The sequence below is a fragment of the Enterobacter nematophilus genome (assembly GCF_026344075.1).
Taxonomy (GTDB): domain Bacteria; phylum Pseudomonadota; class Gammaproteobacteria; order Enterobacterales; family Enterobacteriaceae; genus Enterobacter; species Enterobacter nematophilus.
Genome location: NZ_JAPKNE010000001.1, coordinates 1082818 through 1140200, shown reverse-complemented (window position 1 = coordinate 1140200; position 57383 = coordinate 1082818). Strand labels below are relative to the sequence as shown.

Annotated in this window: 50 protein-coding genes (2 of these 50 only partly in view); 23 read left to right on the top strand and 27 right to left on the bottom strand. The window is 57.8% G+C overall.

Translation table 11 applies throughout. The features are described 5' to 3' along the window. The 3 genes from OSH03_RS05395 to OSH03_RS05385 all read right to left on the bottom strand — a co-directional run. Positions 1-2453, bottom strand: partial view of a fimbria/pilus outer membrane usher protein gene (locus tag OSH03_RS05395; protein WP_266178476.1) — the 5' portion only. It extends 91 nt beyond the left edge of the window; only the first 2453 of its 2544 coding nucleotides appear in the window; it begins with the start codon at positions 2451-2453; its stop codon lies beyond the left edge, outside the window. A gap of 24 nt (positions 2454-2477) precedes the next feature. Beyond that, positions 2478-3152 carry a fimbrial biogenesis chaperone gene (locus OSH03_RS05390; RefSeq protein WP_266178475.1) on the bottom strand — a complete coding sequence of 225 codons (675 nt, stop codon included), beginning with the start codon at positions 3150-3152 and terminating at the stop codon, positions 2478-2480. Positions 3153-3221: 69 nt separating this feature from the next. Next, positions 3222-3758, bottom strand: coding sequence for a fimbrial protein (locus OSH03_RS05385; RefSeq protein WP_080327819.1), 537 nt, complete (start codon positions 3756-3758; stop codon positions 3222-3224). 255 nt (positions 3759-4013) lie between these two features. Between OSH03_RS05385 and ybiB the strand changes: the two genes are divergently transcribed. Then, a complete protein-coding gene (ybiB, locus tag OSH03_RS05380; protein ID WP_266178474.1) occupies positions 4014-4967 on the top strand; it encodes a DNA-binding protein YbiB in 954 nt (317 codons plus the stop codon). Positions 4968-5090: 123 nt separating this feature from the next. On the opposite strand, the gene ybiJ is transcribed toward ybiB, so the two are convergent. From ybiJ to mcbA, 3 genes are all read right to left on the bottom strand, one after another. Continuing rightward, positions 5091-5351, bottom strand: a complete 261-nt coding sequence (gene ybiJ / locus OSH03_RS05375) for a DUF1471 family protein YbiJ (RefSeq protein ID WP_014883102.1) — start codon at positions 5349-5351, stop codon at positions 5091-5093. Positions 5352-5637: 286 nt separating this feature from the next. After that, on the bottom strand, positions 5638-5904 hold the full coding sequence (locus OSH03_RS05370; RefSeq protein ID WP_266178473.1) for a DksA/TraR family C4-type zinc finger protein: 267 nt from the start codon (positions 5902-5904) through the stop codon (positions 5638-5640). A 120-nt stretch (positions 5905-6024) separates the two neighbouring features. Further along, positions 6025-6291 carry a DUF1471 family periplasmic protein McbA gene (gene mcbA / locus OSH03_RS05365; RefSeq protein ID WP_028012443.1) on the bottom strand — a complete coding sequence of 89 codons (267 nt, stop codon included), beginning with the start codon at positions 6289-6291 and terminating at the stop codon, positions 6025-6027. A gap of 243 nt (positions 6292-6534) precedes the next feature. Between mcbA and rlmF the strand changes: the two genes are divergently transcribed. After that, positions 6535-7446, top strand: a complete 912-nt coding sequence (gene rlmF, locus OSH03_RS05360; RefSeq protein ID WP_266178472.1) for a 23S rRNA (adenine(1618)-N(6))-methyltransferase RlmF — start codon at positions 6535-6537, stop codon at positions 7444-7446. Positions 7447-7491: 45 nt separating this feature from the next. On the opposite strand, the gene ybiO is transcribed toward rlmF, so the two are convergent. The 6 genes from ybiO to rhtA form a co-directional block, all read right to left on the bottom strand. After that, positions 7492-9705 (bottom strand): mechanosensitive channel protein, encoded by a 2214-nt coding sequence (gene ybiO, locus OSH03_RS05355; RefSeq protein WP_266178643.1) that lies wholly within the window; start codon positions 9703-9705, stop codon positions 7492-7494. 125 nt (positions 9706-9830) lie between these two features. Continuing rightward, positions 9831-10553: a glutamine ABC transporter ATP-binding protein GlnQ gene (gene glnQ / locus OSH03_RS05350; protein ID WP_061098794.1), complete on the bottom strand. Its 723-nt coding sequence runs from the start codon at positions 10551-10553 to the stop codon at positions 9831-9833. Beyond that, positions 10550-11209 (bottom strand): glutamine ABC transporter permease GlnP, encoded by a 660-nt coding sequence (glnP, locus tag OSH03_RS05345; protein WP_003858462.1) that lies wholly within the window; start codon positions 11207-11209, stop codon positions 10550-10552. The genes glnQ and glnP overlap by 4 nt, the downstream gene beginning before the upstream one ends. 84 nt (positions 11210-11293) lie before the next feature. Continuing rightward, positions 11294-12037, bottom strand: a complete 744-nt coding sequence (glnH, locus tag OSH03_RS05340) for a glutamine ABC transporter substrate-binding protein GlnH (protein ID WP_014831177.1) — start codon at positions 12035-12037, stop codon at positions 11294-11296. 361 nt (positions 12038-12398) lie between these two features. Continuing rightward, entirely contained in the window at positions 12399-12902 is a 504-nt protein-coding gene (dps, locus tag OSH03_RS05335; RefSeq protein WP_008501171.1) for a DNA starvation/stationary phase protection protein Dps, read from the bottom strand. A 299-nt stretch (positions 12903-13201) separates the two neighbouring features. After that, the gene (gene rhtA / locus OSH03_RS05330; protein ID WP_266178471.1) at positions 13202-14089 is read right to left on the bottom strand and encodes a threonine/homoserine exporter RhtA; all 888 of its coding nucleotides are present in this window, start codon (positions 14087-14089) and stop codon (positions 13202-13204) included. 355 nt (positions 14090-14444) lie between these two features. Here rhtA and ompX point away from each other — a divergent pair, with 355 nt between their 5' ends. Beyond that, positions 14445-14963 (top strand): outer membrane protein OmpX, encoded by a 519-nt coding sequence (ompX, locus tag OSH03_RS05325; protein WP_061098792.1) that lies wholly within the window; start codon positions 14445-14447, stop codon positions 14961-14963. Positions 14964-15079: 116 nt separating this feature from the next. Here the strand turns inward: ompX and OSH03_RS05320 are convergent, their stop codons facing one another. Continuing rightward, a complete protein-coding gene (locus tag OSH03_RS05320; protein WP_151412781.1) occupies positions 15080-16663 on the bottom strand; it encodes a phosphoethanolamine transferase in 1584 nt (527 codons plus the stop codon). Positions 16664-16932: 269 nt separating this feature from the next. Then, entirely contained in the window at positions 16933-17061 is a 129-nt protein-coding gene (gene mntS, locus OSH03_RS05315) for a manganase accumulation protein MntS (protein WP_014831181.1), read from the bottom strand. A 183-nt stretch (positions 17062-17244) separates the two neighbouring features. Between mntS and mntR the strand changes: the two genes are divergently transcribed. The 9 genes from mntR (at position 17245) to OSH03_RS05270 (ending at position 27885) form a co-directional block, all read left to right on the top strand. After that, positions 17245-17718: a manganese-binding transcriptional regulator MntR gene (gene mntR / locus OSH03_RS05310; RefSeq protein ID WP_008501176.1), complete on the top strand. Its 474-nt coding sequence runs from the start codon at positions 17245-17247 to the stop codon at positions 17716-17718. Beyond that, positions 17715-18824, top strand: coding sequence for an anion transporter (locus tag OSH03_RS05305; RefSeq protein ID WP_253541309.1), 1110 nt, complete (start codon positions 17715-17717; stop codon positions 18822-18824). Before mntR ends, OSH03_RS05305 begins: the two co-directional genes overlap by 4 nt. A 101-nt stretch (positions 18825-18925) precedes the next feature. After that, the gene (locus OSH03_RS05300; protein WP_266178470.1) at positions 18926-20020 is read left to right on the top strand and encodes an HlyD family secretion protein; all 1095 of its coding nucleotides are present in this window, start codon (positions 18926-18928) and stop codon (positions 20018-20020) included. After that, the gene (locus OSH03_RS05295) at positions 20017-21588 is read left to right on the top strand and encodes a DHA2 family efflux MFS transporter permease subunit (RefSeq protein ID WP_028012453.1); all 1572 of its coding nucleotides are present in this window, start codon (positions 20017-20019) and stop codon (positions 21586-21588) included. The genes OSH03_RS05300 and OSH03_RS05295 overlap by 4 nt, the downstream gene beginning before the upstream one ends. Continuing rightward, positions 21588-23111, top strand: coding sequence for an efflux transporter outer membrane subunit (locus tag OSH03_RS05290; protein WP_266178469.1), 1524 nt, complete (start codon positions 21588-21590; stop codon positions 23109-23111). Before OSH03_RS05295 ends, OSH03_RS05290 begins: the two co-directional genes overlap by 1 nt. 102 nt (positions 23112-23213) lie before the next feature. Beyond that, positions 23214-24254, top strand: a complete 1041-nt coding sequence (locus tag OSH03_RS05285; RefSeq protein WP_266178468.1) for an aldo/keto reductase — start codon at positions 23214-23216, stop codon at positions 24252-24254. A gap of 149 nt (positions 24255-24403) precedes the next feature. Continuing rightward, positions 24404-25780, top strand: coding sequence for a glycoside hydrolase family 1 protein (locus OSH03_RS05280; RefSeq protein WP_266178467.1), 1377 nt, complete (start codon positions 24404-24406; stop codon positions 25778-25780). Positions 25781-25831: 51 nt separating this feature from the next. Then, a complete protein-coding gene (locus OSH03_RS05275) occupies positions 25832-27157 on the top strand; it encodes a PTS sugar transporter subunit IIC (protein WP_266178466.1) in 1326 nt (441 codons plus the stop codon). A gap of 11 nt (positions 27158-27168) precedes the next feature. Continuing rightward, entirely contained in the window at positions 27169-27885 is a 717-nt protein-coding gene (locus OSH03_RS05270) for a GntR family transcriptional regulator (protein WP_266178465.1), read from the top strand. 42 nt (positions 27886-27927) lie between these two features. Here the strand turns inward: OSH03_RS05270 and ldtB are convergent, their stop codons facing one another. Next, positions 27928-28848 (bottom strand): L,D-transpeptidase, encoded by a 921-nt coding sequence (ldtB, locus tag OSH03_RS05265; protein WP_008501186.1) that lies wholly within the window; start codon positions 28846-28848, stop codon positions 27928-27930. A gap of 222 nt (positions 28849-29070) precedes the next feature. On the opposite strand from ldtB, the gene OSH03_RS05260 reads away from it, so the two are divergent. Next, on the top strand, positions 29071-30666 hold the full coding sequence (locus tag OSH03_RS05260; protein WP_047073790.1) for an ABC-F family ATPase: 1596 nt from the start codon (positions 29071-29073) through the stop codon (positions 30664-30666). Between the two features lie 187 nt (positions 30667-30853). On the opposite strand, the gene OSH03_RS05255 is transcribed toward OSH03_RS05260, so the two are convergent. Together OSH03_RS05255 and OSH03_RS05250 are read right to left on the bottom strand one after the other, a co-directional pair. Then, positions 30854-33217, bottom strand: coding sequence for a glycoside hydrolase family 31 protein (locus OSH03_RS05255; protein ID WP_266178464.1), 2364 nt, complete (start codon positions 33215-33217; stop codon positions 30854-30856). A 17-nt stretch (positions 33218-33234) separates the two neighbouring features. After that, positions 33235-34536, bottom strand: coding sequence for an MFS transporter (locus OSH03_RS05250; protein ID WP_266178463.1), 1302 nt, complete (start codon positions 34534-34536; stop codon positions 33235-33237). A gap of 288 nt (positions 34537-34824) precedes the next feature. On the opposite strand from OSH03_RS05250, the gene OSH03_RS05245 reads away from it, so the two are divergent. Further along, the gene (locus tag OSH03_RS05245; RefSeq protein ID WP_061098780.1) at positions 34825-35898 is read left to right on the top strand and encodes a LacI family DNA-binding transcriptional regulator; all 1074 of its coding nucleotides are present in this window, start codon (positions 34825-34827) and stop codon (positions 35896-35898) included. Here the strand turns inward: OSH03_RS05245 and OSH03_RS05240 are convergent. The 4 genes from OSH03_RS05240 to OSH03_RS05225 all read right to left on the bottom strand — a co-directional run bounded on the left by OSH03_RS05240 (position 35895) and on the right by OSH03_RS05225 (position 41606). Next, positions 35895-37151 (bottom strand): DUF1479 domain-containing protein, encoded by a 1257-nt coding sequence (locus tag OSH03_RS05240; RefSeq protein ID WP_266178462.1) that lies wholly within the window; start codon positions 37149-37151, stop codon positions 35895-35897. The two genes, OSH03_RS05245 and OSH03_RS05240, sit on opposite strands and share 4 nt — an antisense overlap. 149 nt (positions 37152-37300) lie before the next feature. Further along, complete coding sequence (locus OSH03_RS05235; protein WP_061098778.1) at positions 37301-38116, bottom strand: Cof-type HAD-IIB family hydrolase; 816 nt, start codon at positions 38114-38116, stop codon at positions 37301-37303. Positions 38117-38269: 153 nt separating this feature from the next. Further along, entirely contained in the window at positions 38270-40702 is a 2433-nt protein-coding gene (locus tag OSH03_RS05230) for a formate C-acetyltransferase/glycerol dehydratase family glycyl radical enzyme (protein WP_266178461.1), read from the bottom strand. Between the two features lie 4 nt (positions 40703-40706). Then, on the bottom strand, positions 40707-41606 hold the full coding sequence (locus OSH03_RS05225; RefSeq protein ID WP_266178460.1) for a glycyl-radical enzyme activating protein: 900 nt from the start codon (positions 41604-41606) through the stop codon (positions 40707-40709). A 127-nt stretch (positions 41607-41733) separates the two neighbouring features. On the opposite strand from OSH03_RS05225, the gene fsa reads away from it, so the two are divergent. Further along, positions 41734-42396 (top strand): fructose-6-phosphate aldolase, encoded by a 663-nt coding sequence (fsa, locus tag OSH03_RS05220; protein WP_266178459.1) that lies wholly within the window; start codon positions 41734-41736, stop codon positions 42394-42396. Between the two features lie 89 nt (positions 42397-42485). On the opposite strand, the gene moeB is transcribed toward fsa, so the two are convergent. Both moeB and moeA read right to left on the bottom strand, forming a co-directional pair. Further along, positions 42486-43238: a molybdopterin-synthase adenylyltransferase MoeB gene (gene moeB / locus OSH03_RS05215; RefSeq protein ID WP_253541335.1), complete on the bottom strand. Its 753-nt coding sequence runs from the start codon at positions 43236-43238 to the stop codon at positions 42486-42488. A gap of 1 nt (position 43239) precedes the next feature. Further along, a complete protein-coding gene (gene moeA, locus OSH03_RS05210) occupies positions 43240-44472 on the bottom strand; it encodes a molybdopterin molybdotransferase MoeA (RefSeq protein ID WP_266178458.1) in 1233 nt (410 codons plus the stop codon). A 188-nt stretch (positions 44473-44660) separates the two neighbouring features. Here moeA and iaaA point away from each other — a divergent pair, with 188 nt between their 5' ends. Genes iaaA through gsiD form a run of 5 tightly spaced genes read left to right on the top strand, consistent with a single transcriptional unit; the run spans position 44661 to position 50883 of the window. Beyond that, entirely contained in the window at positions 44661-45599 is a 939-nt protein-coding gene (gene iaaA, locus OSH03_RS05205) for a beta-aspartyl-peptidase (RefSeq protein ID WP_061099689.1), read from the top strand. A gap of 11 nt (positions 45600-45610) precedes the next feature. Further along, entirely contained in the window at positions 45611-47482 is a 1872-nt protein-coding gene (gene gsiA, locus OSH03_RS05200) for a glutathione ABC transporter ATP-binding protein GsiA (RefSeq protein WP_266178457.1), read from the top strand. 23 nt (positions 47483-47505) lie between these two features. Further along, positions 47506-49044 (top strand): glutathione ABC transporter substrate-binding protein GsiB, encoded by a 1539-nt coding sequence (gsiB, locus tag OSH03_RS05195; protein WP_266178456.1) that lies wholly within the window; start codon positions 47506-47508, stop codon positions 49042-49044. 5 nt (positions 49045-49049) lie between these two features. Further along, positions 49050-49970, top strand: a complete 921-nt coding sequence (gene gsiC / locus OSH03_RS05190) for a glutathione ABC transporter permease GsiC (protein ID WP_061098770.1) — start codon at positions 49050-49052, stop codon at positions 49968-49970. Position 49971: 1 nt separating this feature from the next. Further along, the gene (gene gsiD, locus OSH03_RS05185) at positions 49972-50883 is read left to right on the top strand and encodes a glutathione ABC transporter permease GsiD (RefSeq protein ID WP_061098769.1); all 912 of its coding nucleotides are present in this window, start codon (positions 49972-49974) and stop codon (positions 50881-50883) included. Between the two features lie 60 nt (positions 50884-50943). Here the strand turns inward: gsiD and rimO are convergent, their stop codons facing one another. Continuing rightward, positions 50944-52269, bottom strand: a complete 1326-nt coding sequence (rimO, locus tag OSH03_RS05180) for a 30S ribosomal protein S12 methylthiotransferase RimO (protein ID WP_061098768.1) — start codon at positions 52267-52269, stop codon at positions 50944-50946. A gap of 216 nt (positions 52270-52485) precedes the next feature. Here rimO and bssR point away from each other — a divergent pair, with 216 nt between their 5' ends. After that, on the top strand, positions 52486-52869 hold the full coding sequence (bssR, locus tag OSH03_RS05175) for a biofilm formation regulator BssR (RefSeq protein WP_028012482.1): 384 nt from the start codon (positions 52486-52488) through the stop codon (positions 52867-52869). Positions 52870-52977: 108 nt separating this feature from the next. Next, positions 52978-54096, top strand: a complete 1119-nt coding sequence (locus OSH03_RS05170; RefSeq protein WP_266178455.1) for a PQQ-dependent sugar dehydrogenase — start codon at positions 52978-52980, stop codon at positions 54094-54096. Here OSH03_RS05170 and OSH03_RS05165 read toward each other — a convergent pair whose 3' ends face one another. Further along, a complete protein-coding gene (locus OSH03_RS05165; protein ID WP_266178454.1) occupies positions 54097-54723 on the bottom strand; it encodes a glutathione S-transferase family protein in 627 nt (208 codons plus the stop codon). It abuts the gene before it with no gap. Positions 54724-54963: 240 nt separating this feature from the next. Between OSH03_RS05165 and dacC the strand changes: the two genes are divergently transcribed. Then, positions 54964-56169 (top strand): serine-type D-Ala-D-Ala carboxypeptidase, encoded by a 1206-nt coding sequence (gene dacC, locus OSH03_RS05160; protein ID WP_266178453.1) that lies wholly within the window; start codon positions 54964-54966, stop codon positions 56167-56169. Positions 56170-56230: 61 nt separating this feature from the next. Here the strand turns inward: dacC and deoR are convergent, their stop codons facing one another. After that, positions 56231-56989: a DNA-binding transcriptional repressor DeoR gene (gene deoR, locus OSH03_RS05155; protein ID WP_266178452.1), complete on the bottom strand. Its 759-nt coding sequence runs from the start codon at positions 56987-56989 to the stop codon at positions 56231-56233. A gap of 66 nt (positions 56990-57055) precedes the next feature. After that, positions 57056-57383 carry the 3' portion of an undecaprenyl-diphosphate phosphatase gene (gene ybjG / locus OSH03_RS05150; RefSeq protein WP_151412793.1) on the bottom strand. It continues 281 nt past the right edge of the window, so the window shows 328 of its 609 coding nt (coding positions 282-609); its start codon lies off the right edge, out of view; it ends in the stop codon at positions 57056-57058.

Genomic DNA, 57383 nt, shown 5'->3' with positions numbered 1-57383 from the left:
TGTCCCCAGGAAACGTTGAGATGCCCTTGCTGTGGCAGACCCGACAGGTAGGTCTGGCCGTCATTCCCGACAATAAATTCGCTGTCTTTATCCTCGGTGGTGACCGTTGCGCCGAAGGGCAGCGGTTTACCATTTTGTGTCAGCGTCATCAGCACGCGGTTACCTACGCGGGTATTAAAGCTGGCGCGCACCACGGCCCCGCGGGTTGGGGTGACGATCTGCGCCGCGTGGGTGACGTCGGCGTCGTCCGGCAGCGTTTCGGTATCCAGCGCAATGGTGTTGTGGCGATACGCGGTAACAAACGGCACGACGGTGTAGCCGCGGAAGTCGGTCTCAACGCCCGTCTGGTTCGCGATGTGCGTCCCGTGGGTTCCCGGCGCTTTTACCAGCGCGATGGTCTCACCGAGCGGCTGGCTCAGGGTTATCCCGTTAGCATGGGCAACCACGCCGCCCTGCAAACCGACGTTCACGGTCTGCTGATATTTGTCCTGACTGACCCCTGCGCTCACCTCGCCATAGGTCGCTTTGTAGTCGGCGTTGATGCTGGTGGAGTTACCGCTGCCGGTGCTGCTCAGCCCTTCCTGGATGTTCCAGTTCAGGTTGTCTTCTTTCAGCGCCGTGCCGTTCAGGCCGATATTCTGCGTCGTGCCGTCTTTGGTGTTGTTCAGGTTGTAGGTGGCCCAGGTGTTATGCATCCAGTGGTCCAGCGGCACCGAGACGCTCAGCGAGAACTGGTTGTCGTTCGTGACCTCATCACCGTCTTCATCGCTGTCGCTGGTGTTTTTGTTCATGCTGTAGCTGAGGCTGTAGCTCACGCCGTGCCAGCTGTTGTTGTAGCTGACGCTCAAGGAGGTCATGTTCTGGCTCTGGCTCCAGTACGTCTCTTTCACCATGCTCAGGGTGACGGACCCCCAGCCTTCCGGCAGCGTCTGGTCGACGGTGGCTTCGGTTCGGGCGCGGCGCTGCTGAGGTGCAGACCAGTCGTCAGAGTGGGTATAGGACTCCATGGTGTCTTCGAGGGTGTAAAAACCCTTGCTGTTATAGCGGTAGCCCGCCAGCGTGAAGTTGGTACCCGAGCGGGCGATATCTTTGCTGTAACGCACGCGCCACGACTGGCCTTTGCTGGCCTGCTGTTTTTTCAACAGGGCTTTGGCGCGGGTGACGTCGATGGAGAACGCCCCTAAATCGCCCATGTTTTTCCCGATACCTGCCGCCTGAGACTGATAATGGCTGCTCTGCTGCACGCCACCGTAGGCGGTAAAACCGTAGGGTAAACCGTAGATGGCGCTGCCCTGGGCAAACGGGGTCTTTTCCACGTTTTTGTCATAAGAACGATAGCGTCCGGCGGTCACGCTGTAGCGCAGGTTTTTTTCACGCTGCAATACCGGCACGGAGGCAAACGGCACCACGAAATGGCTTTCGCTGCCGTCGGTCTCTTTCACGGTGACCTGGAGATCGCCGCTGCTGCCGGTGGGGTAGAGATCGTTAATTTCGAACGCGCCCGGTGCGACCGTGTTCTGATAAATGATGTACCCGTTCTGGCGTACCACCACCAGCGCGTTGCTGTGGGCGGTGCCGCGAATAATGGGAGCGTAGCCTTTTTCACTGTCCGGCAGCATGTCGTTATCGGATTTCAGCTCCACCCCGGTGTAGGGGACGCTGTCAAAAACGTCGGAAGGGGAGGAGCTCTGGCCGACGGTGAGGTCGCTTTTCATCGCCACAATGTCGCGCTGCGCGTAGGTATAAACGGAGGTGAATTTCTGGTCCTCCTCCTTACCCGTGGTGCTGCGATTCCAGGTGGAATAGTTGCGAACGCGCCACGCGCCAATGTTCAAACCTGGACGCAGGTTAACGTACTGGCTGCTGGTGTCCTGTTCACCCTGATGGCGCGCATGGCTTTGGCTGGCGTTTGCGCTGTAGTTAAGCAGGCCCGCGTTGATCCCTTCGTCAAATTCTTTTGGGTCAATGTAACCGCGAGGCACCTGACCGAGCGCCGACTGGGGAATGCTCAGCAGCAGCTGCTGGTTGCGAACGCGGAAGGTCGCGGATGCGGCAGGGATGGCGTGTAAATCGGCGCACTGGCCTTTGGCCATCAGCTGCGGATATTTTTTGGTTTTGATGCCGAGGCTTTTTAAATCGTCCAGGGTAAAGCAAGGTTGCAGCGTGCTGTTGCCCTGAGCGTCTTTTTGCAGAGTAAAGGTGACATCGCGGGTATCAATTTTATTGTTATTGATAAATACCGCGACCTGATATTTACCCGGCGCCTGACCTGGGCCTTTTTCATAGACGGACAAATCGGTTTTCCCCTGCTGGGGATTATCAATATCCAGCAGGGCCGGGTTAAAATAATCATCAGCCATAACCTGCTGCGCAAAGATCGCCATTGCCAGGCCACAAAGAATGACCAGCAATGACGAAAATCGGTAGGTGAACGGCTTTTTATCGCTGTACATGATTATTTTATTACCGGGGAAGTATTAATGAACGAATTTCGACCAGGTATGGCTGATGCTGCCGTAATCAGTAATAATGGAATACGTGACGCTTGAGCCCCCGACATTGCCAGGTAGAGCAAAATGCGTTTCCGTTTTCGGCACGGCCCAGGTGGCTTTAGTGATTTTATGACCATTCAGCGTAACGGTCTGGAAATTCATATAGAACGGCGTAGGGTTATTCACCACCAGCTCGTTACCTTCGCGGCGCCACTCAAGTTTATCGGCCACATCTTCTGGTCTGCCTTTTACCGCAGACGGGCGATACAGTAATTTGATTCGAGTATTAATGGCGATTTGCAGCGTATTTATCCCCTCAACGTGTTTTGAGGAAGGGATTGCTTTAATATTCAACCAGTACAGGGATTCCCTGTCTTCCGGTAAATTTCCGCCCGTACGCACCACGCGCAGAACGTTATCTTCTTTTGCATCCAGACGGAAAAGCGGCGGGGTGATCAGGAACGGGGCTTTGGCCGGGTTTTTACCGCCGGAATCAACCCAGGACTGCACCAGATAATCCGTCGCATCTGGATTTGAAAGACCAAGAGAGGATTCCTTTTTATCTCCCTGATAGACCAGACGGGTGCCATTAATAATGACGCCCGCATGTGCAGTGGCGGCTACCAGTAAAAGAGTGCTCAGTAAATAACCGTGGCGCATAAAGATTTCTCAATAAATAGATGAGATATTAATGCCCGCAAAAGCATTAATATCTCAGGATTGATAAGATCAGTTATAAATAACGGTGAAGGTCGATACAGAGTTAGCAGGGCCTGCGGTAATCGCAGCGCCGGTTTGGATATAACGAGCGCCGAACTCAAGATCGTTAACCGCCGTGCCGGAGGCTAATGGATATTGCTGAGACGGCGTATACAGAGTGACGGGTTGCTCGGACGCGTCAACCAGCTGAATAGCCACACCTGTTGCGACATCGGTATCCGGCGTTAAGGCCAGCGTAGAGTTGTTATTCGCATCCGGGGTCCCGCCGAAGTTAATCGCTGCGGAGGTGACCGTTTCCGGGCAATTGGTTAACTGAATATCAAACTTCGTTAATGTGCTGGTGGAGCCTGCGCCGGTAAATACCGTTTTAGACACTTTGCCCAGCTGAACATTTAATGGATTACTTAACCCATTCACGACCTGGCAAGCAGAATCGATGATCTCGCCGGTGAAATTAATCTGGCCTTCACCGTTAGTTGCCGCAAATGCGGATGCAGAACATCCCACCGCTGCGGCGATGATTAAACCTAAAGCAACCTTGTTCATAACAAATCCTGGTATGTTTCTGGTGATAGCGTTGCCTGGACGTTTTCACCGTTGACCCTAAATGACTTTCCGCTGGTTATTTAAACAAATAATGACGGGTTAAGGATCTTCTGTAGAAATCACAAATAATTGAAATAATCCTTGAGTTTCATTTTTCGCCATAAAAACAGCGCCTTGATTGTGTCGAAAAAACTAACGTCCTGACGTTCAACGGGGCTATATTGTTAACAAGATGATATTTTCAGGAGAGATGTCGTGGATTATCGCAAGATTATCAAAGAGGTAGGCCGGGGCAAAAATCACGCCCGCGATCTGGACCATGAGACCGCTCGCGCCCTGTATACCCGTATGCTCAATGGCGAAGTACCGGACCTGGAGATGGGCGGCATCCTGATTGCGCTGCGCATCAAAGGTGAAGGCGAAGCGGAGATGCGCGGTTTCTACGAGGCGATGCAGGCGCAAACGCTGCGCTTAACGCCGCCGGTGGCAAAACCGATGCCGATCGTAATCCCGAGCTATAACGGCGCGCGCAAGCAGGCAAACCTGACCCCGCTGCTGGCGATCTTATTACATAAGCTGGGGTTCCCGGTGGTGGTACACGGGGTCAGCGAAGATCCCACGCGCGTGCTGACAGAAACCATCTTTGAACTGCTGGGCATTGAACCGACTCTTCATGCCGGCCAGGCGCAGGCAAAGCTGGAGGGGAACCAGCCGGTCTATATTCCCGTGCGCGCGCTCTGCCCGCCGCTGGAAAAGCAGCTGGACATGCGCTGGCGCATGGGCGTGCGCAACAGCTCGCATACTCTGGCGAAGCTGGCGACGCCGTTTGCTGAAGACGCCGCGCTGCGACTTTCCAGCGTCTCACACCCGGAATACGTGGGGCGTGTTGGGAAATTTTTTGAGGAGATTGGCGGCAGGGCGCTGCTGATGCACGGTACGGAAGGTGAAGTTTATGCCAATCCACAGCGCTGCCCTCAGCTGATGCTGATCGATCCTGCCGGTACGCGCGTTGTGCTCGAGCGTGGGGAAGACAACAGCGATGTTCTCCTGCCGGAGTCGAAAGATCCGCAGGTTACCGCGCACTGGATTACGCAGTGCCTGGCCGGGAATGTGCCGGTTCCACAGTCGATCAAGCTGCAAATGGCCTGCTGCTTGCTGGCGACAGGGGAGGTTGAGACAGTGGAAGCGGGGTTACAGCGCGTGGCGTAGTCGTTTTAGGCAAAAAAAAGCCCGTCCAGTGGCGGACGGGCAAACAAGGGTAACAACAGGGTCAATGAGGGTTGGAGCAGCTCACCAGAGGGTTTGGCGAGGGTACAGCATTCATTCAGGCGATTATTTGTAGATAACCGCAGTACCGCTCAGTTTGTTATTGGTGTTAGCGGAGGTGATGGTGTATCCGCTTGCACCGGCAGCCGCCGCTTTCTCAGCCAGCTTGGCTTCCAGACCGTCCAGCGTGGTTGCGCCTTCTGCACTCACCACACCGATTTTATTCATGCTCTGGGCCTGAGTTGATGAAACAGGCTCTACGGCGAATGCGCCAAAAGACAGAGCGGACAGGGCAACAGCAGCTACAGCATATTTGATGGTTTTCATAATTAATCTCTCGCAGGTGTTTTCTGTTAAGGGGACGATGTTCCGTCGATGTGATAAGTATCACGTTTTTTTCGGAGGGATAAAATCGAAGAGAATTGACGTGGTCAATCAAAAAAATTGAATGACAAATAACTTATTGATTATTAATTAAATCAAAGTTGCGCTTTACACTTCTTGTTGCTGCGCTTTACAGAAGAGAGATGAAGGGCACATTTTGCTACGCGGTTCGCTAAAATTCGTGAGCGTAAAGGTAAGCGCCCACGGGGTTAACTTAGGTAAAGGAAAGTCAACGTAGCTGGCTGTCTTTCGATCCTCTGCGATTATAACCTGAATGTGAAGCATTTTTTGAATCTTTACCCTGCTGGCAGGTGATGCAAAACCTTACGCCGGGGATGGCTTTACGCCGCGCCTCCGGGATCGGCTCTCCGCACTCTTCGCACTCCTTCAAACTTTCGCCGCGCGGAATCTCACCGCGAGCGCGCGCAACCGCATCTTCAATAGTACTGTTGATCTGTTCGTTAACGGCGTCATCATTCGCCCAGCCGGAAGCCATAGCATCCTCCTGCAATCGGTATATACCCTGCTTTTAATATGGGGTTAAAAAATGAACAATCAAGATAAAGGGGAAAACGAACTGCATCCGGCAGGCAGATGCAGTTTTATAAAGAGGGAATTATTTATAGATGGTTGCCGTGCCGTACATATGGTTATCTCCGCCTGCGGAGTTCACCACAAAGCCTTTCGCACCTTCCTGGCGGGCTTTCTCGGCCAGTTTGTTTTGCAGATCGTCCAGGTTACTTGCGCGGCTAACCGAGACGGTGCCCGCCGGACGCAGCTGGCTGGTATCGGTACTTTCATTCAGTGACTGAACGGCCATTGCAGAAAATGAAGCGGTCGCCAGGGCGCCGGCGATAACAGCAAGGGTCAGGTACTTTTTCATAATCACATCCTCATGAGGAAACAACAGGTGATTCCCTTTAAGTTTAGAAGCCTGACGAGTGTGACTTAGCGCAAATATTTGATGATGATCTGCTTATTTTTTGAACGATAAAAACTGACAATTCGCTGACAGATCATAGACGTAGAGGTGTTTGATTTACGGCGGTTTTTTAACCGCCGCAGAGAAAGATTTACCGCTGGGCCAGCACAGGGTATCTTACGCCGCTGTTTAAAGGAGAATGCCATGACTTCCCAAAAGCCGGGATTGCACCCGCGAAACCGCCACCGTAGCCGCTACGACATGAGCGCCCTGTGCCAAAGCTGCCCTGCGCTGCAGGACTACATTGTCCAGACCCCAGCGGGTGAGCCGACCGTCAACTTTGCCGATCCGCAGGCGGTGAAAACGCTGAACAAAGCGCTGCTGGCGCATTTTTACGGCGTGGCGCACTGGGATATCCCGGAAGGCTTTCTCTGTCCTCCCGTTCCGGGCCGGGCTGATTACGTCCATCACCTTGCCGATCTTCTCGCCGAAGATCGTGACGGCGCGATCCCGCAGCAGGCTTCCGTCCTGGATATTGGTACCGGGGCAAACCTGATTTACCCGCTGATTGGCGTGCATGAGTATCGCTGGCGCTTTACCGGGAGCGAAATCGGCGCCGAGGCCTTTGCCAGCGCGCAGGCGATCGTCAGCGCTAACCCCGGCCTGAGCCGCGCCATTCGTCTGCGTCGTCAGAAAGATGCGGCGTCGATCTTCAACGGCATTATTCATAAAAACGAAAGCTATGACGCCACGATGTGCAACCCGCCGTTCCATGATTCGGCGGCAGCGGCCCGCGCGGGCAGCGAGCGTAAACGGCGAAACCTCGGCCAGGCGGAAGACGCCGCGCTGAACTTCGGCGGGCAGCAGCAGGAGCTGTGGTGCGAGGGCGGTGAAGTAGCGTTTATCCTGCGCATGATTGCGGAAAGCAAACAGTTTGGCCGTCAGGTGAAGTGGTTCACGACGCTGGTTTCCCGCGGGGATAACCTGCCACCGCTCTACCGCGCCCTGAGCGAAGCGGGCGCCGTAAAAGTGGTGAAAAAAGAGATGGCGCAGGGCCAGAAGCAGAGCCGCTTTATCGCCTGGTCTTTTATGGACGATAACAAACGTCGCAAATAGTACCCCCTCGTTGGCCGGGTAAGGCGAAACCGCCACCCGGCTCGGTTACAGCGTCGGTTCCTGCGGAGGGAGCGGCGAGGCGGGCGGCGACAATACCTGATACGTCTGCACCGGCGTTCGCACGTTCGCCAGATCGAAGTGCTTTTTCACCATGCTGTCGAGGGCAAAGCGCACCGTCCACTGCTTCAGCGGCTGGGTGGTGAACGACACGCGCAGGGTAAATGCCGTGTTCGTCAGCCCGACGATGCCGGCAAACGACGGCTCGCCAATCACCAGCCCGCGAATATCCTCCATCTGCATTAACTCTTCCACCGCATCCCGCAGCGCCTGCTTCGCTTTGTCCGCATCCTCGTGGCGATCCACGTCGTAGTTCGCCACAACGGAGCCAATGCCGCGCACGAAGTTGGCGAAGGTGGTGATCGATGACCACGGAATGATGTGGTATGCCCCGGTATCCTGGCGCACGCCCACCGAGCGAATCGACATCCTCTCCACGGTGCCGGTCAGCGGCCCGATGGTCACCAGATCGCCCGTATTCATTCCGTTCTCAAACTGGATAAAGATGCCGGTAATAATATCCTTCACCAGCGTTTGCGAACCGAAGGAGATCGCCAGCCCCAGCGCGCCAGCACCCGCCAGCAGCGGGGCGATATTCACGCCGATTTCCGACAGCACGATCATGATGGTGATGGTGCTGATGATCACCGCCAGCGCGTTGCGGAACAGGGTCAACAGCGTGCGCGCGCGGGCGCTGGGGAGCGGTCTGCCGTGAATATCCGATACCAGGCGGTTCTCGATAAGGCTCGCCAGCAGCGTCCAGCCGACGGCGGAGAAGAACAGAATCAGCGCGATACGAATTAAAATATCGACGGTCTTCTCGCCGGCGCCGTTATGCAGCCAGTTCCAGAAATCAAACAGGCTCCACGCGTTCAGGAGCAGCATAATCGCCACACAGACGGTAAGAATGCGCGCCACCTTGAGCGACACCGATATCCAGCCGTTCACCCGTTTTTGCAGTTCCGGGTAATTACGCTGCACCTGCGGCGACAGGGTGATAGTTTTCGAGATCCAGCGGGACAACAGCCCGGACACAAATGCCGCGATGCCGATAATCGCCAGGCTTTTAAACGTCGCCCCCATCATAAATTTCAGGCTGTTTCCCGGGTCGAACAGCGAGAAGAAGCACAGCACAATAAAGTACGCGCTTGCCAGCCAGTGCCACACCAGCGCGAAGGCGCGGATAAACAGGCTGAAGAAAGAGAGGGAACGGTCGGCCAGATGCAGCAGACTCTCGGTGATCGCCCTTTTATTGTGAAAGATAAGGTACAGAGACCAGACGGTTATACAGAGCATAATCAGCACGTTCGCCAGCGCGCCAAACTGCACGTTAACCTGGTTGGAGATAATCGGCACGGCAACCAGCAGGCCGTAGCCTATCAGGCCGCTGAGGACACTTAGCCGCACGGCCCAGTATTTCGCGCTGTCGTCGTTGATATTGAAAGGGCGAAGCTCAGGCACGCGCGGGCAAAAGATGACGCGCAGCACCGCTTTAAAAAATTCGATGAGCGCAAACGCGTTCAGGAAGAGCGCCTGCTGGAAGGCAATGGTTTTGTTGCCCGTATTGAGGCGGTCCGCCAGCACCTGACCGACAAACAGCGTTAATGCCAGCAGCAGTAAATCGATGATAAACGCCCCGGCAACCATAGCGGGGAGGTGCAGCCAGCTGTTTTTATGCTGGTTCTTTTTTCGCCCCCAGTGGCCCATCCTGCGGTACAGCGGCCAGGCGCACAGGCGCACCAGCCAGTAAAAAATAAACACGGCCGCGGCCAGCATCAAAAACTGGGTGGCGGCGGCGGTAAAGGTATGCGGGTTAAACGCCTTGTGCTGGGATCCCATCAGGTTGCGGTAAAGCTGGGCAAAGCGTGAGGAGAGCGCTTCCCCGTAGTGGCGGCTCACGTCGGTGATGTTTTCCAGCACCGTTTTTTGTTCTTCAACTGGCGGCGGGGTGAGCGTCGGAACGGTTTCCTGCGGCGGCGTGGCGGCGGCTTTGCGCAATTGCTCGATGAGCTCTTTTCTGGAGGCGTCGTTTTCAAGGACGTCGGCAAGCGCGCTGTAAGCCGCCTTTTTTTGTTCAGCATCCGGTTCCGGAGGCGGCGTGCTTTGCTGGGTAGCGGTCGTTCCGGTGGTGACACCGGGGATCGCCACGGCGAGCGATGGCGCACTAAACAGGCTTATCAACAGCAGCAGGATCCACGGCACGGCGTCCTCCGACAAAAAATATCGTGCAAAATGATAAGTATAGAGGGCGAGGGGCGCAGGAGAGTTTTTGGGAACAATCTGGCGTAAAAAAGCCGGGCAAGCCCGGCTCGGTATGAAGCTAGGGATCAGGAGACGTGCTGCAGGAACTCCTGCAAACGCTGGCTCGGCGGATTCGCGATCAGCGCCTGCGGATTGCCGTCTTCGGCGATGCGGCCTTTATCAATAAAGATCAGGCGGGAGGCCACCTTCTCAGCAAAGCCAATTTCGTGGGTCACGATCACCATCGTCATCCCTTCTTCCGCCAGATCCTGCATGACTTTCAGCACCTCGTGGCGCAGCTCCGGGTCGAGTGCGGACGTCGGCTCATCAAACAGCATCATCTTCGGCTTCACCGCCAGCGCGCGCGCAATCGCCACGCGCTGCTGCTGGCCGCCGGAGAGCTCGGAAGGATAGTGGTGCGCACGCTCCGCCAGACCAACCTTCGCCAGCAGATCTTTTGCCAGCGCTTCCGCCGCCGCTTTGTTGGCACCGCGCACGCGCAGTGGGCCAAACATGACGTTTTCCAGCGCCGTCAGGTGCGGGAACAGGTAGAACTGCTGGAACACCATGCCCGCTTCCTGGCGAATCAGACGCTCGTCCACCTTCGGGTCGTTCACCTTCAAACCGTCAACGATCAGATCGCCGCTGGTGATTTCTTCCAGCTTGTTGATGCAGCGCAGCAGGGTCGATTTACCGGAACCGGACGGCCCGATAATCACCACCACTTCACCCTGCCTGATGTTCAGATCGATATTGTGCAGCACCTGGGTTGGGCCAAAGTGCTTGGAAACGTTTTTAAATTCAATCACAGGATTTTCATCCTTCTTTCAAGACGGCGCAGAACGAAGCTCAGTACCAGCGTAATGATCAGGTAGACAACGGCGACCGCACTCCAGATTTCCAGCGCGCGGAAGTTGCCCGCAATAATTTCCTGGCCCTGACGGGTCAGTTCGGCCACGCCGATAACGATGAACAGCGACGTATCTTTAATGCTGATGATCCACTGGTTACCCAGCGGCGGCAGCATGCGGCGCAGCGCCAGCGGGAGAATAACGTGGCGGATCGTTTCGCGACGAGACAGACCTAACGCCAGACCGGCTTCGCTGAAGCCTTTATGAATCGACAGCACCGCACCGCGGGTAATTTCCGCGATATAGGCGCCCGAGTTGATCATAATGGTCACGACGGCCGCGCTGAACGGATCGATGCGCAGGTCGGTAAAGGCCATTGGCAGGGCGAAGTAGATGAACATGACCTGCACGACAATCGGGGTGCCGCGGATCACTTCGATGAAAACCAGTGCGATGTGGTTTGCAATCCAGCCGCCGTAGGTGCGGGCGAAACCGGCGACAAGACCGATAATCAACCCGCCAACCAGACCGAGGACCGAAATCCACAGGGTCATTTTAGCGCCTTCAAGCAAGAGTGGAATGGCAGGCCAGATGGCGCTCCAGTCAAACTGCATGATAATTTCCTGTTACTGTTACCGTGTTTCAAAAATAGCAGGGGCGAAAGGTCGCCCCCGAGTGAACGTCATTTTTACGTCTTATTATTTAGGCTCAGTACCGAACCATTTTTTATAGATTTCGTTGTAGGTGCCGTTCTCTTTCAGGGTTTTCAGCGCGCCGTTAACCTTCGTGCGCAGATCGTCGCTGCCTTTAGGGAACGCGATACCGTACTGCTGCGCTTCCAGAGAGTCGCCCACGGCTTTGAACTTGCCGTTACCAGCCGTTTTGATGAAGTACAGGATGTTCGGGGTGTCGTGCAGAACGGCGTCAGCACGGTTGGTGCCGAGCTCCATGTACGCGTTGTCGATGTTCGGGAACTGGCGCAGGTCTTTGGTTTTGATGTTCGCTTTCGCGTAATCCACGGAACCGGTGCCGCTCTTCACTGCCACCACTTTACCGTCGAGGTCTTTCACGCTTTTAACGTCGTTATTATCCGCTTTCACCATCACCAGCAGGCCGCTTTTGTAGTAGCCGTCGGAGAAGTCGATCGCTTTTTTACGTTCTTCGGTAATGGTGATGCCCGCCAGCGCCAGATCGACGTTTTTGGTTTGCAGCGCCGGGATGATGCCGCTGAAGTCCATCGGCTTCAGGGTGTAGTCCAGTTTGAGTTCTTTGGCGATAGCGGCCCACAGATCAACATCAAAACCAACGTATTTGTCACCCTGTTTGAATTCAAACGGAACGAACGCCGTGTCGGTCGCCACAACCAGTTTGTCGGCAGCCTGAGAGGACACAGCAAAAGCCAGGGTAAGTGCAGCCAGTGAAACTTTTAATACAGACTTCATAGCATTTCCTTTTATATCCACGGGGCGATCCCCTGCGAGAACGACTGGTACAATGAAAAAATCGTGCCAACTTTACAAGCTCTTGTTTTTCAAAGGGGATGGAATCATGCATTGCACAAAAAGCGTGGCAATGATGTCGTGTTGCACCAGCATGGAGCACCATTTTGGTGCGCTTCGTTTGGGTCAACTGACGGGGAGATATTTAGCGTAAATTCTGACGAAAAAACAATCTTCCATTAACGGTTGTGTGAGGTGATTATTACAATTTCTTCACTTTTGCACCGTCTCAGGCAAAATCTGTGCACCATAAATGTGCAAAACCCTCACCAGAGGCGAGGGTTTGATAGGAAAGTCGTATGGATTACTCGATGTTAGATTCGATAAACCACAGGAACTGATCCAGGTCGCGGGACGCGGCGGTGAAGATGTCTGCGGTATCTTCATCCTTCGCTTCGCTAATCGCTTTGCGAACGTCATTGGCCACAATCGCGTAGCGGTCCGCCAGCTCTTTCAGGTGATCCTGAACGGTGTGAATATCCAGCGGGTAGCTTTTCAGCGGCGTTTTGCTGTTGATCACCTGCGTGGTCCCAAGCGCGACACCACCCAGCTGTACGGCACGTTCAGCCATCGTATCAAGGTGTGTCACCAGTGCTGTGCGGAAGCCATCCAGCATTTCATGGACGGCAATAAAGTTTGCACCGCGCATATTCCAGTGGGCCTGTTTGGTGATCAGCGAAAGATCGATGAACTGGATCACCTGGCGATTCAGCAACTCAATGGTCGCTTTTTTGTCGCTATCCGATACATCGTTACGGGTATAAAGCAGATTAGACGCTTTCGTTTTCACCAGTTTAGCGGTACTCATAATCTCATATCCTCTTGATGTTTATGTCCCAGGTAATTACGGAACTAAGTATAGCACCGGATTTTTTCTCTGCGGTCTGGCTGTGCCTATCGGTTTAATAGCGAGAAGGAGGTTGATAATTTAACTAATTGAAATTAATAGATAATTTTAAAATTGATACAGATCAATCTTAATTCACCCTAAGGGAAATAGACGGGGAATGATATTTCGATAATATGACAAACTATGTAAGAAATTATAACGGATGGCGTTCTGGCCTTTATTCTGCATGGCCGTGAAGCCATGCAGAATATATGGCATTAGCCGATGTCGATTTTCTCAACTTTGGGTTCAGGGCGCATGGTGAGCGTTGACCCCATCGACGCCGCGATAATTGAGCAGAGCGCCAGCGTCTGGGTAAACGTCAGCGTTTCGCCCAGGAACACCATCCCGGAGATCGCCGCAAGGGCGGGCTCCATGCTCATCAGGGTGCCAAATATGCGCGTCGGCAGACGCGTCAGGGCAATCATCTCCAGAGAATAGGGGAGAGCCGTTGAAAGAATAGCGACCGCCAGCCCGATGGGCATGACTGACCATTGCCAGATAGACTCCGTGGCCTGCGCCATACCGATCGGCACAAAAACGATAGCCGCAATCACGGAACCCAGGGCGACCGTTGCCGGGCCATGCTCTTCACCCGCGCGCTGCCCGGTGAGGATATAGACAGCCCAGCACGCTCCTGCTCCCAGAGCCAGCGCTGCGCCCGTGAGGTCAATCTCAGAGACATTCTGACCGAGCGGCAGCAGGAACCATAAGCCCAGAACGGCCAGCACGACCCAGATAAAATCCACCGGACGACGTGATGAGAAAAGCGCCACCGCCAGCGGGCCGGTAAACTCCAGCGCGACGGCGATCCCGAGCGGGATGGTCTGGATGGAGAGGTAGAACATATAGTTCATTGCCCCGAGGGACAGGCCATAAAAAAGCAGGGGGAGCCGTTGCTCTTTTTTGAAGCGCAGACGCCAGGGTTTGAAAATGGCAACAAGTATCGCCGTGCCCAGCACGATACGCAGGGCTGTCACCCCGGGCGCACCCACCAGTGGAAAAAGCGATTTTGCCAGCGAAGCACCGCTTTGGATGGACAACATGGCAATAAGTATGACGGCTACCGGCAACCAGACCGACGACGTGCGGGATAACCCAGGCATCCTTTCTCCTGTAAGCTAATGTCAAATGGAGTAAAGGTTGCAGTGTAAAGGAAATATACAGCTACGGTTGAGACTACGTTGAAAAAAAAGACCTGTGAAATCCGTAAAATGGTTAAGCGCTGGTGGATTTATCACCTGAAAGATTAGGAATAATCTGGATGAATGTAACGGCGCAGACGCGCAATATGGGCGTTTAGTAGGAAAAATCGCATGTGATTTGAAAGAGTTAGCTGAGGTTGGAAACGTTCTGTTACAGGAAAGGCCTCATTAGACATCACGAATCACAAAGAGTTTCGCAAATTTTTTTGATATATTTAAAGCTTACGGACTTACTTGAAGCACATTTGAGGTGGTTATGAAAAAAATTGCATGTCTTTCAGCACTGGCCGCTGTACTGGCTGTTTCCGCAGGTACCGCTGTAGCTGCTACTTCTACCGTAACTGGTGGTTACGCTCAGAGCGATATGCAGGGCGTGATGAACAAAACCAACGGTTTCAACCTGAAGTATCGTTACGAGCAGGATAACAACCCGCTGGGCGTGATCGGTTCTTTCACCTACACCGAGAAAGATCGTACTGAAAACGGCGCATACAACAAAGGCCAGTACTACGGTATCACTGCTGGTCCAGCTTACCGTCTGAACGACTGGGCAAGCATCTACGGTGTTGTAGGTGTTGGCTACGGTAAATTCCAGCAGACCGAAAACCAGGGTCTGAACCGCACTGCAAGCAACAGCGACTACGGCTTCTCCTATGGCGCGGGTATGCAGTTCAACCCAATCGAAAATGTTGCTCTGGACTTCTCCTATGAGCAGAGCCGTATCCGCAACGTTGACGTTGGCACCTGGATCGCGGGCGTAGGTTACCGCTTCTAATCACTTCGGTGAGCTAATAAAAAATCCGCCCAATGTGGCGGATTTTTTTTGTTTGTACCCTCTCCCAGTGGGAGAGGGCCAGGGTGAGGGCATCAGACCGCACGAGACCGCACAGCTTACTTACTCTTAATATCAAAAATATCCGTACCCAAATGGTTGTAGTCAACTTTCTGTAACTTGAAGTTGGTAACGTACACTGGGGGCGCTTTCTTGTTGGAGATAAACGGGTAACTATTTTTTATCTCTTTGGCCTTAATCCCCGTCCACTGCGAGAAGAACTGCAGGAAATCATTCGCCGAGCGCCGCGCTTTGATAACGCGATGCGTTTTATCATCACTCGACAGCACCATAAACGGCACCTGGAAATTCTGCTGGAACTGATCGTCGTGCGCCAGATACTGCACTTCTTTGCCACGCTCTTTGAACGCCAGCCCGTGATCCGAGAAATAGACCACGGAGAAGCTTTCGCCCGTGTTGCGCAGCTGATCGTAAAGCTTGCTGAGCAGTTCGTCGGTTTGCGTCATGGTGTAGAGATAGCAGGAGGTCTCTTTAGACTGCACAAACTCCGCGTATTTCCCGCCAGTGCGATCGCAGGCCTGCGGGTGCGACCCCATCAGGTGCAGGACAATCAGCTGCGGCTGGGTGCGTGGGGTAGCAAAGACCTGCGCTGTCATCTTCAGCAGCGCCTCGTCTTTGGTGTTTTTGTCGGCTTCAAAGTCGCCGCTCTTCAGGAACTGCACTTCGTCAGCACGCTTGGCAATACTGGCGATGGCCGTGTCGTATTCGCCAATTTGACCCTGATTGGAGAACCACCAGGTCTGAAAACCGGCGCGGTTGGCCAGGGTGACGAAATTATCCTGAAACTGAGGTTTGCCATCCACCACGCGGTTCAGCGTCAGGCCGAGCGATTTCTGCGTTGAACCGCTGGCCGCCACATAATCGGTAAACAGGGTACCGTTGACCGAGCTGGCAAACGGCGTGTTATTCCAGTGCCCGCCGAAGGCGCCCAGTGCGTCGCGACGTGCGCTCTCGCCAATCACCACCACATAGGTATGGTATTTCGGCTTCACCGCCAGCACGTTCCAGGTGTCTTTCATATTGGAAAGTTCAGCCATGCGCGCCTGCTCGTCGAGAACCTCTTTATTGTTCACGACGACGTCTTTCACGAAGCGGAAAACCGGATAGCCGATATTGATGAGCCTTAGCTTACCGTCCCAGGGAATATTCTGGATAGGGGCGACGAACGCCACGGCAAGGCTGAAGACCAGACAGAGTATTTCGATTTTACCCCAGGATTTTTTCTCGCCCGACCGACGGCGGATGGCGATAACGCCCAACGCGAAGATAAATAACCCTACCACGTAGCTGTACCAGGGGAAGATCGTCAGGATCTCCGTCGACTCTTCCATATTGGTGGAGTGCAGCGCGAGAAGGGTATTAAAGTTTGGCGAGCCGTAGGCCTGGCCAAACGGGAAATACATCGCAGCAACCAGCGAGCAGACCCCCACCAACGCTTTCTGCACGCGCGGGGCCGCTCGCCACAGCACATGCAGGATGCAGGTGAAAGCCACTGCATAAAGCAGGCTGAAGGGATAGCCGAGCGCAAAGTTAATCAGCAGCGACTGCAAAAAGTAAAATCCCGTCCACGGGCTTAAGGCCCGGCTGCGGGTAACGATGGTATCTAACAGGGTTACATTCATAGGTCACTATCACAAAAACGCCATGTGCTCACCCTGGCGCCAAGGGTCAAAGCCTGCCGGACAGTGCGTGGAAAGGGAATGAGAGGTCCGCTTCAGCGAGCCGCAAATTGTGCAGGGCTGCAAGAAGATAGTGCGAGCGTGAATTAAGGTCAACAGTTGCTAAACAGATGTTTTGCGAGGGGGGCTGCAAATCCGCAAAAATTATCGGGAATTGGTCAGTTTACAGCGGAAGTGTGACAGAAAAATGAAGCGGCGTACCGCAACGCCGCTTAGTGGGAAGGTTTGTCGTCCTGATGCGGTTTGTTGTTAAACATATCGCACAGCATGTTCAACAGCATTAAGCGCACTTTAAAAGGAGAGTGGGTAAACACGGTCATACACCTCTTGAATTCGTTCATAAGACCTCCTGATGTTTGATCCCTTCGATCCGTGAAGGGTGACTGCATTACATACAGATATAGCACAGGCTATATTGTATAGCTATGGCTATTTCGTTAATTTTTTGTGCTTGCAGAGCTATGGTTTACAATGTGCGCTCTCGATACCGGGCGCTGGAAGCGTCACCCCACTGAGGAAGTACAATGAACCGTCGCGCAGGTAAGCCAACCATCAAAAAAACGACGCAACTGGTGAATGTTGAAGAACATGTCGAAGGTTTTCGCCAGGTCCGTGAAGCGCACCGGCGTGAACTGATTGATGATTATGTTGAGCTGATTTCCGATCTGATCCGCGAGGTTGGGGAAGCGCGTCAGGTTGATATGGCCGCCAGGCTGGGGGTTTCGCAGCCAACAGTCGCTAAAATGTTAAAACGTCTGGCCTCGGTAGGCCTGATCGAAATGATCCCCTGGCGCGGCGTGTTTCTGACGCCGGAAGGGGAGAAGCTTGCGCAGGAGAGCCGCGAGCGCCATCAGCTTGTCGAGAACTTTTTGCTGGTGCTGGGCGTCAGCCCGGAAATTGCCCGCCGGGATGCGGAAGGAATGGAGCACCACGTTAGCGAAGAGACGCTGGTGAAGTTTCGCGAATTTACCCTTAAATATGGTCCCTCCGCTGAATGAAAATCCCTGGACTGCAGGCCCTGTCACGCGATCGTTTCTTCCATCTCTTATTAATCACTGGCGCCGGGTTAAGCCTGTTTGTGCCGTTTGCGCCACAGGCCTGGTCTGCGGCGATTGACTGGCGAACCATCATCACCCTGAGCGGGTTAATGATGCTGACCAAAGGGGTCGAGCTGAGCGGCTATTTTGACGTCCTGGGGCGTAAAATGGTGCGCCGTTTTGCCACCGAGCGCAGGCTGGCCCTGTTTATGGTGTTCTCCGCCGCGGTGCTGTCGACGTTTCTGACCAACGATGTGGCGCTGTTTATCATCGTGCCCCTCACGCTCACCCTGCGTAAGCTGTGCGAGATCCCTGTCAGCCGCTTGATCATCTTTGAAGCGCTCGCCGTTAACGCCGGTTCTCTGTTGACGCCCATCGGTAATCCGCAAAATATTCTTCTCTGGGGACGTTCCGGCCTGTCATTCGCCGCCTTTACCTGGCAGATGGCGCCTCTGGCGCTGGTGATGATGCTGTCGCTGCTGGCGGTCTGCTGGTTCGCGTTTCCGGATAAAAAGCTGCAATACCATAGCGGGACCACGGGCCCGCAGTGGCAGCCGCGGCTGGTCTGGAGCTGTCTCGGGTTATACATCGTCTTTCTGTTCGCCCTGGAGCTGAAGTATGAGCTGGCGGGCGTCCTGCTCGTCGCCGCGGGCTTTGTCGTGCTGGCGCGGCGCGTGCTGGTGAGCGTGGACTGGACGCTGCTGCTGGTCTTTATGGCGATGTTCATCGACGTGCATCTGCTTATTCAGCTTCCGGTGCTGCAAAACGTTCTGCACAGCGTCAGCGGTCTGTCGCAGCCGGGGCTGTGGCTGACGGCGATTGGCCTGTCGCAGTTTATCAGCAACGTGCCTGCCACCATTCTGCTGCTGAACTACGTTCCGCCGGACACGCTGCTGGCCTGGGCGGTCAACATCGGCGGGTTTGGGCTGCTGCCCGGCTCCCTGGCAAACCTGATCGCCCTGCGGATGGCCAACGACCGCCGCATCTGGTGGCGCTTCCACCTCTGGTCGATTCCGATGCTGCTCTGGGCTGCGGCGATTGGTTTCGGACTATTCCTTCTCATATAGTGCGCAATTTGTCAGTTTTTCCTGGCAAATGTATAGCAACGTCCTAGCTTTAGTGAACGGCATAGTGTGATGCCGCTCACTGACAGGACCGTTGCTGAACTATGGCAGAAGAACAAAATCCGCCTGCTGACGAGCAGGAAAAAAACAATAACGAGCGTAAACGCCCGGGCAAAAAACCGTTAATTATCCTCGGCATTGTCGTGGTGGTGATGGTTATTGTGGCGCTGGTCTGGTGGTTTTTAACCCGTAACGAAGAGACCACCGACGACGCCTTTACCGACGGCGACGTGGTGACGATTGCCCCCAAAACGGCGGGCTACGTTACCGAGCTTCGCGTGCGCGATAACCAGCGCGTAAAAAAGGGTGACCTGCTGGTGGTTATCGATCCTCGCGATACCACCGCCCAGCGCGATCAGGCTCAGGCCCAGCTTGGGCTGGCTATCGCGCAGCTGCATCAGGCCCAGGCGCAGCTGGCGCTCTCGAAGGTGCAGTATCCCGCCCAGCGTGACGAAGCCAAAGCGCAGGTGCTGAAAGCGCAGGCCGATCTGGCGAACGCGCAGGCAGAGTACCGGCGCCAGCGCGGCGTCGACCCGCGCGCGACCACCCAGCAAAGTATTGATTCCGCGAACGCTCAGCTGCGCAGCGCCCAGGCCGGTCTGGCCAGCGCCCAGGCACAGCTGGAAGTGGCGGAGCAGATACAGCTGCAGATTCGCCAGCAGGAGACCAACGTTGAAGCCCGCGAACGTCAGGTCGATCAGGCCAAAGCGCAGCTGGAAACCGCGAACCTGAACCTCTCTTATACCGAAGTCCGCGCCCCGTTCGACGGCTTTGTCACCAAACGCAACGTGCAGCCCGGCACGCTGGTGCAGGCGGGCACCGCGCTGTTCTCGCTGGTTTCCCCGAACGTATGGGTCGTGGCGAACTTTAAAGAGTCCCAGCTTGAGCGCATGAAGCCCGGCGATAAGGTCAGCGTCTCCGTGGATGCCTGGCCGGATATGGAGCTTGAAGGCCATATCGACAGCATCCAGCAGGGCAGCGGCTCGCGCTTCTCCGCCTTCCCGTCGGAAAACGCCACCGGTAACTTCGTGAAGATTGTTCAGCGCGTGCCGGTAAAAATCGTCATTGATAAAGGTCTGGATCCGAACAAGCCGTTGCCGCTGGGGCTGTCGGTTGAACCGAAGGTTACCGTGGAATGACGGATCACAGCCACGATAACTGGAAGCCCGCCAGTAACCCGTGGGCGGTGGCGATTGTCGTCACCCTGGCGGTGTTTATGGAAATTCTGGACACCACCATCGTCAACGTCGCGCTGCCGCACGTGGCGGGGTCGCTTTCGGCCAGCTATGACGAATCCACATGGGTGCTGACCAGCTACCTGGTGGCGAACGGCATCGTGCTGCCCATCTCGGCGTTCCTGAGCCGGCTGTTTGGCCGCAAGCAGTTCTTCCTCATTTGCATCGTGATGTTCACCATCTGCTCGTTTCTGTGCGGCATTGCCACCGAGCTTTGGCAAATCATTCTGTTCCGCGTGATGCAGGGCTTCTTTGGCGGCGGGCTGCAGCCCACCCAGCAGTCGGTGCTGCTCGACTACTTCAAGCCTGAGGACAGGGGCAAAGCGTTTGGCCTTTCCTCCATTGCCATTATCGTTGCGCCGGTGCTCGGCCCGACGCTGGGGGGCTGGATCACCGACAACTACTCCTGGCGCTGGGTGTTCTTTATCAACATCCCGGTGGGGATTGTCACGGTGCTGGCGATCTACCAGCTGCTGGAAGATCCGCCGTGGGAGAGCAAATCAAAAGAGAAGCTAACGATCGACTGGACGGGGATCGGCCTGATCGCCCTCGGTCTCGGTTGTTTGCAGGTGATGCTCGACCGGGGCGAGGATGACGACTGGTTCTACTCGAACTTTATCCGCACCTTCGCGGTGCTGACGCTGGTCGGCATTATCGGCGCAATCTACTGGCTGATGTATGCCAAAAAGCCGGTAGTTGACCTCCACTGCATGAAAGACCGCAACTTCGCGATCTCCAGCCTGCTGATGGCGGGGATGGCGATGATCCTCTACGGCAGCTCGGTGGTGATTCCGCAGCTGGCGCAGCAGGATCTGGGCTATACCGCCACCTGGTCCGGGCTGGTGCTGTCGCCCGGCGCGGTGCTGATCGTGCTGACCATCCCGCTGGTGCTGAAGCTGATGCCGGTGGTGCAGACGCGCTGGATCATCGCCTTTGGCTTTACCTGCCTGGCGGTGTCGTTCTTCTGGTCGCGCACGCTGACGCCGGATATAGACTTCGAAACGCTGGTGCTGTTCCGCAGCGCCCAGTCGATTGGTCTGGGGTTCCTGTTTGTGCCGCTCACCACCATCGCCTTCATTTCTATACCGAGGCGGCTTAACGCCGATGCGGCGGCGCTGTTTACCATGTTCCGCAACGTGGCGGGGTCCATCGGTATTTCGCTCTCGACGGCCGCCATCACCGAACGCGCGCAGGCGCACAGCGCGCACCTTGCGTACCACGCCTCGCCGTTTAACGAGCAGTTCCAGCTGGCGATACGCGAAAGCGCCCAGGCGATCCAGAACTTCACCACCCAGGTGGGCGACCCGACCGGGATTGCCACCGGGCGGATGTACCAGACGATGATCGAGCAGTCGCGCTTTCTGGCCTACATCGACGTCTTCACCATCCTGAGCGCGGTGGCCTTGTTACTGATTCCGTTTTGTTTGTTGCTCTCGCCGGTTAAGAGCGAGGGGAGTGCAGGAGCACACTGATGATACACAGACGTTTACACCCCCTGATGATTATGATGCTGCTGGTAGGCTGCGCCGTCGGGCCGGACTACCAGCAGCCTGCGCCGCCCGCCGTTACGCACTGGAACGATAAGGGCGACAGCGCGGTGAAATCGCAAACCACCTCCGCCGCGACGAACCCGCGCTGGTGGAAAACCTTCAGCTCGCCGCAGCTCGACAGCCTTGTCGAGCGCGCCATCGCCGGGAACCTGACGCTGCAGCAAACGGTGCTGCGCATAGCCGGGGCGCGTGAACAGATTAACCAGGCGGGCGGGGCCTTTTTCCCGTCGGTGAACGGCAATCTGCAGGCGACGCGCCAGCAGCTCGGGCTGGAAGGGGAGCTAAAATCCCACGGCGTATACGACCAGCTGGATAATGTCGATCCTGAACTCAGAGGCGCGCTGGGCCCGCTGACGCAGCCGATTAACCTCTACCAGGGCAGCTTCGACGCCCAGTGGGAAATCGACCTCTGGGGCAAGGTGCGCCGTCAGGTGGAAGCCGCCGAGGCGCAGCAGAAAGCCGCTATCGAGCAGCGCAACGACGCGCTGGTATCCCTGGAAGCGGAAGTGGCGCGCGCGTGGCTCCAGCTGCGCGGGGCGCAGAGCATTATCGCCACCCTGAACACCCAGATTAAAAGCGCCCAGCAGACGCTGGACCTCACCGAAAGCCGCCAGCGCGGCGGACTCTCTCCGCAGATGGACGTGGAAAACGCCCGGGCGCAGCTGGGCAATCTTGAAGCGCAGCTGCCGCAGTATCAGGCGCAGGAGCGGCAGGCGATGAACGGCCTGGCGATCCTGCTCGGCAAGCCGCCGGGCGCGCTGGATGCGGAACTGCAAAGCGTGCAGCCGATGCCTGCCCTGCCGGATATCGTGCAGACCGGCATTCCGTCCACGCTGGCGCGCCGTCGCCCGGACGTGCGCGAAGCGGAGGCGAACCTTCATGCCGCCACGGCGCAAATCGGCGTCTCGGTGGCCGAGCTGTTCCCGAGCTTTACCCTCTCCGGGCAGTTTGGCCTGCGCAACAGCGAAAGCAACTGGCTGACCGACTGGAGCAGCCACTTCTACAGCTTCGGCCCGCAGGTTTCCATTCCCATCTTCCAGGGCGGGCGGCTGGTCTCCAGCGTCAAGGTGGCGCGCGCGCAGCAGGGCGCGGCGGTGCTGGACTATCGCCAGACGGTTCTGACGGCGCTCGGGGACGTGGAAAATGCGCTGGTGAGCTATCGCACCGACCAGCAGCGTGAAGCGGGCCTCGCGAAAACCATCGACGCCCTGCAAAACGCCTTTGATTTAGCCAGCGACAGCTACCGGCAGGGGATCGCCAGCTTTATCGACGTGCTGGACGCCCAGCGGCAGCTGGCGCAGGCCGAGCAGCAGCGCGCGCAGGCGCAGGTGCAGAGCGCGCTCGATCTGGTGGCGCTCTACAAGGCGCTCGGCGGCGGCTGGGAGCCGTATCAGCAGGTGCAGCTCCCGAACTACAGCGTCTTTGGCGACGCCCCGCGCGGATAAATTCAGAGGATTGGGCAAGAAACGGACAGGAACGCCACATTCGCGATGGCTGAGGGGCGGGTATAACTATCGGATACCCAATCGACATGCGAGGAATAACTGATGCGTTATCAAAAACTGGGCAACACCGGTCTGTTTGTTTCTGAACTGTGCCTCGGCACCATGACCTTCGGCGGTGAAGGCGGCATGTGGGGCAAAATTGGCCAGCTGCAGCAGAGCGAAGCCGAGCAGCTGGTGGGCCGCGCGCTGGATGCCGGGATCAACTTCATCGACACCGCCGACGTTTACTCGGAAGGGCGTTCGGAGGAGATCCTCGGGCGGGCGCTGAAAAACCTCAACGTTCCACGCGAAAATGTGGTGGTTGCAACCAAGGTGTTCGGTGAAACCGGCACCGCGGGAGTGAACTCGCGCGGCAGCTCGCGGTATCACATTATCAGCGGCGTGAAGGAGAGCCTGCGCCGCCTGCAGCTGGATCACATCGATCTCTATCAGCTGCACGGTTTCGACCCGGCAACGCCGATAGAAGAGATGCTCTATGCGCTGGATAACCTGGTCCAGCACGGCCACGTGCGCTACATCGGCGTCTCGAACTGGGCGGCATGGCAGATTGCCAAAGCGCTCGGTATCTCTGAACGCCTCGGGCTGGCGCGCTTCGCGTCGCTGCAGGCGTACTACACCATCGCCGGGCGCGATCTTGAGCGCGAGCTGGTACCGATGATGCAGAGCGAAGGCGTTGGGCTGATGGTCTGGAGCCCGCTGGCGGGCGGCCTGCTGAGCGGAAAATATGGCCGCGACGGGCAGAGCGAAACCGGAGGCCGTCGTCTGGAGTTCGACTTCCCGCCGGTGAATAAAGAGCGCGCCTTCGACTGCGTGGACGTAATGCGCACGATTGCCGAAGGCAAAGGCGTCTCCGTCGCGCAAATCGCCCTGGCGTGGCTGCTGCATCAGAAAGCGGTAACCAGCGTGATTATTGGTGCGAAACGCGTCGATCAGCTGGACGACAATATTGCCGCAACAGGGATCCGACTGAGCGAAGACGAGCTTAAGCAGCTGGATGCCGTCAGCGCGCTACCGCGCGAGTATCCGGGCTGGATGCTGGAGCGGCAGGGCGAATATCGCCGCAGCCAGCTCGCGCAACAATAACCCTCCTCATCCCCGGTGGCGCTTCGCCTGCCGGGGCTTTTTTTCCCGCACTGCTCACAAAAAACGATCCTCACCTTTGATCCAAATTTCATCTTCGCCTATATGACTAGTCATGAAATTTTAAATGACTAGTCATATAGGGAGAGAGCATGAATAAATCGCTGCCGGCCAACTTTTTATGGGGCAACTCGGTGTCCAGCATGCAGACGGAAGGGGCCTGGAACGAGGGCGGGAAGGGCATGTCGGTCTACGACATTCGCGAAGCCGGGGAGAATATCTCCGACTGGAAAGTGGCAACCGACTCCTACCACCGCTACCGGGAAGATTTCGACCTGATGCAGGATCTGGGCATGAACTGCTACCGCTTTCAGATCTCCTGGAGCCGCGTCTGCCCGCAGGGTGACGGCGCATTCAACGATGAGGGGATCGCGTTTTACGACCGTTTTATCGACGATCTGATTGCCCGCGGCATCGAGCCGATGGTCTGCCTGTACCACTTCGACATGCCGCTGGCGCTGGCGCAGGAGTACAACGGCTTCAACGACCGCCGCGTGGTGGAGGCCTTTATCCGCTACGGCAAAAAGATGATCGACTGCTTCGGCGACCGCGTGAAGTACTGGCTGACCTTTAACGAGCAGAACATCTTCCATATGCCGGAAGCGTTCCGTATTTCCGGCTACATGAAAGGGGAGCAAACCCTGCGCGAGCTTTATGAGCTTCAGCACCATGCGATGGTGGCGCACATGTCGCTGACCGAGTACCTGCACCAGACAAAACCGGGCCATCTGATGGGCGGCATGCTGGCGCACCAGCTGATCTATCCGGCCACCTGCAAGCCGCGCGATATCTTCTGCGCCCAGCAGTATGACGAATTCCTCAACCAGAACCTGCTGCGCGTCTTTGCCGGTCAGGGCTACAGCCCGGCGGTGATGGCGGTGGTGGAGCAGGAGGGCTTTGGTGATATCTACCGCCCGGACGATCTCGCGCTGTTTGCCCGCACGAAAAACGACTTTATGGCCTTCAGCTACTACGCCAGCAAAACGCTGGACAGCGACGCCATCCCGGAAGGCACGCCGGTGAACTATTACCTGCTGCACGGCGAGAAAAATAACCCGTACCTGAAGGCCACCGAGTGGAACTGGCAGATCGATCCGCTGGGCTTTCGCACCATCATCACCCGCTACGCCAACGACTGGCGCATGCCGGTCTTCCCGATCGAAAACGGCATAGGGGTGATTGAGTCCTGGGACGGCGTGAACCCAATTGAGGACACCTACCGCATCGACTATCACCGGGCGCATATCGAGGCCATGAAGGAGGCGATGTTTGAGGACGGGGCAGAGGTGATCGGCTACCTCGGCTGGGGGTTAATCGACATTCTCAGCTCCCAGGGCGACATGCGTAAGCGCTACGGCGTGGTGTACGTTAACCGGGAAAACCACGACCTGAAAGACCTCAGGCGCGTGCCGAAGAAAAGCTACGCGTGGTTAAAACAGGTTATTCATACCAACGGACGCGAGATGTAAGCCGTACGCTGCCGGGCCGTTTTTGTGACTGATTGATGGGAACTATCCGCTATGTCTGAAGCAAAAATAACACCGCACATGCAGTCTTTTGTCGATAAATTTGTTGAGTTCTCGGCGCGCCTGGCAAACCAGGTGCACCTGCGCTCCCTGCGCGACGCCTTCGCCACGGTGATGCCGATTTTCATCCTCGCCGGTCTGGCGGTGCTGGTGAACAACGTGGTGTTCCCGTGGATTTTTGAGGGCGACACGCTCACACGGTTTAAGGTGTGGGGCGAGGCGATCGTTAACGGCACGCTGAATATTGCCGCGCTGCTGCTGGCGCCGATGATTGCCTGGTCGCTGGCGCGCAACAAAGATTTCGACAATCCGGTCTCGGCAGTGGTTATCGCCGTCAGCAGTTTTATCATCATGATGCCGATGCGCCTGCAGATTACGCCCGTCGGCAGCGATGCCGCGGTGAACGTCACGCAGGTGCTGACGTTCGCCAATATCGGTTCCACCGGGATTTTCGCCGGGGTGCTGATCGGGCTGCTCTCAACGGAGCTGTTTATCGCCATTTCGCGGCTGAAGGCGCTGCACATTTCGCTGGGGGAGAACGTGCCCCCGGCGGTCAGTCAATCCTTTACCGCGCTGCTCCCAACCATTCTTACCTTGTCGGTGTTCGCCGTGCTGGCGGCGCTGCTGGCAAACGTGCTGCACACGGATCTGATCCACCTGATCACCACCTTCATCCAGCAGCCGCTGCGGCTGATCAACACCAGCCTGCCGGGAACTATTTTCATCTACAGCTTCGGTAACTTTCTGTTTACGCTCGGTATTCATCAGTCGGTGGTCAACAGCGTGGTGCTGGAGCCGTTCCTGCTGATCAACACCAACGAGAACATGCTGGCCTTCGCCAACGGACAGCCCATCCCGCATATCATCAACAACATTTTCGTGCCGACGTTTGGCATGGTGGGCGGCACGGGCAGCACGATCTCGCTGCTGATCGCCATCTTTATCTTCTCGCGGCAACAATCGGCGAAGCAGGTGGCGCGTCTGTCGCTGGCGCCTGGCCTGTTCAACATCAACGAGCCGGTCATTTTCGGCCTGCCGATCGTCTTTAACCTGCCGCTGATGATCCCGTTTGTGCTGCTGCCCGCCATCGGCATTTACTTTGCCTGGCTCTGCACCACGCTGGGGCTAATGTCCCGCTGCGTGGTGATGATCCCGTGGACCACGCCGCCGATCCTCAGCGCCTGGCTGGCGACGGCGGGGGACTGGCGGGCGGTGGTGGTGCAGTTGGCAATCATCGTATTTGGTGTATTCTTCTACCTGCCTTTCCTCAAGATTGCCGAGCGAGTGGCGTTGAAAAACAGCGGGATAGAAACTAACTGAAAGGAAGGACGATGGCGGCGAAGTACATCACCATAGCGCGGGAAATCAAGAAACGCATTATCAGCCAGCAGTACGCCGCCAACGAACCCCTGCCGGACCAGTTTGCGCTGGCGGCGGAGTTCAGCACCAGCCGGATGACCATCCAGCAGGCGATGCGCCAGCTGATCGTCGAAGGGCTGGTCTATACCCGTCAGGGGCAGGGAACGTTCATCCGCAAGAATTTCCTTCAGCTTTCCCAGTGGGATCTCTCCGGCAGCGACTACTTCGGTGCCACCAAAACCTGGGAACATCTGGGCATGGTCACCAGCCAGGTGGTGCATTTTGAGCTGCGCTTCCCGAACGAGAAAGAGCAGGCGTCGCTGATGATTAACGCCGATGCGCCTGTCTATGACTTTATTCGCCTGCGCTTATTAAACGGTGAACCGATGTCGCTGGATTCCACGGTGATGCCGATGAATCTGGTGCCCGGCCTGACGAAAAGCCATCTTGAAGGTTCGGTGTTCCAGTACGTTCAGGAGACGCTAGGGCTGAAAATTATGGGGTCGTACCGGGTGGTGCGGGCGCTAAAGCCAAACGCGCTGGACAGGGAGCATCTGGTCTGCGAGCAGACCGATCCGGTACTGGAAGTGGAGCAGGTGATTTATCTGGAGGACGGCACAGCGCTGGAGTATGCCCACTGCCATTATCGTTACGACCACGGCGGGGTTGTCATCGTGAATAACGGGTAAAAAAAAGCGGGCGCTAAAGCCCGCTTTTTTAATGTTGCTCTGTTAATTCAAACGAACCGGCATACCGGAACGGTTCTGAATCGCCTGGTCGACGATGGTGGTTTCCACGTCAGGCTGAGAGGTCACGGACTGCACCGCGCTGTTCAGCGTAATCGGGACGATCTCGTTGTTGTTGATCTGGTCTTCGCTGGTAGACAGCGGGTTGTGCACTTCAATGTAGCGGCTGCCGTCTGGCTCAGAGGTCGCTTTCACCGGTTCGTTGATAAACTGCACGCGCGTGCCGACCGGCACGTTTTCGAACAGGAACTTAATGTCGTCGTTACGCAGGCGCACGCAGCCGTGGCTTACGCGCAGGCCGATACCGAAGTTGGCGTTGGTGCCGTGGATGGCGTACAGGCGGCCAATGTACAGCGCGTACAGACCCATCGGGTTATCCGGGCCTGCTGGCACAACGGCGGGCAGCGGCTCACCCGCAGCGATGTATTCCGCGTGCATTTTGGCGGTCGGCGTCCAGGTTGGGCCCGCTTTCTTACGCTCTACTTTGGTGGTCCAGTTCAGCGGGGTGTCTTTACCCAGCTGGCCGATACCGATTGGCAGCACGATAACGGTGTTGGTGCCTTTCGGGTAGTAATACAGACGCATTTCGGCGCTGTTAATCACGATGCCTTCATGAACGGTATCCGGCAGGATCAGCTGCTGAGGAATATTCAGCACGGTACCCGCTTTTGGCAGATACGGGTCAACGCCCGGGTTCGCTTCCAGCATGTTAGACAGGCCCAGCTGGTACTGCGCGGCGAAGTACTCCAGCGGCTGAGAGTTACCCTCAGGCACCGTCACCACCTGGTTTTGACCCACCAGACGGCTTCCGTCTGTCGGCAGGGGATACGTCACCGCAGACGCGGTCTTACAAAAACCTACTACGGCTAACGCCGCCGCAAAAAGCGTTGTTAATTTCATGTTCATGTTGTGCGAGGTATCTAAGCCATTCAGGCGATGAGTTGATAAGTCTGAATCTGTGATGGGAGCGCATTATATGTGCATTCCCGCTAACAGGGAATTCAGATGTGTACGAAATCACATTTTTTTCGATTTTGTTAAAGTTTAGTGGATTGCCGCAACACGGGATCTCAATTCGGAATTGTGGCATAATGCCGTGTTTATCACACTTTTCGCAGGAATCTCCCCGTGTTAGTTACCAGCAACGTCACTATGCAGTTTGGCAGTAAGCCGCTGTTCGAAAACATTTCCGTCAAATTTGGCGGCGGCAACCGTTACGGCCTGATTGGTGCCAACGGTAGCGGAAAATCCACCTTCATGAAGATCCTCGGCGGTGACCTGGAGCCAACGCTCGGCAACGTGTCGCTCGACCCTAACGAGCGCATCGGTAAGCTGCGTCAGGATCAGTTCGCCTTTGAAGAGTTCACCGTACTCGACACCGTGATCATGGGGCACGCGGAGCTGTGGGAAGTGAAGCAGGAGCGCGATCGCATTTACGCGCTGGCCGAAATGAGCGAAGAAGACGGCTATAAAGTGGCCGATCTGGAAACCCAGTACGGCGAAATGGACGGTTACTCTGCGGAAGCGCGTGCGGGCGAGCTGCTGCTTGGCGTGGGCATTCCGGTTGAACAGCATTACGGCCCGATGAGCGAAGTCGCCCCAGGCTGGAAGCTGCGCGTGCTGCTGGCGCAGGCGCTGTTCTCTAACCCGGACATCCTGCTGCTTGACGAACCGACGAACAACCTGGACATCGACACCATCCGCTGGCTGGAGCAGACGCTGAACGACCGCGACAGCACCATGATCATCATCTCGCACGACCGTCACTTCCTGAACATGGTCTGTACGCACATGGCGGATCTGGACTACGGCGAGCTGCGCGTGTATCCGGGCAACTACGACGAGTACATGACGGCGGCCACCCAGGCGCGTGAGCGTCTGCTGGCGGATAACGCCAAGAAGAAAGCGCAGATTGCGGACCTGCAGTCCTTCGTCAGCCGCTTCAGCGCCAACGCCTCTAAATCGCGTCAGGCGACTTCCCGTGCCCGTCAGATCGACAAAATCAAGCTGGAAGAAGTGAAAGCCTCCAGCCGTCAGAACCCGTTCATCCGCTTCGAGCAGGACAAGAAGCTGTTCCGTAACGCGCTGGAAGTGGAAGCGCTTACCAAAGGCTTCGATGAAGGCCCGCTGTTTAAAAACTTCAACCTGCTGCTGGAAGTGGGCGAGAAGATTGCCATTCTGGGCGCCAACGGCGTGGGTAAATCTACCCTGCTGAAAACCCTGGTGGGTGAACTACAGCCGGACAACGGCACCGTGAAGTGGTCTGAAAACGCGCAGATCGGCTACTACGCGCAGGACCATGAGTACGAGTTCGAAAACGATCTGACCGTCTTTGACTGGATGAGCCAGTGGAAGCAGGAAGGCGACGACGAGCAGGCGGTGCGCAGCATTCTGGGTCGCCTGCTGTTCAGCCAGGACGACATCAAAAAGCCGGCTAAAGTGCTCTCCGGTGGTGAGAAGGGCCGCATGCTGTTCGGCAAGCTGATGATGGAAAAACCAAACATCCTGGTGATGGACGAGCCGACCAACCACCTGGATATGGAATCGATCGAATCGCTGAACATGGCGCTGGAGATGTATCAGGGCACCCTGATCTTCGTCTCTCACGACCGTGAGTTCGTCAGCTCGCTGGCGACCCGCGTGATCGAAATTACGCCAGAGCGCGTGGTAGACTTCACCGGTAATTACGAAGATTATCTGCGCAGTAAAGGTATCGACGGCTAATTTCCCGTCGTCTTTCACGCTGCAGATGCGTTGGCTTCACCTGTTCACCCCGGTCACTTACTTATGTAAGCTCCCGGGGATTCACAGGTTTGCCGCCTTCCTGCAGCGCGAAATACTTAGGGAAAAGCGTCGTGCCTTTATTCCCTCTCCCCGTGGGAGAGGGTTAGGGTGAGGGCATCAGGCCGCACTATACCACCCACTCGCCCCCTTCAACCCCGTTCACCCGCAGCGTACGTTTTTCCCCTACAGGCAGCGACACTTTCAGCGCCTTCCACGCCGGACGATAATCCCCGCGCGCGTTGACCTTCAAATTGATGGTTGTACCGTCGCACACCATTTCCCATTCTACCCACAGCGCATTGCCGTTCTGGTAGCCCCAGCTTTCGCCGTCGTCTTCAAACAGCAGCCCGGAGGTTGTGCCGACGCCTTTCACCGGGAACAGCTTCAGTTCGCGAGTATTGTCTTTTTCAGCGGACACGTGGGTAATGCGTTCGCTCAGCGGAAGAGCGGCACCGGCGCGCACCAGCAGCGGCAGTTTTTCCAGCGGCGCGTCGAGAACGATGGACTGGCCGCCCGCATACCACGCGTGGGTGTAAAAATCGTACCAGCCGGTGTCGTTATCCGGCAGCCACACGCGGCGCTCGCGCTGCCCGGCTTCAACGACGCTTGCCACCAGCAGGTCGCGGCCCAGCAGGAAGTCATCGCACTCTTCGAAGGTCTGCGCGTCGTGCTCGTGGTCGAGGAAGGTCGGGCGCAGCATCGGCTCGTCGTCGGCGTGCGCCTGCCAGAGTAGGGTGTAGAGGTACGGCAGCAGGCGATAGCGTAGCTCAATCGCGCCGCGAATGGCTGGCGTGACGCCCGGGTACATCCACGGCTCGTTCACGGTATGGTCATCGTTCCACGAGTGAATGGTAAAGCGCGGGTGCATCACGCCGTTCTGCACCCAGCGCACGAACAGCTCGGCGTCCGGCTTGTCGCCGGAGAAACCGCCCACGTCGTGGCCGACGTTGAACAGCCCGGACAGGCTCATGCCCAGCCCCATGCGAATGTTATAGCGCAGGGTGTCCCAGTTAGTGCGGTTATCGCCGCTCCAGGTCTGGACGTAGCGCTGCATCCCGGCGCAGCCGGAGCGGGAGATCAGGTACGGGCGCTTTTCCGGCGCGAAACGCTGCTGCGCTTCCAGCGAGGCGCGCATCATCAGCAGCGGCATCACCGGACGAATGTGCTTGATAGCGATCTCCTTGCCGAAGCCGTAACAGCGCGCTTCTCCGTCCCACACTTCATACTCGTTGTTGTCGTTCCAGGTGGAGTCGATACCCATCTCCAGCAGCTGGGTAGTGACGCCGTTCTGCCACCACTGCACCGTCTGCGGGTTGGTAAAGTCGAGGTGCGAGCCTTCGTCATCCCAGAAGCTGGAACGTTCAGGCGCGTCGGTTTCTGAATCACGGATGAACAGGCCGCTCTCCGCCACTTCGTTATAGCGCGGATGGTCCTGCAGCAGGCACGGCTTGATGTTTGCCGCAAGCTTCAGCCCCGCGTCGTGGAAGGCCTGGCTCATCACCTTCGGCTGCGGCACCTTGTCGTAGTTCCAGTTAAAGACGTAGCGCTTGCCGTTGATGGAGGTATAGCCGGACGAGAGCTGGAACGAGTCGCACGGAATGGCGTGCTCTTCGCACAGGCGGATGAAGTTCATCAGCTGGTTTTGCGCGTCCGGCGCGTCGGTGTAGTGCATGGTCGAGCCGCTGTAGCCCAGGCTCCACTTCGGCCCGAACAGCGTTTTCCCGGTCAGGCGCACGAAGGCTTTGGTCACGTCCAGCACGCGCTTGCCGGTAAAAATGTAGTAATCAATATCGCCCGCTTCCGCCTGCCAGCGACGGTAGGCGGTGTGGTAGTTGTCGATCTCGTTGCCCAGATCCAGCCAGCAGCTGCTCAGGTTGTCGTAGAACAGGCCGTAGCTCACGTCGTCGCGGCGGGTGATAGTGAACGGGATGTGCTTGTAGAGCGGGTCGGTGCTGGCCGCGTTGTACCCCATTGCGTCGAGGTTGCGCATCTCATAGCGTTTGCCGTTGCGCTGCAGATCGCCCGCTTTCTCGCCCAGGCCGTAGAAACGCTCGTCCTTGCGGCGGCTCAGATAGTGCGCCACCCCGTCGCCGTGGGCGTTCAGCAGGTAGGCGCTGGTCGGGCGGTCGTTGACCAGCGGCTGCCACTCGCCTGCGTCATTGCGGTAGTGCCACTCCATCCACAGCGGCTGGTGGACGGTCACGCGCAGCTGCTCCGTTGCCACCGTCACTGCGTCACCCTGCTGCGTCAGGGTCCAGGCCGGGCAGGAGAAACCGCTTAAGTCGTCACGACGGCGTCCTTCCCACGGCACGTCTTTTTCCGGCGCGATGCTCCAGGTGCGGTCCAGCGCCAGCTCGCCTTTGCGCTTAATCAGCACGCGGAACAGGTTCTCTTCCAGCACATACAGGCACAGGCGGTGCTGGTTATCCACCAGCAGCTCAAGATGGTTTGCCGACTGCGCGTCAACGGTCCAGTTTTTCAGGGTTTTCATATGCAATACATCCACTATCAGGCGCGCTTGGCGCGACGTTCAGCAATAAATGCTACCAGGAAGAGAGCGCCAATCAGGTCAAAGAAGCCCATGGCAATAAAGAGCGGGTTAAAGCCGATCTTGTCGGCGGTCACCCCGATTAACAGCGAGAACAGGAAGCTGGCGATCCACGCCGCCGAGCCGCGCATGCCGTTGACGGTCGCCATCTGGCCTTTGTCGAACGACTCCACGACCAGGGCGCTCAGCATGCAGGAGATGATCTGGTGCCCGAAGCCGCCGATGGAGATCAGCACGATGGTGATATACGGGTCGCGGGTCACGGCGACGATGGCCAAAGAAATCATCAGGAACGCGCCGGTGACGGAGCTTGCCACCACCGAGTTCACGCGGGAGCATCCGAACCAGCGGGTGTACAGGCGCGTCAGGTAGCCGCTTGCCACGCTGCCGAGGTCGGCGGCGAGGAAGGGCAGCCAGGCAAACATCGCAATCTGCTTCAGGTCCATGCCGTGCTCTTTGGCGAGGTACAGCGGCACCCAGAAGCTCAGCACTGCCCAGGCGGGTTCTGCCATAAAGGCCGGAATGGCGATACCGTAGAAGCGTTTGTTTTTCGAGACGGTTTTCAGCGCGGTCAGGAAGGACAATTTGACCGGTGCAGGTTCGTTATCCTGCTTGATAAACGCCAGCTCGTCGCGGCTCAGGTTCGGGTGCTGCTCCGGGTTGTGGTAGAACGCCCACCAGAGGATCACCCACAGCAGCGCCAGAACGCCGGTAAACATAAACGCGCCCTGCCAGCCGAACGACGCGTGCGCGAAGTAGATGATAGGCGGGGCCAGCATCGCGCCGATGGAGAAGCCCACGCCCGCCCAGCCGGCGGCAACGGGGCGTTCCGATTTCGGGAACCATTCGCCGATGGTTTTGGCGTTCGCCGGAGTGGCGGCGGCCTCAGAAGCCCCCATAAAGAAGCGCAGGATCGCCAGGTGCAGCCAGCTTCCGGCGCCCGCGTGGAAGATACACATCAGCGCCCAGATCCCGGCGCAGACCATAAAGCCAATCTTCAGGCCGATAACGTCAATCAGCCAGCCGCACAGGGGCTGGAAAATGGTATAGGCGATCTGGAACGCGCCGACTATCCAGGAGTACTGCTCGGTGGTGATGCCGAGGCTCTCTTTCAGCTCCGGGGCGAGGATCCCGAGCGAGTTTCGGGTGATGTAGTTAACGGTGACGCCAAGTAAGAACAGCACCAGCACGTACCAGCGCAGGTTCTTGATGACGCGACGGGTTTTGCTTGTCGCAACGGTGTTATTAATGTCCTGACTCATTTTACTCTCCACAAGACGGACGGTAAGGGGACGGAGGTTCAGGTGTCACACAGATTGTTATGCCTTTGATTTCTATCCGTTTAGAATACTTAAGTTGCTATACAACTAGTATGGAAGCTGTGTGACAAGTTCACCTTAGGGAAGAAAATGAGAGGGCAAAAGTGGATTTTGTGCAAAATTTCTCATAACTGACGCAAAACCTCTGGCATGATGGCCTTTATGCCAGCTATTTCCTGACGAATACGCTATGAAAAATTTTTCATTTCGCAAATGGAGCCAGATCACAAAATGGACAAAAGGCTAAAAATCACCGAAATCGCGGCCCGTACGCAGCTCTCCATCAGCACGGTTTCCCGCGTGCTGGCAGGCAAAGCGAATACCAGCGAAAAGGCGCGGGCTAAGGTGCTGGCGTGCGCGCGAGAGCTGGGGGTGATGGACGGCATGGCGGCAGGGCGTTTGCTGCTTAACAGCCTGGTGGTTTTTGCCCCTCAGCGAGCCTTCGACGAGCGGTCCGACATCTTTTACTACCGCGTGATCCAGAGCGTGAGCAAAGGGCTTGCCTCGCACGAGGTTCGGCTGCGCTACTGCGCGCTGGAGGAGAACGATAGCGACGCCCAGATTTTTCTGGCACGCATGAACGAGCCGGATACCCAGGCGGCCATTCTGCTCGGTATCGACGATCCGCACATCCACGATCTGGCGGTGGACGTGGGGAAACCCTGCATGCTGATTAACTGCCGTGACCGCCGCATGCGCCTGCCTGCCGTCGCCCCGGATCATCGCGCCATTGGCGAGCGGGCGGCGGAGTACCTGTTCGAGATGGGGCACCGCGAGGTGATGAACGTGCTGTGCCTGCGTCGCTACACCATGGAGCTGCGCCTGGCGGGGATCCGCGACGCGTGGCACGCCCATAATCTCAGGTTTAACGACAGGCGCGACCTGCTGGTGGTGCCAAGCTTCAGCGCCAGAGAGACGGAGCAGCTGGTTAGCGAGTGGCTTAACCAGCAGCAGGGAAAAGACCTGCCGACGGCGTTTCTGGTAGGCGGGGACTTTATGGCGGCAGGCACCATCAGCGCGCTGCAAAATCACGGTCTGCGCGTGCCGCAGGACGTCTCGGTCATGAGCATCGACGGCTTTAATCTGGCGGCGATTCAGGATGTGCCCTTAACGGCGGTGCATGTTCCCCGCGACGAGCTGGGAACGGAAGCGGTGCATATGCTCCAGCAGCGGCTGATGCGCCCGGACGCGCCGGTAGGGACATTGCTGCTAAACGGCACGCTGGCCGTGCGGGAGTCGGTACGGCGGATACGTCAGGGGAAACGACGCACCGCCGTGGAGCGGGAAGGGCTGTACGACAGTTAAGCCATGCCCAGCGCGCGCTTGCCGTGGATGTTGAGATCGTTCACGGTAAAGCGGTCCTGCCAGCTTTTTTCATAATCCTCGCGCGGGAAGTCTCCCGGCGACGCGCCGGTTTCCAGCGCTTCCTTGACCTTTTTCGCGTAGGCGAGGTTTTTCTCGCACATCGGTGCGGCGGGGATGTACATCACGTTGCCCCAGCCCTGCTGATTTTCCACCGGCGCGACGGAGTGGATCACGTCGCAGTGCCACCACACGGAATCGCCCGCCTCCAGCGCCGGAATGCTGGTCAGCGCCTCGACAAGCAGCGGGTGCCATTTCTCGGAAATCGGCAGCACGCGCCCCGGCGCGACGCCGCAGAGTTCGTCTTCCGGCACGTCGTCCAGCAGCGGACGCAGCAGTATATAGGCCATCGCTTCCGGGATCGGCACCACGTGCAGCAGCCCCTGGCCGGGGATCATGTCCGACAGCGCCGTCCAGCCCTGGAAGGTGCGGAACACCGAGCACTTGGTGGTGTTATCCACGGTGTACTCTTCCACTTCGGTGCGGTGCGCGGCGTTCCACGGATCGTATTTCTCGACGTTGCCGTCAAACACGCGGGCAAACACCTGCTGATAGGCCGGAAGCAGCCAGCGCTCCAGCGCGCCGGAATCGGTGTGCGCGCCCAGCCCTTTGGAGGTCGTTCCCGGCGGGCGGCGGCGGATGCGGTCCGGATAAATGACGCTCACGTCCGGGTCGAACCACTGCTTGCCGTTGCTCTCGAATGTCCATAAACGGTTCAGGAACGACTGCACCTGAGCCATCTCTTCGCTCTGGCGCGCCTGCATCTGCGCCTGCGACCAGTAGATCGGGTAAATCTCCGGGCGGGAGGCGGTTAAGGTGCCGAAGAAGTTATCGCCTGGCCCTTTGTAGACCTCGTCAAACTTGTTCACATCGAGGTAGTCGAGCATCGACCGATCCCACGCCAGCGCCTGCTCGCGCGGGAAGTGACCTTTAATCACCGCGCAGCCGCGGCGCTTAACGGCCTCGCGCTGTGCGTCGGTAATCGTGCCGTTTTTCACATCTGCAAACGGAATCACCGGCCAGACGGATTCACCTTTGTTTTTAAGGGCGTTGATCTCCGCCACGCGGGTGGCAATTTTATCGCTGAGCTTATTAAACACCGCCTGCACGTCGCCGATCTGCGCGCGTAACTCACGTTTTAACTGACGGATTGCCGCTTTGTGGTCCGCTGGCAAGGTTTCACTGGTAAAGGTCATAGCTGCCTCGCATCTTTCATTCGAAAGTAAAAATGTCTGCAAGTGATACTTTAAGTTAAAAATAAGTTAATGCAAGTTTAAAAACTTGACGCAAGCCACAGGACGGAAAAAGAGTGAGAGGCCGGAGCGAGGCTCCGGCGAGGAAAGGATCAGACGTCGAAAGGAGAGTGGTTGTCGAGCACGGCTTGAATCACGTTCAGCGCGCCCTGATGGTTGTTGTCGTCGGTGCTGTAGCGGCTGATTTCTTTAATGCTCTGCGCCGCGTTGCCCATGGCAAAAGAGTATTTTACCAGCTTCAGCATCTCGGCATCGTTGCCGCTGTCGCCAATGCCGACGCACTCCTGTGGGGAGATTTTCCAGCGTTTCAGCAGGCGGCTAATGCCGTTGGCTTTGTGCAGGCCGGGGATAATCAAATCGACAAAACCAAAGCCGCTGGTGACAGGCTTCATGATGCCGTCCAGGGAGACGTGCAGTTTATCGACCAGGTTCGGGATATCGCTGTCCGGCAGGTTCAGGGAGAACTTAAATAGCACGTCGTCGATTTCGCGGTAATCGCTGATGCGCTTTAGCCGGTGATAGTGCTTTGACATCAGCGCCACGAAGGCGTCCGGGGCTTTGTCGCTCACGTAGGCGCTCTCCAGACCGCAGGCTACAAAGTTCAGCCCTTTGTCTTTCAGCAGTTCGCCAATAACGATCTGCGACTCATGGCGGGTCAGCTCGCCGTGGAACACCTGTTCGCCGTGGTCGAACACCAGCGCGCCGTTTTCCGCCACGAAGGAGATCTGGTCTTTCAGCTCGGGGAAGAAGGAGATGAGCTGGTAATACTGGTTGCCGCTGGCGACAACGAATTCGATATCGCGGGATTTAAGCTGCTCAAACTGTGCCTGGAAGCGGTCACGATCGTACTGCTTGGCATCATCAAGGAAAGTTCCGTCCATATCGGTGACGATAACTTTAACGGTCATACTGTGCTCCTGGGTCACTGCGTTTTGAAACATTCTAATAACAAGGTGACGGGGAGCACAAATTTAATTTCATTCGAAAGTAAAAGCAAAACGGCAACGAGGTTGCCGTTTTTAGTGTTTTCTCCCTCTCACCGTGGGAGAGGGGATTGATTGCTACAGCGTATGCTCAGTACGCGCAATGATATCGTCCTGCGCATCCGGCGACAGGGCGGTGAAGAACGCCGAGTAACCCGCCACGCGCACGACCAGGTCGCGGTACTGGTCCGGGTGTTTTTTCGCTTCCAGCAGCGTTTCGCGGGAGACGATGTTGTACTGAATATGCCAGCCCTTATGCACCTCAAAGAAGGTACGCAGCAGCACCATCAGCTTCTGGCGATCGCTGTCGTTTTCCAGCGTCGACGGGTTCAGCTTCTGGTTTAGCAGCACGCCGCCCAGGATCGCCTCGGTAGGCAGTTTACCGACCGAGCCGATCACCGCCGTCGGGCCGAGGTGGTCCGTACCGGAGGCCGGGCTTGCCCCTTCCGCCAGCGGGGTATGCGCCTTACGTCCGTCCGGGGTCGCCATCGTTGCCGCGCCAAACGGCACGTTGGCGGAGATAGATGACGTGCCCGCGTAGTAGTTACCGCCAATCGGGCCGCGGCCGTAGCGCGGGTTGTGGTACTGCTTCAGCTCCTCAATGTAGGTCTGGTAGGCGCGCGTCAGCAGCATGTCCACGCTGTCGTCGTCGTTGCCGTACTTCGGCGCGCCGTTGATCAGGCGCTGGCGCAGCTGCTCGTGGGTCAGCCCGTCGAAGTCATCCGCCAGCGCCGCCGCCAGCTGCTGCTGACCGATAGCGCCCTGCTCAAACACCAGCTTTTTCACCGCCGCCAGGCTGTTGCCAAGGTTGGCGATACCCACCTGCAGGCCGGAAACCCAGTCATACTTCGCGCCGCCCTGCTTGATGCTTTTCGCACGTTCGATGCAGTCGTCCACCAGCGCCGAGCAGAGAATGTCGTGGACGTTCTCCTCCAGCATGGTGTCCACCACGTACTCGATCTCGATGGATTTGCGGGTGTAGTAGCGGATCTGGCTGTCCCACGCCGCCATCACTTCCTCGAAGTTATCGAAGTTGCCGGCAGAGAGCGCTTTCTCCTGCGGCAGGAACACCTTGCCGCTGGTGGCGTCGCGGCCGCCTTCCAGCGCGGCGAGCATCACGCGGGCAAAGTTGATAAAGCTCATGCCGGTGCAGCGGTAGCCCCACTTGCCGCCCACCGCGGTTTCGATACAGCCGATGGCCGCGTAGTCATAGGCGTCGTCGCGTTCAACGCCGAGCTTGATGAATTCCGGGATCACGATTTCATCGTTGTTGAACGCCGGCATGCCGAAGCCGCAGCGGATCACCTGCACGCAGGCGTCGAGGAAGTCGTTGCTCATGCCCGCGTGGTAGCGCACGCTCAGGTTCGGCTGGGTGGAGCGCAGGCGACCGCAGGACTCCAGAATCGCGTAGGAGAGCGGGTTCACCGCGTCCATCGGCTCACCGTTGACCAGCTTCTGGCCGCCGATGGTGACGTTCTGGTACAGCGGGCTGCCGGCTGAGGCCTTGGAGTGCGAGCCGGAGCGGATCTTGTTCACTTCCAGCAGCTTCAGCCAGCAGCTGTGCAGCAGCTCGATGGCGTGCTCGCGGTCCAGGCTCTGGTCCAGCTCCACGTCGCGGCGGTAGAACGGGTACAAGTATTGGTCCATACGCGCGAAGGAGACGGAGTGGCCGTTGGACTCAATCTGCAGGATCAGCTGAATGAAGTAGCACAGCTGCAGCGCCTGCCAGAAGGTTTTTGGCGGCTCGTGGGCAATCACGTCGCAGTTTTCCGCCATCGCCAGCAGCTCGTCGCGGCGGCTTTCGCGGGTTTCCGTAGACGCCATTTCACGCGCCAGGTCTGCAAAGCGTTTGATGTGCAGGCTGACGGCTGCCAGCACGATATCAATTGCCTTCAGGAACTGATCGCCGTGCAGGTCTTCCAGCACCGTCAGGTTGATGCGCGAGCGGCGCTCGGCCACCTTGGCGCGCAGGCCGTCGAGACCTTTTTCCAGCACCAGCGGGAAGTTCACCGCCAGGTGCGCGTCACCGGAGGTCATATTGCCTTCGGCTTTGATGATGCCAGTTTCCAGCAGGCCTTTCTGCTCGTCGGTGAACATGCCGTAGCAGCGGTCCTGCACCGTCTGGCCGCGCCACCACGGGCAGATTTCATGCAGCACGCGCTTGTTCTCTTCGCTCACCGCAAAGCCCGCGCCCGGACGGTCCGCCAGATCGTCAATCTCTTTCTCAATCCAGGAGACGGTGTATTCCGGGAAAATCGGCGCGGCGCGCACTTCGCTTGCCTGGTTGCCGATAATCAGCTCGTCGTGCTTGATCCAGATGGTGCGTTCCGCCAGGTGATGCGCCAGCGCCAGGGCGCGACGCACCGGGATCGGCTTGTCCATGTGCTGCTGGTACATTTCGGTGTAATGCTGCGCGCGCTCGGTGCAGACCGGCGGCTTAACGATATGCACCAGCGCCATTTTATGCGCTTTAATACGTTCGCTGAGGGTGTTGAGATTCAGGGTGGTCATAGGTTTATCCTCGTAAGGTCGCGGTTAACCCTTTCTGGCAGGCGTACTGCTGCGCGAAGTCCAGCAGGGCAGGGTTATCCAGCGGTTTGTCAGGGGCAGAGTAGGGTTGGCCGAGCAGGTTGTATTTGTTCATGCCCAGCGTGTGATATGGCAGAAAATGAATATCGTCGACGCCAAGTTCATCGGCGGCGAAGTTGGTAATGGCAGTGATGGACGCTTCATCAGCGTTAAAGCCCTGGATGAGCGGCACGCGAATGGTGATCTTTTTCCCGGCTGCGGAGAGGCGCTTCAGGTTGTCCAGGATCCGCTTAGCCGAGCCGTCCGTCCACTGCTTGAACACTTCACCGTCGACGTGCTTCAGGTCGGCGAGGAACAGATCGACGTACGGTAATGACGGCTCAATATAGTGCCACGGCACGTGAAGGCAGGTTTCCACGGCGGTGTGGATCCCCTGTTCGTGGCTGGCCTTAAACAGGGCGTGCGCCAGCGCCGGGTTCATAAACGGTTCGCCGCCGGAGAGGGTGATCCCGCCGCCGCTGCGGTCGTAGAAAGGTTTGTCGCGCAGCACGGTGGCCATTATCTCGTCCACCTGCTGCTCTTCACCGCAGACGGTAAGCGCCTGCGTCGGGCAGCAGTCGGTGAGGGCATTAAGCGTCTCTTCACTCAGCTTTTCGCGGTGGATAACCAGGCCATTGAGCGCGCGTTCGATACAGCCCGGCGCCGCCTGCTGGCACAGGTCGCAGCCTTCCAGACACAGGCGTGCGTCAAACAGCACGTCCCGGCTGCGGGAGCGGCTTTCCGGGTTCTGGCACCAGCGACAGCCCAGCGAGCAGCCTTTCAGGAACACCACGGTTCGAATACCGGGGCCGTCGTGAGTGGAGTAACGCTGAATATTGAAGATCATACTTTTGCCCTCAAGTTGCATATGAAGATTAAATTACTTTCGAATGAAAGTTATCTTGATGCAGGTCAACTCTTGAGCAGGTTTTATCGTGATAGGGTAAGTGCAGGCTAATTTTGAGGGTGACATCATGGAACTTTATCTCGACACATCTGACGTTGCGGCAGTCAAAAAGCTGGCGCGTATCTTCCCGCTGGCGGGCGTGACCACCAACCCAAGCATTGTGGCGGCAGGTAAAACGCCGCTCGACGAGCTGCTGCCCGCGCTGCACGACGCGATGGGCGGTAAGGGCCGTCTGTTTGCCCAGGTAATGGCAACCACCGCCGAAGAGATGGTGGAAGACGCGCGCAAGCTGCGCGCCATCATTAACGACCTGGTGGTGAAGGTGCCGGTGACCGCGGAAGGGCTGGCGGCCATTAAAATGCTGAAAGCGGAAGGGATCCCGACGCTGGGCACGGCGGTGTACGGCGCCGCGCAGGGGATGCTGTCCGCCCTGGCGGGAGCAGAGTATGTCGCCCCTTACGTCAACCGCGTGGACGCGCAGGGCGGGGACGGGATTCAAACCGTGATTGAGCTGCAGCAGCTATTGACGCTGCACGCGCCGCAGTCAAAGGTGCTGGCCGCGAGCTTCAAGACCCCGCGTCAGGCGCTGGACTGCCTGCTGGCAGGGTGCGAGTCCATCACGCTGCCGCTGGACGTGGCGCAGCAGTTTATTACTTCCCCTGCGGTGGATGCGGCGATCGTGAAGTTTGAGCAGGACTGGCAGGGGGCGTTTGGACGGACGTCGATTTGATGGGTGCGGCCTGATGCCCTCACCCCAACCCTCTCCCACAGGGAGAGGGAGCAAACACTAAAACGGCAACCTGAAGGTTGCCGTTTGTTTTAACCTCCACAAACCTCACACCCCGGATTACGCATCAGCTTCATCTCGCGGAACTGGCAGGTCATCGCGTCATACATCACGATTTTTCCCGCGGCAGGCGTGCCGTAGTGCGCCAGGACTTTGATCGCTTCCATCGCCTGTAACGAACCAATTACGCCAACGAGCGGCGCCATCACGCCCGCCTCGACGCAGGTTAGCGCGTTCTCGCCGAACAGGCGGCTCAGGCAGCGGTAGCAGGGTTCACCGTCGGCGTAGGTAAAGACGCTGATTTGCCCCTCCATGCGGATGGCCGCGCCGGAAACCAGCGGCGTTTTATGGGTAAAACAGCCCGCGTTCAGCTGGTTACGAATCGCCACGTTGTCGGTGCAGTCCAGCACCAGGTCGTGCTGCGCAATCTGCGCGGACAGCGCGTCGTCATCCAGCATCGCGTCAATCAGGGTGAATTCACAATAAGGGTTAATGCGCGCCAGCGCCGTGCGGGCGGATTCCACTTTCGGCTGGCCCACCGTCGCGTCGCAGTGCAGCGTCTGGCGCTGCAGGTTGGACACCGACACGGTATCGAAATCCAGCAGCGTCATGCGGCCCACGCCCGCTGCGACAAGGTACTGCGCGGCGGCGCAGCCCAGCCCGCCGAGACCGACGACCAGCACATTGGCTGCCTTAAGCGCTTCCTGGCCCTCAAAGTCAAACCCGCGCAGCACGATCTGGCGGTTGTAGCGCATCATCTCCTGGTCGCTCAGCTCCACCGTCATGTTAGCCTCCGAAAAGGTGGTTAAAGCGCTCGACCTCAACCCATTCACCTGCTTCCACGCTGCCGCGCTCGCGCTCCAGCACGATAAAGCAGTTGCCCTGGCTGAAGGAGCTGAAAATGTGCGAGCCCTGGTGGCCGGTGGTGCTCACTTCAAGCTCGCCGTCCGCGTTGCGCGCCAGAATGCCGCGCTGGAAATCGAGGCGACCCGGTGATTTTTTCAGACGCGTGGCGGCACGCACGCGCAGGCGTTCCGGTAGCGGGCTGGCTTTGTTGCCGGAAAGCTTCGCCAGCAGCGGGATCGCCAGCTGGTAGAAGGTGAGTGCCGCAGAGACCGGGTTACCCGGCAGGCCGCAGAACCAGCTGTGCGGAAGCTTGCCGAAGGCGAACGGTTTACCCGGCTTGATCGCCAGCTTCCAGAAGGCGATTTCGCCCAGCTCTTCAAGAAGGGTTTTGGTGTAATCCGCTTCGCCAACCGATACGCCGCCGGAGCTGATGACCACATCGGCGACATTATCCGCCTCGATAAACGCGGCGCGCAGTTTTTCCGGATCGTCTGGAATAATGCCGAGGTTAATCACCTCGCAGCCCAGCTGCTCCAGCATCAGGTGCACCGCCAGACGGTTGGTATCGTAAATCTGACCATCCTGCAGCGGCTGGCCCGGAAGCTGCAGCTCGTCGCCGGTGGAGAAAACGGCAACGCGGACCTTACGGACAACGTCGACTTCGGCGATGCCGAGCGACGCCAGCACCGGCAGTTCACCTGCCGTCAGCTTCTGCCCGGCGGCAAAGACCGTTGCGCCAAGGGTGATATCTTCGCCGGTACGGCGGATATTCTGACCCGCTTTGACGCTGGCGGTAAAACGCACCCCGTCGTCGGTCTGTTCGGTCTCTTCCTGCATCACCACGGCGTCGCAGCCAGACGGTACCGGCGCGCCGGTCATGATGCGCACGCAGGTGCCCGCCGGCCATTCGCCGCTAAACGGCTGGCCCGCAAACGCTTTACCCGCCACCGGCAGGGCGTTGCCCGTCTGGAGATCCGCCAGGCGCACCGCGTAACCGTCCATCGCGGAGTTATCGAACCCCGGCACGTTCATCGGCGAGACGATATCGCGCGCGGCAATACGACCAAAACAGCGCACAAGCGGCAGCGTCTCAACGTCATGCAGCGGAGAAATACGGTCAAGCATCTGCGAGAGTGCCGTCTCAAGCGGCATCAGTCCGGCGGTAAAATCCATGGTGGGCTCCTGCGGAGTAACAACGAAAGCGTCCATTATGGCAGAAAAGTGCGGCTAACTGTATGACCCGATGGGTGTACGCTTTACATCACTGTTGCGTCTTTCTATATTCAAAAATCATCTGAAGTTTCATCGACGATAATGATATTTATAGAAAAAGCCGCGAATCAGGCTAACGGGTGATGCGAATGGTTAATGCGGTAATCGCAATTCATGGCGGCGCAGGGGCAATCACCCGTGCACAGCTCAGTCCCGAGCAGGAAAAACGCTACATTGACGCGCTGTACGCCATTGTGGAAACGGGCCAGAAAATGCTGGAAGCGGGCGAGAGCGCGCTGGATGTGGTCACCGAGGCGGTGCGTCTGCTGGAAGAGTGTCCGCTCTTTAATGCCGGAATCGGTTCGGTCTTTACCCGGGATGAAACCCACGAGCTGGACGCCTGCGTGATGGACGGCGTCACCCTGAAGGCGGGCGCCGTGGCGGGCGTGAGCCATCTGCGAAATCCGGTGCTGGCGGCGCGTCTGGTGATGGAGGAGAGCCCGCACGTTCTGCTGGCGGGCGCCGGGGCGGAAAAATTTGCCTTTGAGCACGGAATGGAACCGGTATCGCCGGAGCTGTTTTCCACGGAAGAACGCTATCAGCAGCTGCTGGAAGCCCGTACGGCGGGCATGACGCAGCTTGACCATGCTGCGCCGCTGGATGAAACCACCAAAATGGGCACGGTCGGCGCGGTGGCGCTTGATAAAGCCGGCAACCTCGCGGCGGCCACGTCAACGGGCGGCATGACCAACAAGCTCCCCGGACGCGTCGGCGACAGCCCGCTGCCCGGCGCGGGCTGCTATGCCAATAACGCCACGGCGGCGGTGTCCTGTACCGGTACCGGGGAAGTGTTTATTCGCGCCCTCGCGGCCTACGATATCACCGCGCTGATGGATTACGGCGGTTTAAGCCTGAGCGAGGCCTGCGAGCGGGTGGTGATGGAAAAATTACCTGCCCTGGGCGGCGTCGGCGGGCTGATTGCGGTCGATCGTGAGGGCAACGTGGCCCTGCCGTTCAACAGCGAAGGGATGTATCGCGCCTGGGGTTACGCCGGTGATGAGCCGAGCACGGGCATCTATCGTGAATAAGGGGGCAGCACGTGCCGCACACTGAAGAACTGGACAACCGCGAGGTGCTGGCTGTCCATCAGCTGAATATTGCGTTTCAGGAAGAGCGGCAGTTCATCCCCGCAGTACAGAATTTATCGTTCTCGCTCAGGCGCGGCGAGACGCTGGCGATTGTCGGCGAGTCCGGTTCCGGTAAATCGGTCACCGCGCTGGCGCTGATGCGCCTGCTGGAACAGACGGGCGGGCAAATCAGCAGCGAGAAAATGCTCCTGCGCCGCCGTAACCGTCAGGTCATCGATTTAAACGAGCTAAGCGACGCGCAGATGCAGGGCGTGCGCGGGGCGGATATCGCGATGATCTTCCAGGAGCCGATGACCTCGCTCAACCCGGTTTTCCCGGTCGGGGAGCAAATTGCCGAATCCATCCGGCTGCATCAGGGGCTGAGCGGCGATGAGGCACTCAAAGAGGCCCGACGGATGCTGGAGCTGGTGCGCATTCCGGAGGCGCAGGCCATTCTGGGGCGCTACCCGCATCAGCTTTCCGGCGGCATGCGCCAGCGGGTGATGATTGCCATGGCGCTCTCATGCCGTCCGGCGGTGCTGATCGCCGATGAGCCGACGACGGCGCTGGACGTGACGATTCAGGCGCAGATCCTGCAGCTCATCAAAGTGCTGCAGCAGGAGATGGAGATGGGGGTGATTTTCATCACCCACGATATGGGCGTAGTGGCTGACATTGCCGATCGGGTGCTGGTGATGCACAAGGGCAATGCTGTGGAAACCGGTGCGGTCGAGCAGATTTTCCATGCCCCCGTGCATCCTTACACCAAAGCGCTGCTGGCGGCGGTGCCGCGCCTTGGGGCGATGAACGGCAGCGATTTGCCGCGCCGTTTTCCGCTGATTTCCCTGGAGGCGACAGAGCCGCAGGAGGATGAACGCGAGCAGGACACCGTGGTGCCGGGCAAACCGATACTTGAAGTGCGCAATCTGGTAACCCGCTTTCCGCTGCGCAGCGGAATTTTCAACCGCCTGAAGCGCGAAGTGCATGCGGTGGAAAACGTCAGTTTCGATCTCTGGCCGGGTGAAACGCTGGCGCTGGTAGGGGAGTCCGGCTGCGGGAAATCCACCACCGGGCGGGCGCTGCTCAGGCTCGTGGAGACGCAGGAGGGGACGATAACCTTTAATGGGGAACGTATCGACACCCTGCCGGATAATAAATTACAGGCGGTCCGCCGGGATATTCAGTTTATCTTCCAGGATCCGTATGCCTCTCTCGACCCGCGCCATACGGTAGGGTACTCAATTATGGAGCCGCTGCGGGTGCATAACCTGCTCGACGGCGAGGCGGCGCAGCGTCGCGTTGCCTGGCTGCTGGAGCGCGTTGGCCTGAAGCCGGAACACGCCTGGCGTTATCCACACGAGTTTTCCGGCGGGCAGCGGCAGCGTATCTGCATCGCCCGCGCGCTGGCGCTGAACCCGAAGGTGGTGATTGCCGATGAGTCCGTCTCGGCGCTGGATGTCTCGATCCGAGCGCAAATCATCAACCTGTTGCTGGATTTACAGCGGGATATGGGGATTGCCTTCCTGTTTATCTCGCACGATATGGCGGTGGTCGAGCGCATCAGCCACCGCGTGGCGGTGATGTTTATGGGGCAAATCGTGGAGATTGGCCCGCGAAGGGCGGTGTTCGAGAACCCGCAGCACCCTTACACCCGCAAGCTTATTGCGGCGGTCCCGGTTGCCGATCCCGCGCACCGCCACGGCCAGCGCGTGCTGCTGCAGGATGAGATGCCGAGCAACATACGTAAACGCGGTGAGGCCATGGAGCGCGTCACGCTGCGTGAGGTTGGTCCGGGCCACTTCGTGGCTCCCCCGCGCCAGGACAATGCCTTCTCACGGTTATAACTTACAACAGGCAGGAGAACACAATGGTTACATTTGTAGCGCGTAGATGGTTGTTAGCCGCGAGCGTGACGGCAGCCCTGGCCGCTGCCCCCGCGTTCGCCGCCAAAGATGTGGTGGTTGCCGTCGGCTCCAACTTCACCACGCTCGATCCGTACGACGCCAACGACACGCTCTCCCAGGCGGTGGCGAAATCGTTCTATCAGGGGCTGTTTGGCCTCGACAAAGAGATGAAGCTGAAAAACGTGCTGGCGGAGGGGTACACCGTTTCCGACGACGGGCTGGTTTATACCATCAAGCTCCGTTCCGGCGTGAAGTTCCAGGACGGGACAGATTTCAATGCGGAGGCGGTAAAGGTCAACCTCGACCGTGCCAGCAATCCTCAAAACAGCCTCAAGCGCTATAACCTGTATAAAAATATCGCCAGCACCGAGGTCGTCGACCCGGCGACGGTAAAAATCACCCTGAAAGAGCCATTCTCCGCGTTTATCAATATCCTGGCGCATCCGGCGACGGCGATGATCTCGCCCGCCGCGCTGAAAAAGTACGGTAAAGAGATCGGCTTCCACCCGGTGGGAACCGGGCCGTACGAGCTGCTCACCTGGAACCAGACCGATTTCGTGAAGGTGAAAAAATTCGCGGGATACTGGCAAAATGGGCTGCCGAAGCTGGACACCATCACCTGGCGCCCGGTGGTGGACAACAACACCCGCGCGGCGATGCTGCAAACCGGCGAGGCACAGTTTGCCTTCCCGATCCCGTACGAGCAGGCCGCGATATTGCAGAAAAACAGCAAGCTGGAGCTGGTTGCCAGCCCGTCTATCATGCAGCGTTACATCAGCATGAACGTCACGCAGAAGCCGTTCGATAACCCGAAGGTGCGTGAAGCCATCAACTACGCCATTAACCGTCAGGCGCTGGTGAAGGTTGCTTTTGCCGGCTATGCCACCCCGGCGACCGGCGTGCTGCCCCCGGCCATCGCCTATGCGCAAAGCTATCAGCCGTGGCCGTACGATCCGGCCAAAGCGCGCGAGCTGCTGAAAGAGGCGGGTTTCCCGAACGGCTTCAGCACCACGCTGTGGTCGTCGCATAATCACAGTACCGCCCAGAAGGTGCTGCAGTTCACCCAGCAGCAGCTGGCGCAGGTGGGAATTAAGGCGCAGGTCACCGCGATGGATGCCGGACAGCGTGCGGCAGAGGTTGAGGGGAAAGGGCAGAAAGAGAGCGGCGTGCGGATGTTCTACACCGGCTGGACGGCCTCGACCGGGGAAGCCGACTGGGCGCTATCGCCGCTGTTTGCTTCGCAGAACTGGCCGCCAACCCTGTTCAACACCGCGTTTTACAGCAATCCGCAGGTCGATAAAGACCTGGCCGATGCCCTGAAGACGACCAAACCGGAAGAAAAAGCCCGCCTCTACAAAGACGCGCAGGACATTATCTGGAAAGAGTCACCGTGGGTGCCGCTGGTGGTGGAGAAACTGGTCTCAGCCCATAACAAAGCGCTGACCGGGTTCTACATCATGCCGGACACCGGCTTTAGCTTTGACGATGCGGATCTAAAATAAACCTCATGCTGAATTATGTTTGTAAACGCCTGCTGGGGCTTATCCCGACGCTGCTGATAGTGGCGGTGCTGGTGTTTTTGTTTGTCCATATGCTGCCGGGCGATCCGGCGCGCCTGGTTGCAGGGCCAGAGGCGGATGCCACCGTCATTGAGCTGGTGCGTAAACAGCTGGGCCTCGACCAGCCGCTGTATATGCAGTTTCTGCACTATATGTGCAACGTTCTGCAGGGCGACTTTGGTATCTCAATGGTGTCGCGGCGTCCGGTGTCGGAGGAGATTGCCAGCCGCTTTATGCCGACGTTCTGGTTAACGATTGCCAGCATGGGCTGGGCGGTGGTGTTTGGGCTTGGCGCGGGGATTATTGCGGCCGTCTGGCGCAACCGCTGGCCGGACAAGCTCGGCATGGCGCTGGCGGTGACAGGCATCTCCTTCCCGGCGTTCGCGCTGGGGATGCTGCTGATGCAGATCTTCTCCGTCGAGCTGGGCTGGCTGCCGACCGTCGGGGCCGATACCTGGAAGCATTACATTCTGCCCTCCATGACGCTGGGCGCTGCCGTGTCGGCGGTGATGGCGCGCTTTACCCGCGCCTCGTTCGTGGACGTGCTGAGCGAAGATTATATCCGCACCGCGCGGGCGAAAGGGGTCAGCGAGAAGTGGGTCATTCTCAAGCATGGGTTCCGCAATGCGATGATCCCGGTGGTGACGATGATGGGGCTGCAGTTTGGTTTCCTGCTGGGTGGCTCTATCGTCGTGGAAAAGGTCTTCAACTGGCCGGGGCTGGGGCGCCTGCTGGTCGATTCCGTAGAGATGCGCGACTACCCGGTGATTCAGGCGGAAGTCCTGCTTTTCTCGCTGGAGTTTATTCTTATCAACTTAGTGGTGGACGTGCTCTACGCCGCCATTAACCCGGCCATCAGGTATAAGTAAGATGCGATTGTTGAACTGGCGGCGTCAGGCCGTTTTGAACGCGATGCCGGGGCTGAAACCGGAGCATGTCCGCACGCCGTGGTCCGAATTCTGGCGACGTTTTCGCCGTCAGCCGGTCGCGATGGCGGCGGGGCTGTTCGTGCTGGTGCTGATTGCGGTGGCGATCGTTGCGCCGTGGGTAGCGCCGTTTGATGCGGAAAACTACTTTGACTACGACCGCCTGAACGACGGCCCCTCAATGCTGCACTGGTTCGGCGTGGATTCACTCGGCCGCGATATCTTCAGCCGCGTGCTGGTGGGGGCGCAGATTTCTCTCGCCGCCGGGGTGGTCGCGGTGCTGATCGGCGCGGCTATTGGTACCGTGCTGGGGCTCGTCGCCGGGTATTACGAAGGCTGGTGGGACCGCATCATCATGCGCATCTGCGACGTGCTGTTTGCCTTTCCCGGCATTCTGCTGGCGATTGCCGTGGTGGCGATCATGGGGAGCGGTATGGCGAACGTGATTATCGCAGTGGCGGTCTTTTCGATTCCGGCATTCGCCCGTCTGGTGCGCGGCAACACGCTGGTGCTCAAGCAGCAGACGTTTATCGAGTCCGCCCGCAGCATGGGGGCCAGCGATGCTACCATCCTGTTCAGCCATATCCTGCCGGGGACTGTATCGTCCATCGTAGTCTATTTCACCATGCGTATCGGCGTGTCGATTATTTCGGCGGCGAGCCTGTCGTTTCTGGGGTTAGGGGCGCAGCCTCCGACGCCGGAGTGGGGCGCGATGCTGAACGAGGCGAGGGCGGATATGGTGATTGCGCCACACGTGGCGATCTTCCCGAGCCTGGCGATTTTCCTGACCGTGCTGGCGTTTAACCTGCTGGGGGACGGACTGCGCGATGCGCTGGATCCGAGGATTAAGGGGTAGTGCAGTGAAATGTGCCGGGTGGCGGCTACGCCTTACCCGGCCTACAACAGAGGGGTGAGATTAAACCCGGCTACCCCACAGGTCATATTCATCCGCGTTTTCAACCTTCACGCGAATAATATCACCCGGCTTAACGTTGGTTTCGCCGTTCAGGTACACCGCGCCGTCGATTTCGGGGGCATCCGCCATGCTGCGGCCAATCGCGCCTTCTTCGTCCACCTCGTCAACGATAACCATGATCTCACGGCCCACTTTCTCCTGCAGACGCTCGGCAGAGATCTGCTGCTGCAGCTGCATGAAACGGTTCCAGCGCTCTTCTTTCACCTCTTCCGGCACCTGATCCGCCAGCTCGTTGGCGGTTGCGCCTTCTACCGGGCTGTACTTGAAGCAGCCTACGCGGTCCAGGCGGGCTTCTTTCAGGAAGTCGAGCAGCATCTGGAAATCTTCTTCGGTTTCACCCGGGAAGCCGACGATGAAGGTGGAGCGCAGGGTCAGTTCCGGGCAGATCTCGCGCCACTGCTTGATGCGCGCCAGCTGGCGGTCAACGGAGCCAGGACGCTTCATCAGCTTGAGGATACGCGGGCTGGCGTGCTGCAGCGGGATATCCAGATACGGCAGGATTTTGCCTTCCGCCATCAGCGGGATCACGTCGTCAACGTGCGGGTAAGGGTAGACGTAGTGCAGTCGCGTCCAGATACCGAGCTTAGCCAGCTGCTCGCACAGGCCGACCATGCTGGTTTTCACCGGCTCGCCGTTGTGGAACCCGGAGCGGTGCTTGACGTCCACGCCGTAGGCCGAGGTATCCTGGGAAATCACCAGCAGCTCCTTCACGCCCGCATCGGCCAGACGTTTAGCTTCCGCCAGCACTTCGCCAATCGGACGGCTCACCAGATCGCCACGCATGGACGGGATGATGCAGAAGGTGCAGCGATGGTTGCAGCCTTCGGAAATTTTCAGGTAGGCGTAGTGACGCGGCGTCAGCTTCACGCCCTGTTCCGGCACCAGGCTCAGGAAGGGGTTGTGCTTTGGTTTTGGCACGTAGTGATGAACATGTTCCAGCACCTGCTCGTAGCTGTGCGGGCCGGTGATCTCCAGCACCTTCGGGTGCACTTCGCGGATTTGGTCCACTTTCGCGCCCAGGCAGCCGGTAACAATCACTTTGCCGTTTTCCGTCAGGGCTTCACCGATGGCTTCCAGTGACTCCTGCACCGCGCTGTCGATAAAGCCGCAGGTGTTAACGATCACCATATCGGCGTTGTCGTAGCTTGGCACCACGTCATAGCCTTCGGTGCGCAGTTCGGTCAGGATGCGTTCGGAATCCACCAGGTTTTTCGGGCAGCCCAGGGAGACGAAGCCGATTTTCGGCTGGTGCGTAACATTGCTCATAGGTTAAAAATTCATCAATTATGGAGTTATCAGGGCGGGATTTTACAGCGTATCGCGTGGGATTTATACACTCTTTGCAAGCCGGATGGGCCGGGTAGAGGTTGTAACATTGTAAATAATGTTAATCGGTTAAGAATAATTGATCTCAGGCATTAAACTGTACAAAAAATGAACTTATTCTGAATGTGCAACATGGCTGACAGAGGAGGAAATAGCATGTCCGTTGACAGACTGAAACGCGATCTGCTTAACAAGCTGATCAACGCCCGCATCGACCTGGCCGCCTATCTGCAGCTCAGGAAGGCAAAGGGCTATATGTCAGTCAGCGAAAGCGAACATCTGCGTGATAATCTGTTTGAACTGTGTAATTTCATGCGTGAAAAAGCACCGACCCTGAAGGCGGAATACGATGAATGCGAGCTGATGGCGCTGCGTCGCGCCGCTGAGGTGCTCTCCATTGCAGGGGTATGTTTGATGAACGGACGCCACGACTGCCCGAATTTTATCGCTGTTAACGCGGAGAAGCTTGAAAACTGCCTGACAACGCTCTCTCTTTGCATCATGTGTCTTAACAAGCACGAGACGCTTGCACAGCACTGAGTTCGGGGGGAGGCAACTCCCCCCATCTGATTAAGCTTTTGTAAAAGTGGTAACGCGCCCGGAGGTAATGGCTAATCTTTATGCCATATGCCGAAAAAGGAGCGCGTTATGCCTCGATCCTCGTTGATTTTCCTGCCTGCATTGTTCATTCCGTTTTCGCTTCTTGCTGCGCCAGAGGCGGTAAAGGTTGAGGTGCTGCAAAACCGACTCGATCACCCCTGGTCGATGGCGTTCCTGCCGGGCAACGATGGTTTACTGGTCACGCTTAAGGGCGGGCAGCTCAAGCGCTGGCAGGCCGGGAAAGGGCTTTCCGATCCCATTGTCGGCGTACCGAAGGTGTGGGCGAACGGCCAAGGAGGACTGCTGGACGTGGTGCTGGCACCGGATTTTGAAAAGTCGCGCCGCGTCTGGCTGAGCTACGCCGAAGCCGGGCATGACGGCAAGGCCGGAACGGCGGTGGGCTATGGCCGCCTGAGCGACGATCTTTCCCGCATCGAGGGATTCCAGGTGGTGTTCCGCCAGATGCCGAAACTCTCTACCGGTAACCATTTTGGTGGGCGACTGGTGTTCGACGGCAAAGGGTATCTCTTTATCGGACTCGGCGAGAACAACCAGCGCCCGACGGCGCAGGATCTGGACAAGCTGCAGGGTAAAGTGGTGCGCCTCACCGAAGACGGCAAAATCCCTGAGGATAACCCCTTTGTGAACACCTCCGGCGCGCGGCCTGAAATCTGGTCCTACGGCATTCGTAACCCGCAGGGGATGGCGATGAACCCGTGGAGCGACACGCTGTGGCTGAACGAGCATGGCCCGCGCGGCGGGGATGAAATCAACGTCCCGGAGAAGGGCAAAAATTACGGCTGGCCGCTGGCGACGCACGGCATCAACTACAGCGGGCTGAAAATTCCGGAAGCCAAAGGCGAGCACGTTGAGGGCGCAGAAAAGCCGCTGTTTGTCTGGAAAGTGTCGCCCGCGGTCAGCGGCATGGCGTTCTACAACAGCGACGTGTTCCCGCAGTGGAAAAACAAGCTGTTTATTGGGGCGCTGAAGGAAAAGGACGTGATCGTGCTGAGCGTGGACGGCAATAAGGTTACGGAGGACGGGCGGATCCTGGGCGATCGGGAGCAACGTATTCGCGACGTGCGGGTGGGGCCGGATGGCTATCTGTATGTCCTGACCGACGAAACGGACGGGCAGCTGTTAAAAGTCAGCCCGTCCGGTGCGTAATCAGGTAACCGGGATCATCACCACGTTACGGTACGCCGGGCGCTCGCTAAGCTGCTTAAGCCAGCGGTCAAGGTTAGGGCGCGGCGTCCATTTCAGACCGAGGTTAGTCAGGTTCCAGACGAACGGCGCTACGGCGATATCGCCCACGCCGAACGCCTCGCCGGAGAACCAGGCGTGCTTGGCCAGTTCGTCATCCATCATGGCAAACAGGTTTTCGCAGGCATCCTGCGCGGCATGAATAGCGGGGTAGTCGCGCTCGGCTTCAGGGGTTCTGACTAACCCCATCAGGATCACGCGGTGGGTGGGTGAAAGCGTCTGGTTCGCCCAGTCCATCCACTTCTCACCCTGCGCGCGCTGCGCCGGGTTTTCAACCCACAGTCGGCCAAGACCGTACTGGGCGGCGAGGTAACGCACAATGGTGTTGGACTCCCAAAGCGTCGCGTCTGTTTCGTCATCGCGCAGCAGCGGCACCATGCCGTTCGGGTTCATCGCCAGATAGTCGGCCTCTTTGTTCACGCCGAACGACATGCCAGCCATGATTTGGTTAAACGGTAAATCCAGTTCCTCCAGCGTCCAGAGCACTTTCTTAACGTTGGTCGAATTGTTTCTGCCCCACAGCGTAATCATATTTACTCCTGATGAGTGTGAATCCGGGTCGGCTTTTTGCCATGGTGAGATAAACCTAACAATTACGCAACAGAAGACAAAAAAATCGCCTGAATCAAAGCGTAAATGAATGTTATTGCATAAACTTTAATAACTTTACCCTCGTTGGGTTTCTTTAACCGTTTTAGTGCGCTATTACTCATCGCTTCTTGCGACACGGTGATGTGACGTAATTTTTGAATGGACACTCGGGTGGCATTTATGACGCGAAAAATGACTTCTCTGCGCAGCCTGGCGGCAGGCTCTGCGCTCCTTTTCCTGTTTGCACCAACACTCTACGCGGCTGAACAGGCTGCGCCCGAAGCGCCGCCTGTGGACGCGCGCGCCTGGATCCTGATGGACTATTCCAGCGGTAAGGTGCTGGCGGAAGGCAATGCGGATGAGAAACTCGATCCGGCCAGCCTGACCAAAATCATGACCAGCTATGTGGTCGGGCAGGCGTTAAAAGCGGGCAAGATCAAGCTGGACGATATGGTCACCATCGGGAAGGATGCCTGGGCGACCGGCAACCCGGCGCTGCGGGGCTCGTCGGTGATGTTCCTGAAGCCTGGCGATCAGGTCTCCGTCTCCGATCTGAACAAAGGGGTAATCATTCAGTCGGGAAATGATGCGTGCATCGCGTTGGCCGACTACGTTGCCGGCAGTCAGGATTCTTTCATTGGTTTGATGAATGGCTATGCGCAGAAGCTCGGCTTAACCAACACCACCTTCAAAACGGTTCACGGCCTGGATGCGCCGGGACAGTTCAGCACCGCGCGCGACATGGCGCTGCTGGGGAAAGCGCTGATCCACGACGTGCCGGATGAATACGCCATCCACAAAGAGAAAGAGTTTACCTTCAACAAAATTCGCCAGCCGAACCGCAACCGCCTGCTGTGGAGCAGCAACGTTAACGTGGACGGAATGAAGACCGGCACCACGGCGGGCGCGGGCTACAACCTGGTGGCCTCCGCGACGCAGGGCGACATGCGCCTGATCTCGGTGGTGCTGGGTACCAAAACCGACCGCATCCGCTTTAACGAATCAGAAAAACTCCTGACCTGGGGCTTCCGCTTTTTTGAAACCGTGACGCCGATTAAACCGGACGCCACGTTCGTCAGCCAGCGCGTCTGGTTTGGTGACAAGAGCGAGGTGAATCTGGGGGCGGGTGAGGCCGGTTCCGTGACCATTCCGCGCGGTCAGCTGAAGAACCTGAAGGCCAGCTTTACCCTGACCGAGCCGCAGCTCACCGCGCCGCTGAAAAAAGGCCAGGTGGTCGGGACGATTGATTTCCAGCTAAACGGCAAGTCGATTGAACAACGTCCGCTGATTGTGATGGAAGCGGTGGAAGAGGGAGGCTTCTTCAGCCGGATGTGGGATTTCGTGTTGATGAAATTCCATAGCTGGTTTGGCAGCTGGTTCAGTTAAACCGGTTTTTCCCTCTCCCAGTGGGAGAGGGCCGGGGTGAGGGCGTCAGGCCGCACCCCTCTTAATACATTAACTTCACCTGCTGCGCCTTTGCATGGGCCACAATCTCTTCGTCCGGGCGGCAATCGCTGACGATGGCGTCAAACTGCGCCAGCTCGCCCATTCTTGCCGAACGCACCTTGCCAAACTTACTGTGATCGACCACCAGCACATGGTACTGCGCGGCATTTAACGCCCAGTGCTTCACCGGCAGCTCCTCCAGATTAAAGCAGGTTGCACCCTGGCGGACGTTCACGCCTGCGGCGGAATAAAACGCGATGTCCGGGCATAAATTGCTGAGCGTGTCCTGCAGGTTAAGCGGCTTAAAGATGGCGTTGCTGGCGTGAAACTCGCCGCCGCAGAGGATCACCCGGCACTCGGGTTTCTCCTGAAGCGCCAGAAAGGTGTTCAGGGAGTAGCACACGGCAGTAAAGGGGATGGTGCTGTCGATGGCTTCGATAATCCACGGCGTGGTGGTGCCGCAGTCAAAAAACAGCGTCTGGTGTGGCTGGACCAGCGTGGCCGCAAGGCGCGCGGCTTTGCGCTTCTCTTCAACCAGCCGCGTCTTCTGATCGCTAATCAGATAATGGCTGGCGCTGCGCGGCTCAAGGACGATGTACCCGCCCAGCAGCACCACGGGGGCGCTGTCGCTGTTCAGATCGCGACGGATGGTCATTTCTGAGACGCCGAGGAGGTTGGCGGCTTCCTTCAGATGCAGCTTATCGCTGCGCTTCAGCGCCTGTAGCAGCTGAGCAATGCGGTCATCGCGTCGTGTTTCCATAGTTCCTCGGGATAAAAAAGTGAGCCCCCGCAGGGCGGGGGCTCAGTGTAACCTGTCCGGTTGGGGTTAGTCACGTATCCAGCCTTTGCGGATCGGGATGGCAAAAATGGCGCGATACAGCGAAGAGAGCCCCCGGTAGAGCGCTTCACCGAAGAGATTCCACAGGATAGCCGCGCTCACGCAGCCAATCAGCCCCACCAGGAAACCGCCGACCATATCCAGCGGCCAGTGGACGCCGAGATAGACGCGCGACCAGGCGATAGCCACAGCGACCACCATCAGCACTGCGCCGGACCACAGACGATGCCAGAACAGGAAAGCCAGCGCGAAGGTGAAGATAACCGTACCGTGATCGCTCGGGAAGGAGTCATCCGGCGCGTGGTGCAGGAAGGTG

Bases quoted from the DNA above. Each gene is read 5' to 3' on its own strand.
- OSH03_RS05390 (WP_266178475.1), bottom strand. From the start codon at position 3,152: ATGCGCCACGGTTATTTACTGAGCACTCTTTTACTGGTAGCCGCCACT.
- OSH03_RS05385 (WP_080327819.1), bottom strand. From the start codon at position 3,758: ATGAACAAGGTTGCTTTAGGTTTAATCATCGCCGCAGCGGTGGGATGT.
- ybiJ (WP_014883102.1), bottom strand. From the start codon at position 5,351: ATGAAAACCATCAAATATGCTGTAGCTGCTGTTGCCCTGTCCGCTCTG.
- OSH03_RS05370 (WP_266178473.1), bottom strand. From the start codon at position 5,904: ATGGCTTCCGGCTGGGCGAATGATGACGCCGTTAACGAACAGATCAAC.
- mcbA (WP_028012443.1), bottom strand. From the start codon at position 6,291: ATGAAAAAGTACCTGACCCTTGCTGTTATCGCCGGCGCCCTGGCGACC.
- rlmF (WP_266178472.1), top strand. From the start codon at position 6,535: ATGACTTCCCAAAAGCCGGGATTGCACCCGCGAAACCGCCACCGTAGC.
- glnP (WP_003858462.1), bottom strand. From the start codon at position 11,209: ATGCAGTTTGACTGGAGCGCCATCTGGCCTGCCATTCCACTCTTGCTT.
- glnH (WP_014831177.1), bottom strand. From the start codon at position 12,037: ATGAAGTCTGTATTAAAAGTTTCACTGGCTGCACTTACCCTGGCTTTT.
- dps (WP_008501171.1), bottom strand. From the start codon at position 12,902: ATGAGTACCGCTAAACTGGTGAAAACGAAAGCGTCTAATCTGCTTTAT.
- rhtA (WP_266178471.1), bottom strand. From the start codon at position 14,089: ATGCCTGGGTTATCCCGCACGTCGTCGGTCTGGTTGCCGGTAGCCGTC.
- ompX (WP_061098792.1), top strand. From the start codon at position 14,445: ATGAAAAAAATTGCATGTCTTTCAGCACTGGCCGCTGTACTGGCTGTT.
- OSH03_RS05320 (WP_151412781.1), bottom strand. From the start codon at position 16,663: ATGAATGTAACCCTGTTAGATACCATCGTTACCCGCAGCCGGGCCTTA.
- mntS (WP_014831181.1), bottom strand. From the start codon at position 17,061: ATGAACGAATTCAAGAGGTGTATGACCGTGTTTACCCACTCTCCTTTT.
- mntR (WP_008501176.1), top strand. From the start codon at position 17,245: ATGAACCGTCGCGCAGGTAAGCCAACCATCAAAAAAACGACGCAACTG.
- OSH03_RS05305 (WP_253541309.1), top strand. From the start codon at position 17,715: ATGAAAATCCCTGGACTGCAGGCCCTGTCACGCGATCGTTTCTTCCAT.
- OSH03_RS05300 (WP_266178470.1), top strand. From the start codon at position 18,926: ATGGCAGAAGAACAAAATCCGCCTGCTGACGAGCAGGAAAAAAACAAT.
- OSH03_RS05295 (WP_028012453.1), top strand. From the start codon at position 20,017: ATGACGGATCACAGCCACGATAACTGGAAGCCCGCCAGTAACCCGTGG.
- OSH03_RS05290 (WP_266178469.1), top strand. From the start codon at position 21,588: ATGATACACAGACGTTTACACCCCCTGATGATTATGATGCTGCTGGTA.
- OSH03_RS05285 (WP_266178468.1), top strand. From the start codon at position 23,214: ATGCGTTATCAAAAACTGGGCAACACCGGTCTGTTTGTTTCTGAACTG.
- OSH03_RS05280 (WP_266178467.1), top strand. From the start codon at position 24,404: ATGAATAAATCGCTGCCGGCCAACTTTTTATGGGGCAACTCGGTGTCC.
- OSH03_RS05275 (WP_266178466.1), top strand. From the start codon at position 25,832: ATGTCTGAAGCAAAAATAACACCGCACATGCAGTCTTTTGTCGATAAA.
- OSH03_RS05270 (WP_266178465.1), top strand. From the start codon at position 27,169: ATGGCGGCGAAGTACATCACCATAGCGCGGGAAATCAAGAAACGCATT.
- ldtB (WP_008501186.1), bottom strand. From the start codon at position 28,848: ATGAACATGAAATTAACAACGCTTTTTGCGGCGGCGTTAGCCGTAGTA.
- OSH03_RS05255 (WP_266178464.1), bottom strand. From the start codon at position 33,217: ATGAAAACCCTGAAAAACTGGACCGTTGACGCGCAGTCGGCAAACCAT.
- OSH03_RS05250 (WP_266178463.1), bottom strand. From the start codon at position 34,536: ATGAGTCAGGACATTAATAACACCGTTGCGACAAGCAAAACCCGTCGC.
- OSH03_RS05245 (WP_061098780.1), top strand. From the start codon at position 34,825: ATGGACAAAAGGCTAAAAATCACCGAAATCGCGGCCCGTACGCAGCTC.
- OSH03_RS05240 (WP_266178462.1), bottom strand. From the start codon at position 37,151: ATGACCTTTACCAGTGAAACCTTGCCAGCGGACCACAAAGCGGCAATC.
- OSH03_RS05235 (WP_061098778.1), bottom strand. From the start codon at position 38,116: ATGACCGTTAAAGTTATCGTCACCGATATGGACGGAACTTTCCTTGAT.
- OSH03_RS05230 (WP_266178461.1), bottom strand. From the start codon at position 40,702: ATGACCACCCTGAATCTCAACACCCTCAGCGAACGTATTAAAGCGCAT.
- OSH03_RS05225 (WP_266178460.1), bottom strand. From the start codon at position 41,606: ATGATCTTCAATATTCAGCGTTACTCCACTCACGACGGCCCCGGTATT.
- fsa (WP_266178459.1), top strand. From the start codon at position 41,734: ATGGAACTTTATCTCGACACATCTGACGTTGCGGCAGTCAAAAAGCTG.
- moeB (WP_253541335.1), bottom strand. From the start codon at position 43,238: ATGACGGTGGAGCTGAGCGACCAGGAGATGATGCGCTACAACCGCCAG.
- moeA (WP_266178458.1), bottom strand. From the start codon at position 44,472: ATGGATTTTACCGCCGGACTGATGCCGCTTGAGACGGCACTCTCGCAG.
- iaaA (WP_061099689.1), top strand. From the start codon at position 44,661: ATGGTTAATGCGGTAATCGCAATTCATGGCGGCGCAGGGGCAATCACC.
- gsiB (WP_266178456.1), top strand. From the start codon at position 47,506: ATGGTTACATTTGTAGCGCGTAGATGGTTGTTAGCCGCGAGCGTGACG.
- gsiC (WP_061098770.1), top strand. From the start codon at position 49,050: ATGCTGAATTATGTTTGTAAACGCCTGCTGGGGCTTATCCCGACGCTG.
- gsiD (WP_061098769.1), top strand. From the start codon at position 49,972: ATGCGATTGTTGAACTGGCGGCGTCAGGCCGTTTTGAACGCGATGCCG.
- rimO (WP_061098768.1), bottom strand. From the start codon at position 52,269: ATGAGCAATGTTACGCACCAGCCGAAAATCGGCTTCGTCTCCCTGGGC.
- bssR (WP_028012482.1), top strand. From the start codon at position 52,486: ATGTCCGTTGACAGACTGAAACGCGATCTGCTTAACAAGCTGATCAAC.
- OSH03_RS05170 (WP_266178455.1), top strand. From the start codon at position 52,978: ATGCCTCGATCCTCGTTGATTTTCCTGCCTGCATTGTTCATTCCGTTT.
- OSH03_RS05165 (WP_266178454.1), bottom strand. From the start codon at position 54,723: ATGATTACGCTGTGGGGCAGAAACAATTCGACCAACGTTAAGAAAGTG.
- dacC (WP_266178453.1), top strand. From the start codon at position 54,964: ATGACGCGAAAAATGACTTCTCTGCGCAGCCTGGCGGCAGGCTCTGCG.
- deoR (WP_266178452.1), bottom strand. From the start codon at position 56,989: ATGGAAACACGACGCGATGACCGCATTGCTCAGCTGCTACAGGCGCTG.